This window comes from Mesorhizobium sp. P2_D1 (assembly GCF_056404455.1).
Genome location: NZ_JBFUDZ010000003.1, coordinates 1 through 56560 on the forward strand (window position 1 = coordinate 1; position 56560 = coordinate 56560).

The window sequence follows — 56560 nt, forward strand, 5'->3', positions numbered from 1 at the left end:
GCACGCTCCCGGCCTCGCGCACCACGTCGTGATAGCCGGTGGGCAGGGCGACGTCCTTGGTCGACAGCACCTTGAGATAGTCGTCGATCATCGCAAACAGTTCGAAGCGGAAGGGAAACACCGCGCCGGAATTGTGCAGTTTGCGGAAGGCCTCCCCGGCCCGCGCCGGACTGCCGGGCCGAACCTTGAATTTCTCCGGCGACATCGTCTCGGCGCCGGCGATGAAGCGCGTCACCATGACCCCGGTGGCGGGATCGACATGCAGCACCTCTGGACTGACCTCCGCCTTTGCCGCTTCGCGCGCCGCCACCGCCTCGTTGGCGCGGTTGATGTATTCCTCGGTGCCCTTGCCGGGAATGCGCAGGCAGAACTCGCCAGCCTTGAAGACCAGATTGGTGAGGCCGCCGAGCCGTTCGAGCGGCCCGGTGTAGCCGGCCAGCATGGGAATCGTGGCCAAGGAAATGTCGGCAAGTGCCGCACGCGCCTCGTCTGTCACCATGCCTGCGCCCCCACGCTGTTATTTGTCGCAGCGACGGTTCCACAATTTTCGTGGTTTGGCTATCATGCGATGCAAGACCGATTGGTGGACAGGACAAAAGTGGCGCACAGCAAACATCGAGGCCCGCTTGCAGCAGCCTACGCGGCGAAGCGGCCAGAGGACGTCGCGGCACTCTATGACCGCTGGTCGCAGACCTATGACGCCGACATGTCGGCTGCCGGCTATCGCCATCCGACGATCTGCCTTGCCTTGCTGGCCCGCCATCTGCCGCGCGGTGCCGCGCCGCTGCTCGATGCGGGAGCCGGCACCGGGCTTATTGGCGAATGGCTTGATATAACAGGCTATCCCTTGGTCGAGGCGCTCGACATATCTGAAGGCATGCTGGCCCAGGCCGCCCGCAAGGGGGTCTATTCGGCGCTGCATTGCCTGGCGCTCGGCGGCAAGCTGCCGTTTGCCGACGATGCCTATGCCGGCATCATTTCGGCCGGTGTCTTTACCTCCGGCCATGTCGGCGCTGAGGGGCTGGACGAACTGATCCGCATCTGCCAGCCGGGTGGCATCATCGTGCTGACAGTCAAGAACACGTTGTGGGAAGCCGGCTTTGGCGCTCGCATCGCCGAACTCGAGGCGCAAGGCCTCGTCACCCGCATCGAGGAAACGCGCCCTTACGTCTCCATGCCGGGCGAGGCCGACACCGTCCCCAGCCGCGGTCTCGCCCTGCGCGTCACCTTATCTACGCTTTGACCCCGATCTACACTTTGACCTTGGCGGCTGTCGGGTCGTACATCGGCTCGAGATGGATCTGGGCCGGCGTCCGCTCCATCGCCACGACCAGTTCATAGTCGCCCGAGGCGAGAAAATCGTCGCTCACCCCGTCGCCGTTGCGCACGTAGCCGTAGCCGATGTTCCGGCTCACCGTGTAGCCATAGCCGCCGCTGGTGAGATAGCCGACCGGCTCGCCATTGCGCAGGATGGTCTCGCGGCCGAGCAGCACGATTTCCGGGTCAACGACCGTGAAGCCGGCAAAGCGCTTCTTCAAGGCCGCGCCGCTGGTCTTCTCGAGCGCGCGCCGTCCGACGAAATCGGTGTTCTTGCGCAGCTTGACCGCCCAGCCCAAGCCGGCTTCCTGCGGCGTGTCGTTGGGCGTGATGTCGGAGCCCCAGGCGCGATAGCCCTTTTCCAGCCGCAGCGATTCCAGGGCGCGATAGCCGACCGGGCGGATGCCATGCCTCCCGCCGGCCGCCATCAGCGCATCGAAGACTTCGCCTGTCGCCGCGATCGGCACATGCAGTTCCCAGCCGAGTTCGCCGACATAGGTGACGCGCAGCGCCCGAATTGTGTGGCCGGCAATGGCAATCTCACGCACATGGCCGAACGGGAAACTGGTGTTCGACACGTCGGCTTCGGTCACGGCAGAAAGCACGTCGCGCGCCCGAGGCCCCATCAGCGACAGCGTGCCGAATTCCTCGGTGACATCGACAAGCGTGGCATCGAGCCCTTCGCCGATATGGTCGCCGATCCATGACAGATCATGGGTGCGGAACCCGGTACCGGTGACAATGTAGAATTTCTCCTCGGCCAGCCGCGCCACGGTCAGGTCCGCCTCGATGCCGCCGCGCGTGTTGAGAAGCTGCGTGTAGGTCAGCCGGCCGACAGGCTTGCTGACGTCGTTGGCGCAGATCCAGTCCAGCGCCTTCAGCGCGTCAGGCCCGCTCAGTTCGTATTTGGCAAAGGAGGATTGATCGAAGATGCCGACCTTCTCGCGCACGTGCCGGTGCTCCTCGCCGACCGCCGAAAACCAGTTCTGGCGACCCATCGAATAGACATCCTGCGGCTCGACGCCTTCGGGCGCGAACCAGTTCGGCCGTTCCCAGCCAAGCTTCGAGCCGAACACGGCGCGCTGCTGTTTCAGCCTGTTGTAAAGTGGTGAGACGATGCGCGGCCGCCCGCTGGCGTACTCCTCATGCGGGAAGCCAATCGTATAGTGCTTGCCATAGGCTTCCAGCGTGCGGTCGCAGACCCATTGCCGGTTGCGGTGCAGGTTGGAAAAGCGCCTGATGTCGACAACCCACAAGTCGAGCGGCGCTTCGCCGTCGACCACCCATTGCGCTAGCACCCAGCCGGCGCCGCCACCCGAGGCGATGCCGAAGGCGTTGAATCCGGCGCCGACAAACATATTGGCGCGTTCGGGCGCCGCGCCGAGAATGAAATTGCCGTCCGGCGTAAAACTCTCCGGCCCGTTGATCATCTGCTTGACGCCGACGGTTTCGAGCGCCGGCACGCGCGCCATCGCTTGGCGCATATGCTGTTCGAAATGGTCGTAGTCGTCGTCGAAGAGCCGGAACTCCCAATCGTCAGGCACATCTCCGGTCGTCCAGGCCTGCGGGTTGGGCTCGTAACCGCCCATCACCAGCCCGCCAACCTCCTCCTTGAAATAGGTGCGCCGGTCCGGGTCGCGGATGGTCGGCGCGTCGGTCGCCAGCCCATCGATCTTCTCGGTGATGATGTACTGGTGCTTCACCGGCTGCAGCGGCACGTTGATGCCGGCCATGGCGCCAACCTGCCGCGCCCATTGCCCGGCACAGTTGACCACCTTGTCGCAGGCAATGTCGCCCTTGCTGGTCTTCACCGTCGCGATGCGGCCATCCTTCATCTCGAAGCCGGTGACGCGCACATCCTCGAACAGTTTGGCGCCATGCATGCGCGCGCCTTTCGCCAGCGACTGCGTGATGTCCGAAGGGCTCGCCTGGCCGTCTGTCGGCAACCAGGAAGCGCCCACCAGATCGCCGGTTTCCAGGAGCGGCCACATCGCCTTGACCTCCGCCGGCGACAGCAGTTGCATGTCCATGCCGAAGCTTTTCGCCGTCGTCGCCAGCCTCTTGTACTCGGTCCAGCGGTCGGCATTGGTGGCCAGCCGCAGGCAGCCGGTCATCTTCCAGCCGGTAGCAAGGCCGGTTTCGGCCTCCAGTCCCTTGTAGAGGTCGACGGAGTATTTGAGCACGCGGGTGATCGAGGCCGACGAGCGCAATTGCCCGACAAGGCCCGCGGCATGCCAGGTCGAGCCCGATGTCAGCTTGCCCTGTTCGAGCAGCACCACGTCCGCCTTGTGGTCACGCGCCAGATGATAGGCCGTCGAACAGCCGATGATGCCGCCGCCAATGACGACGATCGCGGCCTGGCTGGGCAATGTCATGATTTCTGTATCCCGTACTTCGTTCTGTAGTTATCGAGCGCGGCTTCGAGCCGCGTCAGGTTCTCCTCGGTGTAGGCGACGTAGTCGATGCCGGGCGCGTCGAGGTAGAGTTCGGACACCATGCTCCACATCGCCTCGCGCAGCAGCGAAGCGCATTGCATGGCCGCGTGCGAGCGGCGGATCGCCTGATCCGGTTCCTTCATGAAATAGGCGGTCAGGAAGGCGAAGGATTCCTCGTCGCTCATGCCGGCATTCGAGGCGACGCCGGCAAGGTCGAACATCGCCGTGTTGAAACCGGCATACTCGAAGTCGATCAGCCATAGCCTGCTGCCGTCGTCAAGGATATTAGCCGGCAAAAGATCGTTGTGTCCAAAGACGATCGGCAGCAATTTCTGCGCGCGCTCCAGCTCGTCAGCTAGCGTCAGCAGGCGCGGCAATTCGCTGCGCTTGCGGCTGCCGCCTTCTTCAAGGGTCCGCGCATAGTCGCGAATGACATGGAACACCCAGAACATGAAGCCGGCGCCGGAGACGTGATTGGGCATCTCCCGGTGGAAACCGCGCATCAGGGCTGCGACACGACCAAGATTGGCGCGCACGTCCTGTGCAAGATAGGTTTTCGCACCAAGGTATTCCGTCACCAGGATGCCCGGTTCGGCATGGAGGACGGCTGGCGCGAAACCGGCGGCATGTGCCGCACGCGCGGTCATCACCTCACGCTCGCGAAAGACATGATGGAACGGATAGTCCCTGCCGAAGCGCACGACGTGCTTTCCGGCCCCGTCCTCGACCACATAATTGGCGTTGCTCAGGCCGCCCGGCAACGGCGCGATCTCGATGTTGCYGGTCCAGCAGGGCAGGGCGCGGATGCGGTCTTCTGCAATCACGGAATCATCCCTGGTTTGCTGAGCGTCGACTTTGCGGAGCGTCGGCAAGGGCGCCATGGACAGCCCAACGACAGCGAGGAGAAGCAAAAAAATCTCGTCGGTGCGAGACGCCAGGATCGGTATCCCGCACCGCACCGACGAGCCCCTTGGCCAGGTTTTTGACCCCGGCATCCGCCCCCGCGGATCTGAAAATTCCTTGCGCCAGACACGTTCAAAACTGCCTGGTCAATGAGTTGCGGCTCTGCCATCACCCTCCCGTTGCAGCTCCGAACTCGTGTTTGATAACTCAATTTCACGCCAAGGTTGCCTGCCTGTCAACAAAAAGTTGTGACTTTTTTCGGGTATTTTGCCCGAAAGCGCGGGTAGTTCCTTTAAAACCGCTCGAATTAGCTTAGAATCGGGCAAACGGCTAAGTCCGGGAAACCCAAATGGTCCATTCAAAACGACACGGCGAGATCCTGCGGCTGCTGCAGGAAGAGGGGACCGTCACCATCGCCAGCCTGGCCGACCGGCTGGGCGTTTCACTCGAGACCGTGCGCCGTGACGTCAAACCGCTCACCGGCGACGGCTCCGTCCTCAAGATGCATGGCGCCATCGGCCTGCCGTCGATGATCGGCGAAGCGCCATTCGAACGGCGCATGCGCGAGAATGCAGACGCCAAGCGGATCATTGCCCGCATGGTGGCCGCCACCATCCGCGACGGTGAATCGATCATGCTCGACACCGGCACGACAACCTCGTTCCTGGCCCGTGAGCTGCTCGGCCACCGGCGGCTGACCGTCGTCACCAACTCGTCGGACATCGCCCGCACGCTGGCCACCGTCAACGGCAACAAGGTCTACATGGCCGGCGGCGAATTGCGCAGCGATTCAGGCGCTGCCTTCGGGGCCTCGGCCATCGACTTCGTCAGCCGTTTCTCGGTCAGCCATGCCATCATCTCCACCGGCGCAGTCGATGCAGTGATGGGCGTCATGGACTACGATCTGGAAGAGGCCGAGTTCGCCCGCATGGTGCTGTCGCGCGGCCAGCGTTCGCTCGTCGTCACCGATCACACCAAGTTCGGCCGCCTGGGTCTGGTCCAGGTTTGCGGCCTCGACGGGTTTTCCGAACTCGCCACCGACCGGTCGCCGTCGCGCGACATTGCCGCCGCCCTCTCGCAAGCCGGCGCTCGGCTCAGCATCGCCGGCGACGCAGCCGGATTCTAGAGTCCGCAAGAGTCTGGCCGAACACGAGCAATTGGTGGACGCATACGGATCTCAAACGCGCCGCTACGCGCGGTGGTCGCCTGCGGACATGCCTATGCCGTCAGAGCGCGAAAAGTCATCCTGAAGCAGGCACCGCTCGGTCTGTCGTCGAGGATCTCGATGCGCCCGCCATGCAATTGCATGATTTCCTGCACCAGGTTGAGGCCAAGCCCGGCGCCATAATCCTGCAGCCGGTAGAACGGCTCGAAGATGCGCTCCCGCTCGCCCGGTGCTGCCGGCGGCGTATCAGGCTGAGCTCGCAGCACAGTCACCAGTCACGGGATAAGCTCTGCCGTCGGCTTTCCTTCCCTTGCGCGCCGGTGTTTAGTCCGGCATGGCCTTCACCATCCGCCAGTTGCAGTTCTTCATCGCCGTCGCCGAGCAAGGCACGGTGTCGGGTGCCGCGCAGAACCTGTCGATCTCGCAATCCTCGGTCACCGAAGCGATCAAGGAACTCGAAAGCGATCTCGGGGTCGAACTGTTCGAACGCCATCCGCGCGGCCTGAACATCACCCACAAGGGCCACCAGTTCTTGCGCCATGCAACGAAAATCCTTGCCGACGTTTCGGATGCACGCCGCTCCTTCTCCGGCGAACAGGCAGCAGCAGGCGGCCGGCTGCAGCTCGGCGTCACCTCGATGGTCGCCGGCTACGTGCTGTCGGATCTTCTGGCCCGCTACCGCCGCGCCTATCCCGGCGTCGAGGTCTCGGCCATCGAGGACAATGGCGACTATCTCGAACATCTCTTGATCGGCGGCAAGCTCGACATTGCCGTCATGGTCACCTCCAACCTGCGCGACCGCACGGCACTGCAGTCGGAAATCCTCGAGGTCTCGGCCTATCGCCTCTGGCTGCCGCTCGGCCACCCGCTCGCCGGCGCCGACATCATCAGCATTGGCGACATCGCCTTCGAGCCGCTGATCATGCTGACCGTCGACGAGATCGAGGAGAACACCGGCAAGCTGCTGACGGCGATCGGCGCCAAGCCGCATGTCGCCTTTCGCACCCGTTCCGTGGAAGCCGTGCGCAGTCTCGTTGCCACCGGCGCCGGCGTGGCGCTGCTGCCCGACCTCGTCTACCGGCCCTGGTCGCTGGAAGGCGACCGCATCGAATCGCGCGATATTTCCGGCTCCTTGCCGGTGGTCCAGGTCGGCATGGTGTGGCGCCGCGGGTCGGGCCTGCCGCAGGCGGCGCGCGATTTTATAGGCCTCGCCCAGTCGCAGCGCACGGTCCGCCGCTAGTGGCCTACTCCAGCCTGACGTCTCCAGTCTCGCGCTTGCGCCTTGTGACGGAAACCGCCTCCGCCTTGAACGACCCGATCGGAGCAACCTCGAAGCGGCCAGCGCCGGCAAGCCTGACGGCGCGGCGGAACGTCGGACACTCCATCGGCCGGGCGGCCGGACATCGGGCGGCGTGACGCAAAGCCTCTCGGATCGCGGTCAGGCGCTGGATGGTGCGGTCCAGTTCGTCCGCCTTGGCATCCAGGCGCCCTCGATCCATTTTCGGCAGGCCGTCGGGCCTCAGCATCGCGGAAATCTCGTCCAGTGCGAATCCACCGGCGCGTCCAAGCGTGATCAAAGCGAGCCGTTCCAGGACGGCCGGGTCGAACAAGCGGCGCAGGCCGCGACGGCCGATTGAAGCGATGAGGCCTTTCTCCTCATAATAGCGAAGCGTCGAGGCGGGCACGCCGGTGCGGCGCGACACTTCGGCAATGTCCATATCTTTCATGCTTGACCTCAAGTCGGCTTGAACTCGTAGAGTGCTCGCGACGATCAGTGAGAGCAACAGAAAAGCGAGGTCCGTTATGCCGCAATCCGCGCAGCCCAACACACGGCAAGCCGCGCTCTGGAACGACGCCAGCGGAAAGGCCTGGGTTGAGATGCAACCGATCCTCGACCAGGTAATGGCGCCGTTCGAGCGGCTGGTAGTCGATGCCGGCTATCCCAGGGAAGGGGGCAATGTCCTGGACATCGGCTGCGGCGCCGGCGCCACGACTCTGGCGATGGCGCGCCGCGTGGGCAACGACGGAAATTGTGTTGGGCTCGACATCTCGCAGCCGCTTGTCGCCTTGGCGACGAAACGCAAGGGGGCAGAAAAGGCAGCAAACGCAAGTTTTGAAGTGGGCGATGCCCAGACGTATGCGTTCGAAGCCGGGAAATTCGACGCTGTTGTCTCGCGCTTTGGTGTCATGTTCTTCGATGATCCCGTGGCCGCGTTCGCCAACATAAGACAGGCCGCAAGCCGCGGCAGCAAACTCGCCTTTGTTGCCTGGCGCGGTCCGGCCGAGAATGATTTCATGACGACCGCCGCGCGAGCGGCTGCGCCTTTCCTGCCGCCCGCACCCGCGCCGGACCCCGATGCGCCGGGGCAGTTTGCCTTTGCCAACGCCGCCAAGGTGAAGCGGATTCTTGAAACGAGCGGCTGGTCGTCAATCGAAGTCGAACAGGTGGATGTCCCGTGTCGGATCGCCGAAGATGATCTGATAAGGTTTGTCACCCGATTAGGGCCGGTCGGCGCCGCGTTACGTGAGGTTGACCGGGCAACGGCCGAAAAAATCACTGCGGTGTTGCCTGCTGCGTTCGCGCCATTCGTGGAGGATGGTGAGGCTCGCTTCAACGCCGCCTGCTGGCTGGTGACGGCGCTGGCTTGAAGGGGCATCGATCTATCGGAAAAACCGATATCGCCTTTCTGATAAATGAATTTGCGAAACCGGAATTTTCAAAGCACTTTCGGTCCAGGGACCAAAGTCGCCACCAGAGCGACATCAAGTCCAACGCACGAACTGACAGTTTTTCAGTCCGCGCGTGACCCCTAGCGAAGACCGAAACCGGCTTTCGGGGTCAGGCGCCAAAATGGGAGATCGATGATGAATTCATTCCTGAAGTCATGCACTGCTTTGACGGTCGCGCTGACCTTCTCCGGTCAGGCCGTCGCCCAGGTCAAGGAAATTGGCAAGGGCGAAGGTCAGGTCAACATTGTTGCCTGGCCGGGCTACATCGAACGCGGCGAAACCGACAAGGGTTATGACTGGGTGACCTCCTTCGAGAAGGAGACCGGCTGCAAGGTCAACGTCAAGACCGCCAACACCTCCGACGAGATGGTCTCGCTGATGAACGAGGGCGGCTTCGACCTCGTCACCGCATCGGGCGATGCATCGCTGCGCCTCGTTGCCGGCAAGCGCGTGCAGCCGATCAACACCGATCTCATTCCGAGCTGGAAGACTGTCGACGAACGCCTGAAGGACGCCCCTTGGTTCACCGTCGGCGGCGTCCACTACGGCGTTCCCTACCAGTGGGGTCCGAACGTCCTGATGTACAACACCGAGGTGTTCAAGGAAGCGCCCAAGAGCTGGAACATCGTCTTCGAGGAAATGAAGCTGCCGGACGGCAAGTCCAACAAGGGCCGCGTCCAGGCCTATGACGGGCCGATCCATATCGCCGACGCCGCCAACTATCTGATGTTCCACAAGCCGGAACTCGGCATCAAGGATCCCTACGAGCTGAACGAGGACCAGTACAAGGCGGCGCTCGAACTGCTGCGCGTCCAGCGCACGCTGGTCGGCCGCTACTGGCATGACGCCGCCATCCAGGTCGACGATTTCCAGAACGAAGGCGTCGTTGCTTCCGGCTCGTGGCCGTATCAGGTCAATGCGCTGGTCGCCGCCAAGAAACCGGTCGCGTCGACCGTGCCGGAAGAAGGCGTCACCGGTTGGGCCGACACCACCATGATGGAGGCCGACTCCGCCAATCCGAACTGCGCCTATATGTGGATGGAACATTCCTTGTCGCCGAAAGTGCAGGGCGATGTCTCGGCCTGGTTCGGTTCGCTGCCGGTGGTGCCTGCAGCCTGCAAGGGCAACGAGCTGTTGACCGACGAAGGCTGCAAGACCAACGGCTACGACAATTTCGACAAGATCAAGTTCTGGAAGACGCCGGTGTCGAAATGCGCCACCGAGAACGACCAGTGCGTGCCCTATTACCGCTGGGTGTCGGACTATATCGGCGTCATCGGCGGGAGGTGATTTCGCCTCGTTGCTGAGCTCGGCGCTGCCCTCACCCTTACCCTCTCCTCGTGAAGAACGGGAGAGGGGGTCGCCAGCGTTGGAGCGCTTTCTTCTCCCCGTCACTATACGGGGAGAAGGTGCCGGCAGGCGGATGAGGGGCAGCGCAGCCGCTTGATTTTGATGAGCCTGACAGATCAGGACAACCCATGACCACCGCCGTTTCCTTCCAGAAAGCCTCGCGCCATTTCGGCAGCGTTCGCGCCGTCGATGCGGTCGATCTCGATATCGCGCCGGGCGAGTTCTTCGCCATGCTCGGGCCGTCCGGTTCCGGCAAGACCACGTGCCTGCGCCTCATCGCCGGCTTCGAGCAGCCGACCTCGGGCTCGATCTCGATCTTCGGCGAACGCGCCGAGGGCGTGCCGCCCTATCGCCGCAACGTCAACACCGTGTTCCAGGATTACGCGCTGTTCCCGCATCTGAGCGTGCTCGACAATGTTGCCTATGGCCTCATGGTCAAGGGCATCGGCAAGGCGGAACGGCACAAGGCGGCTGAAGAGGCGCTGTCGCTGGTGCGGCTGCCCGGCTATGGCGCCCGCCGCCCCGGCCAGCTTTCCGGCGGCCAGCGCCAGCGCGTCGCGCTTGCCCGTGCGCTGGTCAACCAGCCCAAGGTGCTGCTGCTCGACGAGCCGCTCGGCGCCCTCGACCTCAAGCTGCGCGAGAACATGCAGGAGGAGCTGAAGTCGCTGCAGAAAGTGCTCGGCATCACCTTCGTCTTCGTCACCCACGACCAGGGCGAGGCGCTGTCGATGGCCGACCGCGTCGCCGTCTTCAATGACGGCAAGATCATGCAGATCGGCACGCCGGAGGATATCTACCAGCGGCCGAAGACCCGCTTCGTCGCCGATTTCGTCGGTTCCTCCAACGTGCTGCCGCCCGATTTCGTCCAGCGCTATTGCGGCCAGCATCGCTGGGGCAGCCTGCGGCCTGAATCCATTCGCGTCGGCCGCACTGCAAGTGGCGAAGGCGTTTCCGCTCGCCTCGTCTCGACCAACTATCTCGGCGCCACGACAAAACTCGCGCTCGATGCCGACGGATTGAAGCTGCACGCCATCGTGCCGGCCGGCAACGCACTGCCCGCGGAAGGCGAGGCGGTCATGCTCACCTTCAACCGCGAGCACCTGCACCTGATGGACGAGCCGGTATGAGCCTCGACGCCGCCATCCCGCGCGCCACGGCGCCCGCCATCCTGCCGGGCAGCGGTGGCTTGCGCGGCGCGCTATCGGACCTTTTCTGGCGCAGACCCAAGGTTCTGCTGCTCCTCATGCTGCTGCCGCCGGTTCTGTGGCTCGGCATCGTCTATATAGGCTCGCTGTTCGCGCTGCTGGCGCAGAGCTTCTTCTCCATCGACGAGTTTTCCGGCCTCATCAACCGCCAATTCACTCTGAAGACGTATGGCGACCTGTTCCAGGCGGCCAATCTCGACATCATCCTGCGCACGGTGACGATGGCGGCGCTGGTCACGCTGGCCTCGGCGATCATCGCCTTTCCGATCGCCTACTACGCGGCGCGCTATGCCCGTGGCCGCTGGAAGGCGCTGTTCTATCTCGGCATCATGCTGCCGCTATGGTCGAGCTATCTGGTCAAGATCTACGCCTGGAAGCTGATCCTGGCCAAGGAAGGCATCCTCACCTGGCTGTTCGGCAAGCTGCATCTGCAATGGCTGATTGACGCCTGGCTGTCGCTGCCGGTCGTCGGCGGCAATTCGCTGTCGGTGTCGTTCACCGGCACCTTCATTGTCTTCGTCTATGTCTGGCTGCCGTTCATGATCCTGCCGGTACAGGCGGCGCTCGAGCGCGTGCCGGGCAATCTGGTCGAGGCTTCGTCCGATTTGGGGGCTTCGCCGGGACAGACCTTTCGCAATGTGCTGTTCCCGCTGGCGCTGCCGGGCATCGTCGCCGGATCGATCTTCACTTTCTCGCTGACGCTCGGCGATTACATCATCCCGCAGATCATCGGCACCTCGCGCCTGTTCATCGGCCAGGCGGTCTATTCCCAGCAAGGCACCGCCGGCAACATCCCGCTCGCCGCCGCCTTCACCGTCGTGCCGATCGTCATCATGGGCTTCTACCTTTGGGGCGCCAAGCGCATGGGGGCCTTCGATGCGCTCTGATGGTTCTCAGTCGGCTCCGCTCAGCCTGAAGATCGCGGCCGCGTGCGGGCTGCTGTTCCTGCATCTGCCGATCCTGCTGATCTTCGTCTACGCCTTCACGACGGAGGAGAAGAGTTTTGTCTGGCCGCCGCCCGGTCTGACCACGCAGTGGTTCGCCGTCACCTGGAACCGGCCCGATGTCTGGCAGGCACTATCGCTGTCGGTCAGGGTTGCCGCGATCTCGACCGCGATCGCGCTGGTCCTCGGCACGCTCTGTTCGGCGGCAGTGTCGCGGACCAAATTCTTCGGCCGCGAAACCATCTCGCTGCTGGTCATCCTGCCGATCGCGCTGCCCGGCATCATCACCGGCATCGCGCTGCGCTCGGCCTTTTCTCTGGCCGACATTCCGTTCTCGTTCTGGACGATCGTGCTCGGCCACGCCACCTTCTGCGTCGTTGTCGTCTACAACAATGCCGTGGCCCGTTTCCGCCGCACCTCGGGTTCGATGATCGAAGCGTCGATGGATCTCGGCGCCGACGGTTTCCAGACCTTCCGCCATGTTGTGCTGCCCAACATCGCCACCGCGCTGCTCGCCGGTGGAATGCTGGCCTTCGCTCTGTCCTTCGACGAGGTCATCGTCACCACCTTCACCGCCGGCCAGCAGCAGACGCTGCCGATCTGGATGCTGGAAGAGCTGATCCGACCGCGCCAGCGCCCGGTCACCAATGTCGTCGCGATGGTTGTCGTGCTGGTGACGCTGCTGCCGATCCTCGCCGCCTATTACCTGACGCGCGATGGCGACCAGATCGCCGGTTCGGGCAAGTAAATCCACGAATTCGTAAGGGAGAGACGTCCATGGACACCCAGATGCTGATCGGCTCGAAATTCGAGAAGGGCACCGAAATCGAGGAGCCGATCCTCAATCCAAAGACCGGGGCGACCATCCTCAACCTTCCCGAAGCCAGCCAGGCGCAGATCGAGGCGGCGGTCACGGCCGCCGAACAAGCGTTCGTCTCGTGGTCGCGCACAACGCCGGCGCAGCGCTCCGGCTATCTCCTGAAGATCGCCGACCGTATCGAGGCCGAGGCACAAGGGTTCGCGACGCTCGAGGCGCTCAACTGCGGCAAGCCGATCAACGCCGTGCTGAATGACGAAATTCCGGCGATCGTCGATTGCTACCGCTTCTTTGCCGGCGCCGTTCGCTCGATGCCAGGCGTGGTCGCCGGCGAATATTTGCCCGGCCACACCTCGATGGTGCGCCGCGACGCCATCGGCATCGTTGCCTCGATCGCACCCTGGAATTACCCGCTGATGATGATGGCCTGGAAGCTGGCGCCGGCGATCGCCGGCGGCAATACCGTGGTCTTCAAGCCGTCGGAGCAGACCCCGCTGACGGCACTGAAGCTGGCAAGAATCCTTGCCGAAATCCTGCCGGAAGGCGTCGTCAATGTCGTGCTCGGCCGCGGCGAGAGCGTCGGCAACACGCTGATCAATCACCCTAAGGTCAACATGATCTCGATCACCGGCGATGTCGCCACCGGCAAGAAGGTGCTGCAGGCGGCCGCCAAATCGGTCAAGCGCACGCACCTCGAACTCGGCGGCAAGGCGCCGGTGATCGTCTTCGATGACGCCGACCTCGGCGCGGTGGTCAACGGCCTGCGCGCCTTCGGCTATTACAATGCCGGCCAGGATTGCACCGCCGCCTGCCGAATCTATGCCGGCAAGAAGATCTACGACAAGCTCGTCGCCGATCTTTCCTCGGCTGTCTCGACCATCAAGTACAATCGCCCCGATGACACCGAAAACGAGATCGGCCCGCTGATCTCGCGCCGCCAGCGCGACCGTGTCTCGAGCTTCGTCGAGCGTGCCTCGGAACTGAAGCACATCGAGATCACCACCGGCGGCAAGCCCGGCGAGGGGTCGGGCTTCTACTACCAGCCGACCGTCGTTGCCGGCGCGCTGCAGGAAGATGAGATCGTTCGCCGAGAAGTGTTCGGCCCGGTCGTGTCGGTCACTCGTTTTTCCGAGGTCGACGAGGCGGTGAACTGGGCCAATGACAGTGACTATGGCCTGGCGTCATCGGTATGGACCAAGGATGTCTCGCGCGCCATGGCGACGGCTGCCCGCCTGCAATATGGCTGCACCTGGATCAACACCCACTTCATGCTGACCAACGAGATGCCGCATGGCGGGTTGAAGCAATCCGGCTACGGCAAGGACATGTCGCTCTATGCGCTGGAAGACTACACCGCCGTGCGCCATGTGATGGTTGCTCACGGCTAGCGCGCTGAAGGAAGCCATCAACAAGGGAGGAAAGAACCATGCATCGCCGCAAATTTCTGACATCCGCAGCTGTCGCCGCCGCGCTCTTTGTCGCGGCGCCGTCCTTTGCCGCCGACACCGCGCAATCGGTGGTCGAAGCCTATGTCGCCGCCTGGAACGCCCATGACGCGGCCAAGGCGGCCGGCTACTTCGCCGACGACGTCACCTACTACGACGCTTCTGTCGGCAAACCGGTCAAGGGCAAGGAAGCCGCCAAGACCGGCGTCATCGACAATTTCCTGAAAGCGGTCCCCGACGCGGTGTGGACGATGAAGGGCGCGCCTGTCGTAGAGGGCGACCGCGTCTCGTTCGAATGGGAATTTGCCGGCACCAATACCGGCGCCTGGGCCGACGGCACTGCCGCCACAGGCAAGAAGTTCTCTTTCACCGGCGCCTCGATGTTCTCGATCAAGGACGGCAAGATCGCTACCCAGAGCGACTATTACGATGCGCTAGGCTTCTACAAGCAGCTTGGCTTGATGTAGTCGCCGCCTGCCCTTCTCCCCGTTGCCGGGGAGAAGGGCACCGGCCACTACTCCACGATGCGATAGATATTCCACAGGCTGGTGCCCGATACGACATAGGGCTCCAACTCCTTGCCCCATTTGGCGTGGGCGTCGATCTTGCCGATCTTGGCGAAGAACGCCTCCAGCTGGGCCAGGCTTTCGACCTTGTGGTGGGATTCGATCGTCGCCTCCCGCGCGCCGATCGATCCGGTCATGATCTGGAATTCCAGGTCGGCGAGGCCGACCTGCGAGCCGATCTCGCGTTCCCATTTCTTCATCAGTTCGAGCACGGTCTGCATGTGCCCGAACTTGGCGTCGATCTGCCATCTGGCGCTGAACATGGACGGCTCACTCGTCCCAGGCCTGCACGACGGTCTGCCGTGCGATCCGCCCGTTCTTCATCTCCAGCATGGCTGCCGCGAACACTTTCGTGCCGTCCGGATAGGTGCAGGCCTGGGTGAAGGCGAGGCTGTCGCCATCGGCGATCGTGGTATCGACCTTGTGGGTCATCGCCCGGCTGCAGATGTCGTCCCAGAACGTGCTGATCGCCGCGCGCCCGCGGATTTCGCGCGGCTTGCTCGGCGGATTGTTGCGGTCGATTACCCGCACCAGCGCATCGTCCGAATAGAAGCTCGACAGCATCTTTCCATCACGGCCTTCGATCGCCTTCTTGATCGCCGCGCCGTCTACGCTCTGTGTCTTGGTCAGCATCTTCTTGTCCTCCATATGCCCGTCTTCGCGATCGGGCGGTCGATCATCATGATGCTGCCGGGCGCTTATCGCCGGGCAGGGATTTCCTCACTGCGACTTGGCTTTGACGGCCGCGAACACGTCGTCGGTCTGCTTCTTGAAGGTCGCGAGATCGACCTGGCTGCCATTGAGCATCGTCGACCAGTGGCGCACGATCGCGGCCATCGCCACCGCCTCTTTGATCTCCTCGTCGCTGGCGCCGTTGAGCTTGGCCGCCTCCGTATGGAAATAGATGCAGTATTGGCACGGGATCTGCGCGGCGACGGCGAGCCCCAGCAGTTCCTTGGTCTTGCCGTCGAGCGCGGTCTTCGGGTTGAGCTGCACGCCCTTGATCTCGGCCCAGGCGCCGGCGACCGCCACATCCGGCAGCGTCTTGAACATGTCCGGGACCGAGCCGAGCGTCGCCTGGATGTCCTTGTAGGCGGCTGTCGCAGACGCGTCCTCGGCCTTTGCGGGGGCGATAGCGAACAACGCTCCAACACCTGCCGCAATCACCAGCGATCCGAGTGTCCGGTTTGACTTCAGCATTTGATCCTCCCTTGGCAGGCCCTTCCCGGCGACATCCGCCTGGCCCGCATGGAGAGAATTGATAGCGCCTGCAGGCCACGCGCCGCTTCGCCCGAAAGCGCCATGGCTCCTATGGCCCGTCCGGGCCAGTGTGCCTGGCGGAAAATGCCGCTGCCGCGGCCCGCGACGGCAGGTCCAGCTTGAGCAGTATATTGGCGACGTGGCGCTTGACCGTGTGCTCGCTCAGCCTGAGCTCGGCGGCGATCGCGGCATTGCTCTTGCCATCGGCAATCAGGCTCACAACCTCGCTCTCGCGCGCCGTCAGCGAAGCCGGCTCCGTCGACCTGGCCTTGGGGCGGCAGGCCGGTTCCAGATGCTGTTCGGACATCGCCAGCACGAGCGCCAGCGGCTCGTCCAGTTCATCGATGCTGATGCGGCCGGCATCGGCGAAATGGAGCCCTGAGCCGGCCGCCAGCTCCGCGACCAGCCGCGATGCCAGGATGTCGCCGCGCCCGGCATGAGCAGCGAGTTGCATCGTCACGCGACCTGTCAGCCCTTCCGGCGATCCGCGCAACTCGACCTCGCCGACATGTGCCCCCTGCGCGCTCGCTACGCCGATGTCCTGCGCTGCGTCGCGCAATGCCGCTGCGCATCGCAAGGCGCGCCCCGGTCCGTCGAAACGTGAAATCATCACTTCGCCATGCGTTTCCACGCAGCGCCCGCCATGGCGTCCGACAAGGGTTCGCCATGTTTCCTGGAAGCGCTGGCTGCGTTCGCTCCACATGCGGTCGCCGAGCCGCGCCGTGTCATGGATGCGTGTCACCAAAAGCGCCGCCAGCACGCGCTCCGCTTCCGCCACGGCGCGCTGGCCGGTCAGGAATTCCTCGATCAGGTCAGCCACCCGATCGACATCGCCGGTCCAGATCGGATGGTCGCGCCCGGGGATTTCCGCCAGCCGCGCATTCGGGATGGTCTTGGCCAGGAAGCGGCTGGCGTCAGGATCGACCCGCACATCGTTGCGGCGATGGATCAGCAGCGTTGGCGCGCGGATTGCCRCCAGCGCGCCGCGCACGTCGATCCCGGCGTTCATGCGCGCCAGTGCGCCCGCTGAGGTCGGGCTTGCCGACAACCGCTCGAAGCGCGCCCACCATTGGGTGAAATGCGGGTCGTCGATCCGGCCCGGCGCGAAGCTGGGCAAGGTGGCACCCGTGCCCCATGACGTTTCAGCCGTCTCGATGAAGGCCTCGAGGCGTTCCGGCGGCATCACCCATTTGTGGAAATGCGCATAGCCGCCATAGAGCGCCAGCGCCCGCGTCCTCTCCGGATAGGTGGCGGCGAACAGCATCGCCATTGGCGCGCCTTCCGAGGCGCCAAGCAGTGCGGCCCGGCCGCTGCCGGTCGCGTCCATCACGGCACGCACATCGTCCATGCGCGTTTCGAGGTTGGGCAGGTGGTGCGCGTCGACGCGGTCGGACAGTCCCGTGCCGCGCTTGTCGAACAGGATCAGCCGCGAGAATGCCGAAAGCCGCTTCAGCAGCCGGCTGTAGCCTTCGTCTTCCCAGTGCAGCTCGAGATTGGAAATGAAGCCGGGCACGAAGACGAGATCGAACGATCCCTGCCCGACCACCTGATAGGCGATCCGCACATCGCCGCTACGGGCATATCGGGTCTCGATCGGCCTCACGAGGTTCCGCCCCGGCCTGACGATTTCTGGTCGTCAAACCATAGCAGAACAGCCTGATCGCGGCAGTTCAAACTTTAGCGATGGAAAACATAGGCGCGGTGCCTCGGCGCTATTTTTGCGAAGCGGCGACGTCGGTCGGGGAGGCCTCGAGCCCGAGTCGGAGGTCAGCCTCAGCCGGCGTGATCGGTCGCCTGATCTTGGCCGAGGCGGCGACCACCAACTCGTTGAAGTTCTCGGTGCCGCCGTCCAGCAAATCGAACAACTGCCGCCGCATCCTCGGCTCCCAGAACTTGTTGATATGCTCGGCGACGCCGGCAATGCCTTCCTCGCGCGGCTTGGAATGGAAAAAGTCGGCGATCTGGTTTGCCATGCGCACCAGCTTCTCGCTGGTGCTCATGATGTGTTCTTCGTCATGCGACATGCTTGGCAACTCCGCAAACCGCCCGGTCGGGGTGGGTGAAAATATCGAAATCATCGCCGCGAACCAGCGCAACCAGTGTCATCCCGGCGGCCTCCGCAGTGCGGATGGCGAGCGCGGTCGGCGCCGAAACGGCGATGATGATTGCGGCGCCGATAGCCGCCGTCTTCTGCACCATTTCGACCGAAACGCGCGACGTCACCACCACAGCGCCCGTTGAGCCGTCGATGCCGGCTTTCGCCAACGCACCTGCGAGTTTGTCGAGCGCATTGTGGCGGCCGACATCCTCACGCGCCATGACGATGCCCTTGTCCGGCATATAGAAGCCGGCGGCGTGCACGGCTCCGGTCTCCGTGTGCAGCGGCTGCACTTTCGACAAAAGCTTGACCGAGCGGACGATATCGTCGGCATCAAATGTAAGCGTCGACGAACCGACCGCGTCGACCGAACGCATCGCTTCCTCGATCGATTCGATACCGCACAGGCCACAACCAACCGGGCCAGCCAGTCGTCTGCGCCGCGCTTCGAAACGCGTATTGGCGCTGTCCTTCAACCGGATCTGGATATCGATGCCGGCGCCATGATCCTCGACCTCGATGGCTTCGATCTCGTCAGGCTTGGCGATGATGCCTTCGGTCAGCGAGAAGCCAAGCGCGAAATCCTCGAAATCGGCCGGGCTTGCCATCATCACCGCATGGGTGGTGCCGGCAAACGAGAACGCCACCGGCGTCTCTTCAGGCACCATCCGGTTGGCAGCCGTCGTCCCGCTCGCGCGACGCGCCAGCCGCGAGACCTGCGTCGTGGCTTTGCGGCGCTCGCTCAAGACTACTCCGCCGCTTGCAACGAGGCGATGCGCCGGCTCTGCTTGGCCTGTTCGTCATAGTCGCGCTGCCATTCCGACGGGCCGTTGGAGGCGCCGACCTGCACCGCCGTCACCTTGTATTCCGGGCAGTTGGTCGCCCAGTCGGAGAAGTCGGTGGTGATGACGTTGGCCTGCGTGTCCGGATGATGGAAGGTCGTGTAGACCACGCCGGGCGACACCCGGTCGGTGATCAGCGCGCGCAACGTGGTCTCGCCTGAGCGGCTGGTCAGCCGGACCCAGTCGCCGTCGCGCAGTCCGCGATTCTCCGCATCGTGCGGGTGGATCTCCAGCCGGTCCTCGCTGTGCCACATGATGTTGTCGGTGCGCCTGGTCTGCGCGCCGACATTGTACTGCGACAGGATGCGGCCGGTGGTCAGCAGCAGCGGGAAGCGCGGGCCGGTCCTTTCGTCCGTTGCCACATATTCGGTGCGGATGAACTTGCCCTTGCCGCGCACGAAACCATCGATATGCATGATCGGGGTGCCGAGCGGTGCCTTCTCGTTGCAGGGCCATTGCACGGATCCGACACGGTCGAGCAACTCGAAGGAGACGCCGGCGAAGCTCGGCGTCGTCTGGGCGATCTCGTCCATGATCTCGGAGGGATGCCGGTAGTTCCAATCCAGCCCGATCGCCCGGGCAAGCTCCTGCGTCGCCTCCCAATCGGCGTAGCGCGCCTTCGGCTCCAGAACCTTGCGCACCATGTTGATGCGACGCTCGGCATTGGTGAAGGTGCCGTCCTTCTCGAGGAAGGTCGAGCCCGGCAGGAAGACATGCGCGTAGTTCGCCGTCTCGTTGAGGAAGAGGTCATGCACGACGACGCATTCCATGGCAGCCAGACCGGCGGCGACATGCTTGGTGTCGGGATCGGACTGCAGAATGTCTTCGCCCTGGATGTAGATCCCTTTGAAGCTGCCGTCGACGGCGGCGTCCAGCATGTTGGGGATGCGCAGGCCGGGTTCGTCGTCCAGCTTCACGCCCCACAGGCTTTCATAGATGTCGCGCACGGCTTCGCCGGAGATATGACGGTAGCCCGGCAGTTCGTGCGGGAACGAGCCCATGTCGCAGGAGCCCTGCACATTGTTCTGGCCACGCAGCGGGTTCACGCCGACGCCCGGCCGGCCGATATTGCCGGTGGCCATGGCGAGGTTGGCGATCGCCATCACCGTGGTTGAGCCCTGGCTGTGTTCCGTCACCCCGAGGCCGTAATAGATCGCGCCGTTGCCCCCGGTAGCATAGAGACGCGCCGCGCCGCGGATCAACTCCGGGTCGACGCCGGACAGTTTGCCGACGGTTTCAGGGCTGTTTTCCGGCAAGGCGACGAACGATGCCCAATCCTGGAACTCCGCCCAGTCGCAACGTTCGCGAATGAAGGCCTCGTTGAAAAGACCCTCGGTGACGATCACATGCGCCAGCGCCGTCAACACCGCCACATTGGTGCCGGGCTTCAGCGGCAGGTGATAATCCGCTTCAACATGTGTCGACTTGACCATCTCGGTGCGACGGGGATCGAGCACGATCAGCTTGGCGCCCTGACGCAGCCGCTTCTTCAGCCGCGAGGCGAACACCGGGTGGGCCGAAACGGGATTGGCACCGATAATGACGGCAACGTCTGTGTAGTCGACGGAGTCGAAATCCTGCGTGCCGGCCGAGGTGCCATAGGTCTGGCCGAGCCCGTAGCCCGTCGGCGAGTGGCAGACGCGCGCGCAGGTGTCGACATTGTTGTTGCGGAAGCCCTGCCGCACCATCTTCTGGACGAGGTAGGTTTCCTCGTTGGTGCAGCGCGACGAGGTGATGCCGCCAATCGCGGTGCGGCCGTACTGATACTGGATACGGCGGAATTCCTTGGCCGTGTGGGAAATAGCCTCTTCCCAGGTCACCTCGCGCCAGGGGTCGGTGACCTTTTCGCGGATCATCGGCGACAGGATGCGGTCCTTGTGGGTGGCGTAGCCATAAGCGAAACGGCCCTTCACACAGGAATGACCGTGGTTCGCCTTGCCCTCCTTGTAGGGCATCATGCGGATGACCTCGTCATCCTTCACTTCGGCCTTGAACGAGCAGCCAACGCCGCAATAGGCGCAGGTGGTGACGGCCGAGCGCTCCGGCAGGCCTTTGGCAAGGACTGTTTTTTCGCGCAGCGCATCGGTCGGACAGGCCTGCACGCAGGCACCGCAGGACACGCATTCCGAATCGATGAACGCCTCGTGCATTCCCGCCGAAACCCGGGATTCGAAACCACGTCCTTCGATAGTCAGCGCGAAGGTGCCCTGCACCTCTTCGCAGGCCCTCACGCAGCGCGAGCAGACGATGCATTGCGTGGGATCATAGGTGAAATAGGGGTTGGATTCGTCGCGTGCGATGTAATCGACCGTCAGCGAGCCATGGCCGGGCGCCACGCCGTTTTCCTGCTTGACGTGGTTGCGGCCCTCGATGCCGTAGCGGTTCTCGGTCAAGCCGATCGACTTCGCCACCGCATCGAACTCGCTGGCTCCGGTTCCGGCCGTCTCGTTCCAGCCGGTCGGATGGTCGGAGACGTAAAGCTCCATGACGCCGCGGCGAATGGCGTCAAGCCGCCCGGACTGCGTATGCACCACCATGCCTTCGCCGACAGGTGTCGTGCAGGACGCTGGCGTGCCGCCGCGCCCTTCGATCTCGACAAGGCAGACACGACATGAACCGAAGGAGTCCAGCATGTCGGTGGCGCAAAGCTTCGGGATCTCGACCCCGCCTTCCATCGCGGCACGCATGATCGAGGTGCCTTCCGGCACGGTGATGCTGCGGCCGTCCACGCTCAGCGTGACCTGCTTCTGCGCCTTCGATTGCGGAGTTCCGTAGTCGATCTCTTCGACGAGTGATGGGAAGTCGGCCTTGATGTTCATCTGCCAGCTCCTATTCAGCAGCCACGCGCACGGGCGCAGGCTTGAAGTCGTCGGGGAAATGGGTGATCGAACTCATGACCGGGTAAGGCGTGAAGCCACCCAGCGCACACAGCGAGCCGAATTTCATCGTGTTGCAGAGGTCGGTGACCAGAGCGAGGTTCTTCTCCGGCTCGATGCCCGCCGCGAGCTTGTCGATGGTCTCGACACCGCGCGTCGAGCCGATGCGGCAGGGCGTGCACTTGCCGCAACTTTCGATGGCGCAGAACTCCATGGCGAAGCGTGCCTGTTTCAGCATGTCGGCAGTGTCGTCGAACACCACGATGCCGGCATGGCCGATCAGCCCGTCCTTGGCCGCGAAGGCTTCATAATCGAACGGCGTGTCGAACAGGGCGCGCGGGAAATAGGCGCCGAGCGGTCCGCCGACCTGCACCGCCTTGACCGGGCGTCCCGTCGTCGTGCCGCCGCCGATGTCGTCGACGATCTCGCCCAGCGTCATGCCGAAGGCCGCTTCGAACAGGCCGCCATACCTGATGTTGCCGGCGATCTGGATCGGGATCGTGCCGCGCGAGCGGCCCATGCCGAAATCCTTGTAGAAGGCCGCACCCTTGTCCATGATGACGGGCACCGAGGCCAGCGAGATGACGTTGTTGATCACCGTCGGCTTGCCGAACAGCCCCTTATGCGCCGGCAGCGGCGGCTTTGCGCGGACCATGCCGCGCTTGCCTTCGAGCGAGTCAAGCAGCGCCGTCTCCTCGCCGCAGACATAGGCGCCTGCGCCGACCCTGATCTCCATGTCGAAAGCGTAGGGTGAACCCAGCACACTCGCGCCAAGCACTCCGGCCTTGCGGGCAACCTCGACGGCTTTGTTCATCATCGCCACCGCATGCGGATACTCCGAGCGGACATAGACAAAGCCTTGGGTCGCACCCGTGGCGATTCCGGCGATCGTCATGCCTTCGATCAGCACGAAGGGGTCACCCTCCATGATCATACGGTCGGCGAAGGTGCCCGAGTCGCCTTCGTCGGCATTGCAGACGATGTATTTGCGGTCGCCAGCGGTATCGAGCACCGTCTTCCACTTGATGCCGGTCGGGAAGCCCGCGCCGCCGCGCCCGCGCAGTCCGGATTCGGTGACTTGGGCGACAATGGCGGCGGGCGTCAATGCCAACGCGTTCGTCAGCCCATTCAAGCCGCCATGCTTCTTGTAGGATTCGAGTGACAGCGGATCGATGACGCCGCAACGCGCGAAGGTCAGCCGTGTCTGCTTGGCCAGGAAGGGGATTTTGTCCGGAGCGCCCAGCCAGCGCTTGTGAGGGCCGCCAGTGAGGAAGCCGCTGTCGAACAGGCTTTTGACGTCGGATGGCTTGACCGGCCCATAGGCGACGCGGCCATTGGCGGTCGCAACTTCGACCATCGGTTCGAGGAAATAAGCGCCGCGCGAGCCGTTGCGCACGATCTTGGCCTCGATGCCGCGCTCCGCCAGTTCACTGGCGATCGCCTTGGCGACCTTTTCGGCGCCAAGCGCCAGTGCACCGGAATCGGCGGGAATGTAGATACGCGGGATCATGAGCGCACCTCGGCAACGATCTCGTCGAGCTTTTCGTCATCGAGCCGCCCGATCACTTCGCCATCGAGCATGGCGGCGGGCGAACAGGCGCACAGGCCGAGACAATAGACCGGCTCCAGCGTCACCGAACCGTCGCGGGTCGTCTCGTGGAAGCCTATGCCCAGCAACTGCTTCAGTTTGGCGGCGATGGCGTCGGAACCCATCGACTGGCAGGATTCTGCCTGGCAGACCTTCAGCACATGCCGGCCGGCCGGATGGCTGCGGTAATCGTGATAGAAGGTGACAACGCCATGCACCTCGGCCCTGGAGATGTTCAGCGCCTCGGCGATAACTGGCAGCGCATCCTGCGGCACATGGCCGAACTCTTCCTGGATGCCGTGCAGGATCGGCAGCAGCGGGCCTTCGAGGCCTTTCAGCTCCTGGATGATCGCGGTCGTGCGCGATGTGATCTCGGTACTTGCAGGCTGCATTGGCATGCAGCGCCCTCCCTGGTCGATAGCTTTTATCGCTAAGTCTTTACAAAATCAGAGGAAACCCTCGGAATCAATAAAGCTGTTTCGTTGCTCGATAGAAATCTTCTATCGAGCTTGGTCAGCCGCTACTGTCTAGCCTAGCGGCGGGCGTGGAAATCGTCCGCCAGCGCCATCGCCTCGTCCAGCAGCGCCGAGACCAGTGGCGTGTGCGGCTCGCGCGGCGCAGCCACCAGGCCGACCGTGTGGCTGGCGTCCGGCTCGACGATCGGAATGGCCCGGATCGGTTCGGAAAAGCCGAATGTTTCCGCCAGGTTGAGCGGCATGATCGATGACCATTTGCCGGTGCGGATGTGCGAAAACAGTACGATCATCGAATTGGATTCGAGTGTCGGCCGCACCTGCACCCCGGCCTCGGCCAGGTGCTGGTCGATGATGCGGCGGTTCTGCATGTCCGGCGTCAGCAGGCAGAGCGGCAGGCTGCTAAGCTCCGCCCATGTCACTTTGTCGCGGTCGGAATAGGGATTCCCCACCGCGGTGATCAGTTGATAGCGCTCGTCATAGAGCGGCACGCTGGAGACGCGCCCCAGCGGCTCGTTGTCGAGATAGGTGATGCCGGCATCGATGTCGAAATTGCCGAGCAGCGACAGCACTTCGATCGAGGTCCGCGACAGCACCGAAAAGGTCACGCCGGGATGTTTTGCCCGAAAGGGGGTCGTCAGCCGCGCCACCATGGCCAGGGCGGTCGGAATTGCGGCAATGCGGATGCGACCAGACAGGCCGTGGCGCGCCGCCCGCATCTCTTCTCTCATGGTGCGGGTGTCGCCGACGATGCGACGCGCCCAGACCAATACCTGCTTGCCTTCGGGCGTCAGCCCCTGGAAGCGCGAGCCGCGCAGCACCAGCATCACGCCGAGCTGGCCCTCGAGCTGCTTGATGCCGGCCGACAGCGTCGGCTGGGTAACCCCGCACACTTCCGCCGCCCGGCCGAAATGCTCTTCCCTGGCCAGTGCGATGAAGAATTCCAGCTTGTCGATCATGGACGGAAGCTAGAGCATTTTGGCGTCCGCATAAATGCAGCAGAACAAACGGGTTAAAGCGAACCAGGAGTGCCTGTTCCGAATCATGCGCCCGCCGCCTCTCCGAAAAATGCGCAATAGCCTATTTGTCGACGAGGTTCAGGATGTTGCCGTCGGGATCCTTGAACCATGCGACCTTCATGCCGTAGCCGACATGCACGTCGCCCTCAAGCGTCAGGCCGGGCATCTCATAGTGCTCGAATGCGACACCCTTCGACCTCAACGACTTGACGATGGTCCCGATCTCGTCGCCGACCGTCCAGGTCACCGCCGTTGCCTTGTTGGTGCCTGCGAACTGCGAATGATAGACATTGATAAGCGTGTCGCCGCTTTTGTAGACGATCAGTTCGCCACCCATATCATCCACCTGCTTGAGGCCCAGCGTCCCTTCATAAAAGGCCTTTGCCCTGGCCAGGTCTTTCACCGCCACATTGGCCGTTGCGTTGCTGTTTGCGAGCATGATCGGCTCCTTCCCTGATTGCTCATCTCGATTGATTGCTGATGTCGATCCTTGAAATAGATCAGGAGGGCCGTTTGGCGACCGCCGGTTCGCAAAATGCCGGCTGCTCCGACACCGCCCGTCGTTTTTGCGGGCACACCAAGGCAGCTATTGCTCCACGGCTTGGTTCTGTCCGGAAACTGCACTATCTCAGGCCAAAGCTTGCATAAGGAAGAACTGATGTCCGTCACCAAGGAAATCGTCACCGAGCGCCTGAAGACGGTCAATGGCCCGGATTTCACCAGCAACATCGTTGACCTTGGCATGGTTTCCGAGATTTTCATCGCCGATTCCAAGGTCTTCTTCTCGATCACCGTTCCCGCCGCTCGCGCCCAGGAGATGGAACCGCTGCGGGCTGCTGCCGAGCGCGTCGTCAAGGCTATTCCCGGCGTTGCCGGTGCCGTCGTTGCACTGACGGCGGAAAAGAAAGGCGGCGGCATGGAAGCGCCGGTTCCATCGCGCCCTGCACCCAGGCCAGCGCCGCCGGCTCCCACCGCGCCGCGTGCCGCTCCGCACGCTCCGCCTTCGCACAGCCAGGGCAGGCGTGGCGTGCCTGGCATCGAAGCGATCATCGCCGTCGCTTCCGGCAAGGGTGGTGTCGGCAAGTCGACCACGGCCGTCAACATCGCTCTTGGCCTCGCCGCCAATGGTTTGCGCGTCGGCGTGCTCGACGCCGACATCTATGGCCCGTCCATGCCGCGCCTGCTCAACATCCACGGCCGGCCGCAGACCGTCGACGGCAAGATCCTGAAACCGATGGAGAATTATGGGCTTAAAGTGATGTCGATGGGCTTCCTCGTCGATGAGGAGACACCGATGATCTGGCGCGGTCCGATGGTGATGTCGGCGCTGACGCAGATGCTGCGCGAGGTCGAATGGGGCCGGCTCGACGTGCTCGTCGTCGACATGCCGCCAGGCACCGGCGACGCACAACTGACCATGGCCCAGCAAGTCCCATTAGCCGGCGCCGTCATCGTCTCGACGCCGCAGGATCTGGCGCTGATCGATGCACGCAAGGGCCTCAACATGTTCAAGAAGGTCGACGTGCCGCTGCTCGGCATCGTCGAGAACATGAGCTATTTCATCGCTCCCGATACCGGCAAACGCTACGACATCTTCGGCCATGGCGGCGCGCGCCGCGAAGCCGAGCGTCTGGGCGTCACCTTCCTTGGCGAGGTGCCGCTCGAGATGGGCATTCGCGAAAGCTCGGATGCCGGAACGCCGGTGGTTGTCTCGAAGCCCGACGGCGCCGAGGCAAGGATCTACCGGGATATCGCTTCGAAGGTTTGGGACCGGATCAATGAAGAGCGTGGCGCGGCCGCCGATGCGGTGCCGAACATCGTGTTCGAGTAGTTTTTCGTTCGGCAGGCGCCGCCCTCATTGTCCTGCCGGACATTTCTCCCGTATAGTGACGGGGAGAAAAAGACACCGTCCTTGATGATTTCTCCAATCACCAGCGTGGGAGGAAGGGTGCGGACGTTGCGRCCAGTTCCCTTCTCCCCGTCACTATACGGGGAGAAGGTGCCGGCAGGCGGATGAGGGGCAGCGTTGGCCCCCAGAGAAGCCAGGCGTCGTTCGAGCTAGGACGTAACCTAAGCCGCGCCAACCTTCTCGCCGAAGCTTGAAAAAAACTGTCCGGCCAGTTTCTTCGAGGTCGATTCGATCAGCCGGCTGCCGAGCTGCGCGATCTTGCCGCCGACATCGGCCTTGGCCGCGTATTTCAGCACCGTGGTATCCGGTCCATCCTCTGTCAGCGTCACGTCGGCGCCGCCCTTGGCGAAGCCGGCGATGCCCCCCTTGCCTTCGCCCTGGATGGTGTAGGAGTGCGGCGGCTTGAGATTCTTGAGCGTCACCTCGCCGTTGAACGTCGCCTTGATCGGCCCGATCTTCACCACCACGGTCGCCGCCATCTCGGTCGGCGACTTCATCTCCAGGCTCTGGCAGCCGGGAATCGTCGCCTTCAAGACCTCGGGATCGTTCAGCGCTTCCCACACCTTTTGCAAGGGCGCGGCAATGCGCTCCTCGCCTTCGATCACCAAAGCCATGAAAACCTCCCTGACACGATTGATCGAAGCCGTAACGCACGGCTGCATGCATGTCTATCGCACCAAAGTCCGGATGCGACCCTGCGCCCTCTTGCCTGCTCCCGCGCGTTGCCATATCGATTTGTCTTACAAATACGGAGACCACGATGGCAGGCGCCCCCACCAGGAAGAAAAAATTTCGCTCGCAGGAGTGGTTCGACAATCCCGACAATCCGGGCATGACGGCGCTCTACCTGGAGCGCTACCTGAATTACGGCCTGACGCGGGCCGAACTGATGTCCGGCAAGCCGCTGATTGGCATCGCCCAGACCGGTTCGGATCTCTCGCCCTGCAACCGGCATCACATCGAGCTAGCCAAGCGCGTACGTGAAGGCATCGTCTCGATGGGCGGCATTCCGTTCGAATTCCCGTGCCATCCGATCCAGGAGACCGGCAAGCGCCCGACCGCCGCTCTTGACCGCAACCTTGCCTATCTCGGCCTGGTCGAGGTGCTATACGGCTATCCACTCGATGGCGTCGTGCTCACCATCGGCTGCGACAAGACAACGCCGGCCCTGCTGATGGCGGCAGCCACCGTCAACATCCCGGCGATCGCGCTGTCGGTCGGCCCGATGCTCAATGGCTGGCACAAGGGCAAGCGCACCGGCTCCGGCACCATCGTCTGGGAATCGCGCCAGCGCCTGTCGGCAGGCGAGATCGACTATGACGAGTTCATGGACATCGTCGCCTCTTCGGCGCCGTCCACCGGCTACTGCAACACCATGGGCACCGCCACGACGATGAACTCGCTGGCCGAGGCGCTTGGCATGCAATTGCCGGGCTCTGCCGCCATCCCCGCACCTTACCGCGAGCGCGGCCAGATCGCCTACGAGACCGGCAAACGTATCGTCGACATGGTGCATGAAGACCTCAAGCCGTCCGACATCATGACGAGAGAGGCTTTCGAGAACGCCATTGTCGTCAATTCGGCAATTGGCGGCTCGACCAACGCGCCTATCCATCTCAACGCCATCGCCCGCCATCTCGGCGTCAAGCTCGACAATGACGACTGGCAGACGGTCGGCCTCAACGTTCCGCTGCTGGTCAATTTGCAGCCGACGGGCGAATATCTGGGCGAGGACTACCATCATGCCGGCGGCGTGCCGGCGGTCATCGCCGAACTGATGAAGGGCGGGCTGTTGCCGCATCCCGGTGCGCGCACGGTCAACGGCAAGTCTATCGGTGAGAATAGCGAGGGTGTCGCCAACGAGAACACCGACGTCATCCGCTCCGTTGCCGCGCCGCTGAAGGCCAATGCCGGCTTCATCAACCTCAAGGGCAATCTGTTCGATTCCGCGATCATGAAGACCAGCGGCATCTCGCCCGAATTCCGCGAGCGCTATCTCTCCAATCCGAAGGATCCCGAGGCTTTCGAAGGCAACGCCATGGTCTTCGACGGGCCCGAGGACTACCACGCCCGCATCGACGATCCGGCGCAAGGCATCGATGAACACACGATCCTGTTCATGCGTGGCGCCGGCCCGATCGGCTATCCCGGCGGCGCCGAGGTCGTCAACATGCAGCCGCCGGCCTATCTGATCAAGAAGGGCATCCATGCGCTCGCCTGCATCGGTGACGGCCGCCAGTCCGGCACGTCGGGTTCGCCTTCGATCCTCAACGCCTCGCCGGAAGCCGCGATCGGCGGCGGGTTGGCGCTGCTCAAGACGGGCGACCGTGTCCGCATCGACCTGCGCAAAGGCACGGCCGACATCCTCGTCACCGACGACGAGATCACCCGGCGGCGTGCCGAACTGCAGAACAATGGCGGATATGACTATCCCAAGCACCAGACGCCCTGGCAGGAGATCCAGCGCGGCATGGTTGCGCAGTTTTCAGAGGGAATGGTGCTGAAGCCGGCGGTGAAATACCAGGATGTCGCGCACACCAGAGGTGTCCCCAGGGATAATCACTGAGCGACATCTGTTCGTAGATGCTTACATAAATGACAAACGGCGGCTTGATCCGGATCAGGCCGCCGTTGTCCTTGACAAGCCCGGGCGATGCATCCACCATCATGGCAAGGGGTGTATCGCGACGACCCCGTGAGGCGTCAGCCCAACGTTCGCGTCCAAGCTTCTTTTTCCAGGAGGTGGACGCCATGCCGTCAACAACCGCTATCACCGTATCGCAACTATCCCGCCTGATCGGTCTGCCAGGCGCGCCCGTCATCATCGATGTCCGTATCGATGATGACTTCGACGCCGATCCACGCCTTCTGCCGGCCTCGAGCCGGCGCGATTTCAAGACTGTTTCGACCTGGGCCGCCGAATTCGTTGGCAAGCCAGTGACGGTCGTTTGTCAGAGAGGGCTGAAACTCTCGCAAGGTGTCGCCGCATGGCTGCGCCATGAGGGCATTTCCGCCGAAAGCCTCGACGGTGGGTTCGAAGCCTGGCGTGATGCAAAGGGACTTCTGCTCCGCACTGACACCTTGCCTTCGCGCGACGAAAAGGGTCGCACCGTGTGGGTGACACGAGCCCGCCCAAAGGTGGATCGCATCGCTTGCCCCTGGCTGATCCGGCGTTTCGTCGATCCCCATGCGATCTTTCTGTTTGTCGAGCCGGCCGAAGTTCTTGCCGTGGCCGATCGCTTCCAGGCAGTGCCTTTCGACATCGACGATGTGTTCTGGAGCCATCGCGGCGAACGCTGCACCTTCGACACGATGATTGAGGAGTTCGGGCTGGAATCCGAGGCGCTCGATCGCCTTGCCCTGATCGTGCGCGCGGCCGACACCGCAAGCCTCGATCTTGTTCCCCAGGCTGCCGGCTTCCTGGCGGCTTCGCTTGGCCTGTCGCGTATGTTTCGCGACGACCTGGAACAGCTGGACGCAGGCATGCTGCTCTACGATGCGTTCTTTCGTTGGTGTCGTGACGCCACTGAAGAAACGCACAACTGGCCCAGTACAGGCGCGGGCAAACCGTCATGAGCGCGCTCGAGTCGCAAGATACCGTGGTCCAGGGCCCGGCTGCGCCGACCTTCACCGAAGCCATGAAACTCTGGGCAAAAATCGGGTTGCTCAGCTTCGGCGGGCCGGCCGGGCAGATCGCATTGATGCACAAGGAACTGGTCGAGGAGCGGCGCTGGATCGGCGAGCAGCGTTTCCTGCACGCTCTGAACTATTGCATGCTGCTGCCTGGCCCCGAAGCCCAGCAACTCGCCATCTATGTCGGTTGGCTGCTGCACAGGACGATCGGCGGCCTTGTCGCCGGCATCCTGTTCGTGGTGCCGGGCGCGCTCGTCATGCTCGTCCTGAGCAGCCTCTACGTTCTCTATGGCGACGTGCCGCTCGTCGAGGCGCTGTTTTTCGGGGTGAAAGCGGCGGTGCTTGCCATTGTCATCGAGGCGGTGATCCGGATCGGACGACGTGCCCTGAAGAACAGGGTCATGGTGTCGATCGCCGTCTCGGCTTTCATCGCCATCTATGCGTTGAATGTACCGTTCCCGCTCATCGTCCTGCTCGCGGGCCTGACGGGATGGCTGGGAAACCGCATTGCTCCGGCGCTGTTTTCCAGCTCGGCACATGGCAAGGACGGTATTGCCGATAGCAAGGGAGCGGTCGACCTGATGTTCGAGCGCGGCGAACTGGCCCACCTCAGGCCGACGAAATGGCATGCGCCGCGCACGGTTGCGATCTGGCTGCCGATCTGGCTCGGGCCTGTTCTGCTGATCTGGTGGCTGACCGGCTCTGCAAGCGTCTGGACCGAGATAGGCCGGTTCTTCAGTCTCATGGCGGTCGTCACCTTCGGCGGCGCCTACGCGGTGCTCGCTTATGTCGCCCAGGCAGCCGTCCAGTCCTTCGGCTGGCTCGCTCCCGGTGAAATGGTCGACGGTTTGGGCCTTGCCGAAACGACGCCGGGTCCGCTCATCCTGGTGTTGCAGTTCGTTGGCTTCATCGCCGCGTTCCGCCATCCCGGCTCGCTGGACCCGTTGCTTGCCGGATCGCTGGGGGCGTTGCTGACCCTGTGGGTTACGTTCACGCCCTGCTTCTTCTGGATATTCCTCGGTGCGCCCTATATCGAGGCCCTGCGCGGCAACAAGGCCTTATCGGCAGCACTTGGCGCGATCACCGCCGCTGTTGTCGGGGTGATCATGAATCTGGCTCTGTGGTTCGCCCTGCACGTCATTTTCCATGAGGTACACGCGCTGGGTCTCGGCATGAATGTGCCGGTATTTTCGTCAATCGATTGGCGCGCGGCGCTGCTTTCCTGTGCCGCCATGATCGCTATCCTGAAGTTTAGAATCGGCATGCTGCCGACGCTTGCCGGATCAGCCCTGGCCGGTGTCTTGCTGTTGGCGGCAAGTGGCTGACATGCACAACGGCAAAGGCACAAAGCGCGTCGCGTGAACCCGTTTCAATGCGACGCGCCTTAGAAATCACTGCCTTTGTATTCCGCTTGCGAACCACCTAAGTGGTTGGAAACGGATTGGAACATGATGGCGCCACGACGCTCTTCCCTTGGCTTCCTCGGAATGTTCGGCCGCTCGGGCGACTTGAGGCAGCTCGATGCGGCATTGCGTGGCGCCGACCTTCATCCCGCCCTCGTGCCGGAGGGCGTAAAACTCACCATCGTCAATCTGATGAAGGATCATTGGCCTGACGAGCCGCCCGGCCAAGCCTATGCAGACGTGGCGCGATTGTTCAGCTACTGCATCGCCGGACCGGAAGCCTTCGAACGATCCAACGGTCTTCAGAACAGGCTGGATGCAGAGCATCGGATCGAGGCCGCCCTTGAAACCGGCGACAGCTTGGATGCGCAAATCGTGCTGATGACGCTGCACGCCAAGCTGATCAATGCCGAAGTCGTTGACCGCTATGGGCTGGCTAGCGACTGATTGTTTGCGAGGGCCTACCCGCCCATGCTGCCGCGCGGCAGCTTGATCATCTCGCCAAAGCGGGCGCGCAGCCTGTCGTCGATCAGCTTCGGCACATGGCGAGGAAAGCGCTCGGCAAGCACGCGCTTCTTTTCGATGATCGCACGCTGCAGGATGTCGGGCCGGCCCTTCTCGTTCCATTCCTTGGGCGAAAATCGGTCGCCCACGGCCGGATAGAAATACTCGGTCTGCATCAGGCGCAGCGTCTGCTCATTGCCGAGATAGTGGCCCGGACCCTTCAGGCAGACATCGGCGATGGTGTCGATCGACAGCGCCTCGTCGGTCACCTCGATGCCGCGCACGCAGCGCAGGCAGTGGCCGAGCATGTCGTTGTCGATGATCAGGCTCTCCAGGCAGAAACCAAGCAGCGAGGCGTGCATGCCGGCCRATTCGTAGACCAGGTTGAGCCCGGCAAGGCCGGCCATCACATCGGTGATGCCTTTTTCGTAGCCGGACTGGATGTCGGGCAGTTTCGAATCCGTCATGCCCGCGGCCGAGCCGCCCGGCAGGTCGTAATATTGCGCCATCTGCGCGCAGGCCGCGGTCAGCACCGCTTGCTCGGCTGAACCGCCAGACATGGCGCCGGTCCTGAGATCCGACACGAATGGCCAGGTGCCGAAGATCGCCGGATGCCCCGGCTTGATGGCGTTGACATACATGAGGCCGACCAGCACTTCGGCCACCGCCTGCACCACCGCACCGGCAATCGCCGCCGGGGCCGTGGCACCGGCCTGTCCGGCCGACAGCAAGAGGATCGGAATGCCACCTTCGACGCAGGCCTCTAGCACGCCGCAGGCGTCCTCGGCGAACTTCATCGGCGGCACGACAAAGCAGTTGGAGTTCGAGACGAACGGCCGGGCGCGGAAGTTCTCCTCGCCGCCGGCAATGGCATAGAGCATTTCGAGCGCCGGCTGCACATTCTCGCGCACCGTGAACGAGGTGCCGACATGCTTCGACGTGCCCATCACGCAGGCATAGAGCGTGTTGAAATCCATATCGAGCGGGTCGGGAATGTCGCGCGGCACCATCGGGCGCTGGAAGAAATGGATGTTGTCGAGCCCCTCGACGAGGCGGGCGGCGTCATAGATGTCCTGCAGCAGCGACTCGCGGTATTCGCGCTTTTCGACATCGACCAGATGCACGGCGGCGCCCGCCGTGCCGTAATGCACGCGCTTGCCCTTGATCAGCATGTCGTGCTTGGGGTCCTGGCCGTGCAGCGTGAAATGCCGCGCCGCTTTCTTGATCGTGTCGAGCACGAGCGCGCGGGGGAAGCGGATGCGGCCGTCATCGCCATAGCTGGCGCCGGCCTTAGTCAGGGCATCGATGCAGGAGGGTATGGCATTGGCGAAGCCAACCGTTTCCAGGAGCGTCAGCACGGCTTCGTGGATGCGTTCCTGGTCGTTCTCCGTCAGCGGCCCGTAGCTGCCGCCTTCGAGGCCGGCGCGCACCGGCTTGATGTCGTCGGCCAACGGTGCTGCCCGCATAGCGCGGCGCGCTTCGCGCCCGCCGGAGCGGCGCGAACGTTGATCCGCCGCCGCGTCCTGCTTTTCAAGAACTGACATGGAGACACTCCACCTTTCCGAGAAGCAGGGCGCGGCGGTTGGTCCACCATCGGCTGCTTCTTCCCCTTTGTGCTCCGACTATGCCGCCGGCATTGGCCCAGCCTATGAGCCAGACGGTCCGGCTGCATATGCCAGGGCTAATGGAGCCGGAGCCACGCTGTGCGGCTCCGGCAAGGGGGTCGGGCGGTGGATCAGGCGGCGGCCGGCCTGCGTCCGGCGGCGGTGGCCAGTTCGCGGATGCCTGGCTCGATGTGCTGGAGCGCGATCGAGGAAATGCCCAGCCGCATGAAACGCGAAGGCTTTTCAGTGCGATCGAAGAAACGATCGCCTGGCTCGATGATGACGCTGCGCGAGGCGGCTGCCTCGGCCAGTCCGCGCGAATCGGTGCCGCGCGGCCCTTCAAGCCACAGCGATGTGCCGCCGGCCGAATCGGTCGAACGCCATTCCGGCAGGAAAGCGGAAATCGCATGGACCAGGCGCTTGCGCCGCTCGTCGAAGGCGCTCGACAGCCGCCGCACAAGTGCCTCGTGATGGCCGAGCGACAGGAACAGCGCGACGGCGCGCTGGTTGTTGGCAGGCGGATGGCGCAGCATGAAGCGGCGCAGCGCCCTGAGTTCCGAGATCAGTCCGGCCGAGGCGACGATGTAGCCGAGCCGCAGGCCTGGAGCCAGCGTCTTCGACATCGAGCCGACATAGACGACGCGGCCGGAGCGGTCGAGGCTCTTCAATGCCTGCTGCGGCGCCTCGTCGAGAAGCTGGCTGTCATAGCCATCCTCGATGATGATCTGGTTGTAGCGGTTGGCCCGCGCCAGGAGATCCTGCCGCCGTTCCGCCGACAGCGGCACCATGGTCGGGCAATGATGGCTCGGCGTGACGAAGACGAAGCCGGAATCATTGGGAATAGAAGCGGTTACAATGCCGGACTGGTCGACCGGCACCGGCTGTATGTCGGCTCCCGCAAGGCGGAAGATCGAGCGTGCATCGGGGTAGCCGGGGTCCTCCATCGCCACCTTGGAGCCCTTGCCCATCAGCAGCGTCGCCAGCATGTAGAGCGCGTTCTGGGCGCCCAGCGTGACGATGATTTCGTCGGGATTGGCGAAGATGCCGCGCCGCGGCAACAGCCGCGCCTGGATCTGTTCGATCAGCAACGGATCATCGCGATCGACCATGTCGGACGCCCAGTTGCGGATTTCGAGCACGGCAAGCGCCATGCGGTTGCACTCGCGCCACTCGGCGGTCGGGAACAGCGCCGGGTCGAACTGGCCGTAGACGAAGGGGTAGGACGACTTGATCCAGTTCTCGTGCTTGGCCGGCGGCGGCATGTCGCTTGCGGCGATCTTGCGGCGTGCCTTCCAGTCGATCTCGTTGGCCTGGTCGGGCGCCTTCTGATGCGGCTTGGCTGGTGTCGCCAACACATCGGGATTGACGAAATGGCCGCGCCGCTCGCGTGCCACCAGGAAGCCCTGGTCGACGAGCTGCTGGAAGGCCAGCACCACGGTTCCGCGCGCCACGCCGAGTTTTTCGGCCAGGATCCGGCAGGAGGGGAGCGGCATCGAAGCGGCGATCTGGCGGTCGAGAATGGCGGCCACGATGGCTTGGCGGATCTGTGCCTGCAGGGTCTGGCCGGATTCGGCCGAAATCCGGAACAGGCCGGACCATATCGCCGTGTCGTTTCGCTGTGGCATGGAAGATGTTCCTCGATGGCCAGCTTTTTTCGCTTGGCTGGACCAGTCGAATGTAACGGTGGCACAAGGGGTTGCGCCAATCAATTTTTCTGATCGTTGGGATTTATGCCAGTGATCCTTCGGCGGAAAATCCGGCACTCCGCCCACCTCAGGACGCACCTGCGTCGTCGCCGCGTGACGATTCGCGTCATCGCCCGCGTATTGACCGTACAGAATTCGGCTCACTAGTTTTGGCGCGACGACACGCGCCGGAAACATCCGGTCTGATATGGTGCGTCGAAAACGCCAGGAGTCCCGCCAGTGGATCAGTCAGCCTTCCAGAAACAGCTCGCAGCCTTGCGCGATCATCGCGCCGCGGCGCCAGCCAGCATGCGCCAGGCCTTCGCCGCCGATCCGCAGCGGTTCAAGACATTCTCCGCCACCGACGGCGACCTGTTGCTCGACTGGTCGAAATGCGCGGTCGACGCGCTCACCATGGACCTACTGGAGAAACTTGCCAGGGCAGCCGATCTCGAAGGCCGCCGGGCGGCGATGTTCGCCGGCAAGAAGATCAACGTCACCGAAGACCGTGCCGTGCTGCACACGGCGCTGCGCAACCTGACCGGCAAGGGCGTCACCGTCGATGGCCAGGACGTCAAGGCGGACGTCACTGCCGTGCTCGACGCGATGGGCGCCTTTGCCGATGCCGTGCGCTCCGGCAAGGCAGCCGGCGCCACCGGCAAGAAAATCACCGACATCGTCAACATCGGCATCGGCGGTTCCGATCTCGGCCCGGCCATGGCGACGCTGGCGCTGGCCCCCTATCATGACGGGCCGCGCGCGCACTATGTCTCCAACATCGACGGCGCCCATATCCACGACACGCTGAAGGGCCTGTCGGCCGAAACCACGCTTTTCATCATCGCCTCCAAGACCTTTACCACCGTCGAGACGATGACCAATGCCGAGACGGCGCGCAAATGGGTGCAGAAGGCGCTCGGCAAGGAAGCCGTCGGCAAGCATTTCGCCGCCGTCTCGACCGCGCTCGAGCTGGTGGCCAAGTTCGGCATCGAATCGGATCGCGTCTTCGGCTTCTGGGACTGGGTCGGCGGCCGCTATTCGGTCTGGGGGGCGATCGGCCTGCCGGTGATGATCGCGGTCGGGCCGCGGAATTTTCGCGCCTTCCTCGATGGGGCGCATGAGATGGACGAGCATTTCCGCACCGCGCCGGTGCAGGAGAACCTGCCGGCGCTGCTGGGGCTGGTCGGCTGGTGGCATCGCGTGATCTGCGGATATCCCGCGCGTGCCGTCATTCCCTATGACCAGCGCCTGTCCCGGCTGCCGGCCTATCTGCAGCAGCTCGACATGGAATCAAACGGCAAGAGCGTCACCCTCGAAGGCGTTGCGGTGACGACCCCGACCGGACCGCTGGTCTGGGGCGAGCCTGGCACCAACGGCCAGCATGCCTTCTTCCAGCTGCTGCATCAGGGCACCGATTTCATCCCGGTCGAATTCCTCGCCGCGGCCGTCGGCCACGAGCCGGACCTCAAGCATCAGCATGATCTGCTGCTCGCCAACTGCCTGGCGCAGTCGGAAGCGTTGATGAAGGGCCGCACGCTGGAGGAGGCGCGCGCCCAGATGCTGGCCAAGGGCATGAAGCCGGCCGAGGTCGACAAGATCGCCCCGCACCGCGTTTTCTCCGGCAACCGGCCCTCGCTGACCATCCTCTACCGCAAGCTCGACCCGCGCACCTTCGGCCGGCTGATCGCACTCTACGAGCATCGCGTCTTCGTCGAAGGCACTTTGTTCAACATCAATTCCTTCGACCAGTGGGGCGTCGAGCTCGGCAAGGAACTGGCCACCGGCCTCTTGCCTGTCGTGGAGGGCAAGGAAAGTGCCGCGAAGCGGGATGCATCGACCGCTGGCCTGGTGGGATACATCCAGCATTTGCGTGGTTCGGAGTGAGCAGTTTGGCAGACATCAAGGGCATATTGTTCGACAAGGATGGGACGCTTGTCGACTTCAACGCGACCTGGCTCGGCATTGCCGACTTCATGGCCATGGATGCCGCCGAGGGCGATCGCTGGAAGGCCGACAGGCTGCTTTCGGCGGCGGGTTTCGATTTCGTCAACAAGCGGTTCAGGCCCGATTCGATCTTTGCCTCGGGCACCAACATGGATGTCGTCGAACTGTGGTTCCCGCGCCTGTCCGACGAGGACCAGATGCTGGCCGTCGCGCGCTTCAACGAAATCACGTCCGTGCAAGGCTCGTCGATGGCGGTGGCACTGCCCGGCATCGTCGAAACGCTGACAGTGCTGCACAAGCGATCCTACCGGCTCGGCGTCGCTACCAACGATTCGACCGGCGGCGCGGAGAAGACGATGGTCACGCTTGGCGTCGCCCAGCTCTTCGACGCTGCCTATGGCTATGACGCGGTGGCCAATCCGAAACCGGCGCCGGACACGATCTTCGCCTTCTGCGACCTGACCGGGCTGAAGCCGGCGCAAATCGCCATGGTTGGCGACAATCGCCACGACTTGGAGATGGCGCGAGCCGGCGGCTGCGGGTTGGCGATCGGCGTGCTCTCCGGCACCGGCACACGTGAATCGCTGTCGTCGATCGCCGATATGGTGCTGGATTCGGTTGCCGACCTGCCGGATTTTCTGTCGGCGCGAGTCAAGGAAACGATCTAGCGGCCGGATATACCCTCCAAACGGAAGACACCGCTCTTCGGCGCGCTGTCTTTCGTCTGGCCGAAGTCCGGCACCTGGTATTCGGCAAGCAGGCGCAGCCGCGATCGCGGCAGGTAGGCGCGGCCCGGATCGCCAACAAGAACCTCGATACCGGCATCAAGGCAGCGGTCAAGGAAAGGCATGACGCGGTCGGCGACGTCCTGTCCATAAAAGACGTCGCCGGCGGTGACGACATCGACCGCAGGCGGCGATCCGCAGGTAATATCCTGCCCCATGACCGTCATCGCAACGCCGTTGGCCGCGGCGTTGAGGCCGATCGCGGCAATGCCGTTACGATCGATCTCCGCGGCGATCACCGCGCTCGCCCCGGCCTTGGCCGCGGCAATGCCGACAAGACCCGAACCGGCGCCGAGGTCGAACACGCGGCGACCGGCCACGGTTTGCGGATGGTCGAGTATATAGCGTGCAAGTACGGCGCCGCCGGCCCAGGCATAGGCCCAGTAGGGCGGCTGCGGATCGGGTCCATCCTCATCCGCCTCGGCCGTGTCGTCATCATCGTCGAAGCTTTGCCGCGGATCGATAAGCCGCCTCAGGCCACTCCCCGGATGAGGCGTATAAAGCCGGATCTCGGGAAGCGACGGCACCGGGGCGATGCGCATGTTCGCCCTGATGAACTCGGTCGGGTCAGGACGGCAAGGTGCATCCACGGCGCCAAGGCCGTCGGCTGCCGTCATTCGCGCAGCGCCCGCCGCAGGATCTTGCCGACCGGCGTCTTCGGCAGCTCGGTCCGGAATTCGATGTATTTGGGCCGCTTGTAGCCGGTCAGGTTCTCGCGGCAATAGGCGGTGAGCGTCTCTGCGGTCAGCGCCGGGTCCTTCCTGACCACGAACAGCTTCGGCACTTCGCCCGAATGCTCGTCCGGCACGCCGATCGCCGCCACTTCGAGCACGCCCGGATGCATCGCCACGACTTCCTCGAGCTCGTTCGGATAGACGTTGAAGCCCGAGACCAGGATCATATCCTTCTTGCGGTCGACGATCTTGGTGTAGCCACGCTCGTCCATGAAGCCCATGTCGCCGGATTTGAAATAGCCGTCCTTGGTCATCACCTTGGCGGTCTCATCCGGCCGGTTCCAGTAGCCCGCCATCACTTGCGGCCCCCGGATGCAGATTTCGCCGACCTCGCCGAGTGGCAGATTGTTGCCGTCGTCGTCGCGGATGGCGATCTCCGTCGACGGCAGCGGCAGGCCGATGGTGCCGGTGAAGTCGCTGGCGCTGAACTTGTTGGCGGTGGCCACCGGCGAGGTTTCCGACAGCCCGTAGCCTTCGGTCACCGGACAGCCGGTCAGGGCCTTCCAGCGTTCGGCGACGCCCTTCTGCACCGCCATGCCGCCGCCCAACGTCAGCACCAGCGGCTTGAAGTCGAGCTTGCGGAAGTCCTCATTGTTGAGCAGGGCGTTGAACAGCGTGTTCAAGCCCGGAAAGATGTGGATCGGATATTTCTGCAGTTCCTTGACGAAGCCGGGAATGTCGCGCGGGTTGGGAATGAGCACATTACGCGCACCTTGCTGCATGCCCATCAGCGCATTCACCGTCAGCGCGAAGATATGATAGAGCGGCAGGGCGCAGATAAAGTTCGGATGCGCCGGTTTCGGCTTGATCGTATAGGCGTCTTCCATCCACTGCGCGTTCTGCACGACATTGGCCAGCACGTTGCTGTGCAGCAGCGTTGCGCCCTTCGAGACGCCCGTGGTGCCGCCCGTATATTGCAGGAAGGCGACATCGTCGGCCGCCACCTTGGCTGGCTTGAAGCCCACGCCGCCGCCGGCCTTGACGGCCGCGTTGAACTTGACATGGCCGGGCAGCGACCATGCCGGCACCATCTTCTTCACCCGGCGCACGACGAAATTGACGATCGTGCCCTTCAGTCCGCCGAGCATGTCTCCCATCGCGGCGACCACGACATGCTTGACCGCCGTTCTGGAGATGACCGCCTGCAAGGTGCTGGCGAAGTTCTCCAGGATGACGATGGCTTGTGCACCGGAATCCTTGAGCTGGTGCTCCAGTTCGCGCGGTGTGTAGAGCGGATTGATGTTCACCACGACATAGCCGGCGCGCAAGACGGCCATCATCACCACCGGATATTGCAGCACGTTGGGCATCATCAGGGCGACGCGTGCGCCCTTTTGCAGTCCCTTCGATTGCAGGTATGCGCCGAAGGCCGCCGACAGCCGTTCGACATCGGCATAGCTGATGGACTTGTCCATGCAGGTAAAGGCGGGCTGGGCGGAAAATTGCTTGCAGGCGGCGACCAGGAAATCGCCGATCGAGCTGTAGGGCAAGGCGCCGATTTCAGCTGGTACGCTTTTCGGATAGCTTTTGAGCCATGGCTTTTCCGGCAGCCCGGCAGCCAGGGCCGTCAGCGCCTCCGGCAATCGCGAGGCCGCGGCCGGCTTCGCCGCTGCAGCCGTCGTCGCGGGCTTGGCGGCGGGCTTGGCAGTGGCGGGCTTAGCCGCGGACGCCGGCTTTCCGACGGCAGGCTTGGCCTTGGCCGCCGGCTTTGCGCTTGCCTGCACCGGCACGGGGGCCGCCTTCGGCTTTGCCGCGACGGCTTTGGCAACGGGCGCTTTCGGCTTGACCGCCTTGGCTTTCACCGGCGCCGTCGTCTTTGATGCTTTTGCCACCCGTTCCTCCCTGGATAATTCTTGTTCGCCCGTGCCGCGCTCGCCCGTGAATTGACGGAGACGTCCCCCACTGCTGCCTGGATCTGTTCTATGTATTGCCTCTATCGGCGGCCGTGCAAGTCTTGCCCCTGCGGCAAGGCGGCGAAAGATTTGCCGCCAAGAATCTCCCCTGCCGCCGATACTGCGAACCGCTATCCTGCCGCACCCTCGGCTGGGCCAAGGCCCGCGCACGACCTGTATCGCCAGATCAGAGATCAATAAAAAAATGCGGTCGTTAACAATCCCGTGAATGGAAAAAACTGCTAATTTTTTCTGCCATTTAGCAAAATGGCGGATTTTTTTCCTGCTTCCCGAGGGGTAAGCAAACGGGGTGTTCCAAAGCCGGAAAAACGGTGCTTATATGCGGGCTTCGCGAGCCTGATAGAGGGGCTTGGAAGAACATCAGGGAGTGCTCAATGAAAAAGAAACTCGCTTTTGCGGCCGCGTTGCTGGCCGCAAGCGTCCTGAGCGGCATGGCCAATGCGAAGACGCTTGTCTATTGCTCGGAAGCATCGCCGGCCAATTTTGATCCGGGTACGACGACGGGCGGCAACGACTTCGATGCCTCGTCGCGCACCGTCTATTCGCGCCTGGTCGAATTCAAGCATGGCGGCACCGAGGTCGAGCCCGGCCTTGCCGACAAGTGGGAAATCTCGGACGATGGCCTGGTCTATACTTTCCATCTGCATCCGGGTGTGAAGTTCCAGACCACCGACTATTTCAAGCCGACCCGTGACCTCAATGCCGACGACGTCGTCTTCTCCTTCGACCGTCAGTTCAACAAGGCGAACCCGTGGAACGGCGATAAATACCTGCCGAACCTGACTTGGGATTATTACACCGGCATGGACATGCCGAAGTATGTCGCCAAGTGGGAAAAGGTCGACGACCTGACCGTCAAGCTGACCCTGACCGAGCCGAACGCGCCCATGCTTGCCAACCTCGGCATGGACTTCGCCTCGATCGTGTCGAAGGAATATGCCGAGCAGCTGGAGAAGTCCGGCAAGATGGCCGATTTCTCCACCAAGCCGATCGGCACCGGTCCGTTCCAGTTCGTCGACTATCAGCTGGATTCGGTTATCCGTTACGCGGCCCATCCGGATTATTTCAAGGGCAAGGAGAAGATCGACGATCTCGTCTTCGCCATCACGCCTGACGCGACCGCCCGCATCCAGAAGGTGCTTGCCGGCGAATGCGACATCGCGCCCTATCCGAATCCTGCCGACATCGGCACGATCAAGGCCAGCCAGGACGTGACCCTGATGGATCAGGCCGGCCTGAACATCGGCTACATGAGCTACAACACCACCATCCCGCCACTCGACAAGCCCGAGGTGCGCCATGCGCTCAATCAGGCTATCGATCGGGAATCACTGATCAAGTCGCTGTTCCAGGACGCCGGCGCCACGCCGGCCGTAAACCTGATCCCGCCGACCATGTGGTCGTGGGACAAGGATGTGAAGGCCGACGCCTATGATCCGGATGCGGCCAAGAAGGTTCTGTCCGCTGCCGGGCTGACGGAAATCCAGCTCTGGGCTTCCGATCGCGTTCGTCCTTACAACCCGAACTTCCAGCGCGCCGCCGAACTGATCCAGGCCGACTGGGCCAAGGTCGGCGTCAAGGCCGAGATCGTGAACTACGAGTGGACCAAGTATCGCTCGGAAGGCAAGAAGAAGGACCGTCCAGGCGCCTTCCAGATTGGCTGGACCGGTGACAATGGCGATCCGGACAACTTTTTCGCCACCCTATTCGCCTGCTCCGCCATCGGCGTCTCGAACTACTCGAGCTGGTGCGACAAGGACTTCGAGGACCTGATCCAGAAGGCCAAGAAGACCAGCGACCAGGCCGAGCGCACCAAGCTCTATGAGCAGGCGCAGGTCGTCTTCCAGAAGCAGGCTCCGGCCTTCCTGCTGGCACACAGCCAAGTCTACGCAGTCGTGCGCAAGAATGTCAGCGGTTTCATGATGGACCCGCTCGGCATTCACCGCTTCGACGGCGTCGACAAAGCCGAATAAGATATTGAGTGGGGCGGCGCTGTAGAGCGCTGCCCCCTTCGCCATGCTCAAATATATACTTCACAGAATTGCACTTTTGATCCCGACGCTTGTCGGCATCACTATCTGTGCCTTCGCCTTCGTCAGGCTGCTGCCTGGCGATCCCATCCTTGCCATGGCCGGCGAACACGGCGTGGCGCCGGCGCGTTACGAGGAACTCAAGGAACAGTTCGGCTATAATCTGCCGATCTGGCAGCAATACGCACGCTATGTCGGCGAGGTCGTGACCGGCGATTTCGGGGTCTCCATCTCGTCCAAGCGCCCGGTGCTCGAAGAGTTCAAGACGCTCTTCCCGGCGACGCTGGAACTGTCGTTCTTCGCCATGATTTTCGCCATGGTGCTCGGCATTCCGGCCGGCATCTTCGCGGCGATCAAGCGCGGCTCCTGGTTCGACCAGTCGCTGATGGGCACGGCGCTCGTCGGCTACTCCATGCCGATCTTCTGGTGGGGCCTGCTGCTGATCATCTTTTTCTCCGGCTATCTCGGCTGGACACCGGTTAACGGCCGCATCGACCTGCAGTTCTTCTTCAAGCCGATCACCGGCTTCATGACCATCGACACCTTGCTCTACGGCAAATGGGATGCATTTCGCTCGGTATTGCGCCATCTGGTGCTGCCGACAATTGTGCTCGGCACCATTCCGCTGGCTGTGATAGCGCGCCAGACGCGCTCCGCTATGCTCGAGGTGCTGGGCGAGGACTACGTGCGGACGGCCCGAGCCAAGGGGCTTTCGTCGGCCCGAGTCATCGGCGTGCACGCTCTGCGCAATGCACTCATTCCGGTGGTCACTACCATCGGCCTGCAGGTTAGTACGCTGCTCGCCGGGGCCATCCTTACCGAAACGATCTTCTCCTGGCCTGGCATCGGCAGGTGGATGGTCGAATCCATATCCAAGCGCGACTATGTTGTCGTGCAGTCTGGCCTGCTCTTGATCGCCCTTATCGTCATGGCCGTGAACCTGATCGTCGATGTACTTTATGCCGTTATCAACCCACGCATAAGGGCGGCATGATGAGCCAGTCGACCGAAATCGCCCCGATGGCCGCCGGCAACCCGGATCGCCTCACCGGTCTCAGGACCTTCTGGTATTATTTCTCGGTGAACCGCGGCGCCGTCATCGGCCTGTTCGTCTTCATCCTGCTGGTGCTGGCGGCGCTGTTTGCGCCGCTCCTGGCTCCCTATGCACCCGACGTCCAGGACAAGACTGCATTCCTGCGGCCTCCGGCCTGGCAGGACGGCGGCTCGACACAATATCTGCTCGGCACCGATCCGGTCGGGCGTGACATCCTCTCGCGCCTGCTCTACGGCGCGCGCTTCTCGCTGCTGATCGGCGCGGTCGTGGTCTCGCTGGCGCTCACCGGCGGCATCACGCTCGGCCTGCTGGCCGGCTATTTCCGCGGCTGGGTCGACGTGGCGATCATGCGCGTGATGGACCTCATCCTGGCTTTCCCGTCGTTGTTGCTGGCGCTGGTAATGGTCACCATCCTCGGTCCCGGCCTGTTCAACGCGATGCTGGCCATCGCGCTTGTCCTGCAGCCGCATTTCGCGCGGCTGGTGCGCGCCGCCGTGATGGCGGAGAAGAGCCGCGAATATGTCGTGGCGGCGAAGGTCGCCGGCGCCGGCCATATCAGGCTGATGCTTCGCACCATCCTGCCGAATTGCCTGGGACCGCTGATCGTCCAGGGCACGCTGTCGTTTTCCAACGCTATCCTCGAGGCGGCCGCTCTGGGTTTTCTTGGCCTCGGCGCCCAGCCGCCAACGCCCGAATGGGGAACGATGCTCGCTTCGGCGCGCGAATTCATCCTGCGCGCCTGGTGGGTGGTGACCTTCCCCGGTCTTGCCATCCTCATCACTGTGCTTGCCATCAATCTGATTGGCGACGGTCTGCGCGACGCGCTCGATCCGAAACTGAGGAGGTCGTGATGGCGCTGCTCGATATCCAGAACCTCGTCGTCGAGTTCCAGACCGCTTCCGGTTCTTTCCGCGCCGTTGACGGCGTGTCGCTCCATGTCGACGAGCGCGAAGTGCTGGCGATTGTTGGCGAATCCGGTTCGGGCAAATCGGTTTCGATGTTGGCGGTCATGGGGCTTTTGCCATGGACGGCCACGGTCACCGCCGACCGCATGAGCTTCAATGGCCGCGATCTTCTGAAGCTAAGCCCTGCCGAGCGGCGCAAGATCGTCGGCAAGGACATGTCGATGATCTTCCAGGAGCCGATGGCCAGCCTCAATCCCTGCTTCACCGTCGGCTTCCAGATCGAAGAGGTGCTGCGCTTTCATATGGGTATGGCCGGTGCGCAGCGCCGGGAGCGCGCCATCGAACTCTTGACGCAGGTCGGTATTGCCGAGCCGGCGGAACGGCTGAACTCGTTCCCGCACCAGATGTCGGGCGGCCAGTGCCAGCGCGTCATGATCGCCATCGCCATCGCCTGCAATCCGAAGCTGCTGATCGCCGACGAGCCGACCACCGCGCTCGACGTCACCATCCAGAAGCAGATCCTCGATCTCCTGGTTTCGCTGCAGGCAAAATACGGCATGGGGCTGATCATGATCACCCACAATATGGGCGTCGTGGCAGAGACCGCCGACCGCGTCATCGTCCAGTACAAGGGCCGCAAGATGGAAGAGGCCGACGTGCTGTCGCTGTTTGAATCGCCGAAGAGCAACTACACGCGCGCGCTTTTGTCCGCGCTGCCGGAGAATGCCGTCGGCGACCGGCTGCCGACCGTTTCCGACATGCTGTTCGAGCCGGCGCCTTCGGGAGCCGCCGCATGAGCATCAAGGTCGTCGAAGGCAAGAATATCGTCCGCGACTATCATGTCGGGGGCGGGCTGTTTCGCGCACAGCGCACGGTGCATGCGGTCAAGGGCGTCTCGTTCAGCGTCGACAAGGGCAAGACGCTCGCGATCGTCGGTGAAAGCGGCTGCGGTAAGTCGACGCTGGCCCGCATCATCACGCTGATCGATCCTGCGACTTCGGGTGAGCTGTTCATCGACGGCAACAAGGTCGACATCGCCAAGGACGGGCTGAGCAAGGAGATGCGCCGCAAGGTGCAGATCGTTTTCCAGAACCCTTACGGGTCGCTCAACCCGCGCCAGAAAATCGGCGACGTGTTGGGCGAACCGCTGCTCATCAACACCGGCAAGCCGGCCGAGGAACGGCGCGACCTTGCCATGAAGATGCTGCAGAAGGTCGGTCTCGGACCCGAGCACTACAATCGCTATCCGCATATGTTTTCCGGCGGCCAGCGCCAGCGTATCGCCATTGCCCGAGCGCTGATGCTCAACCCCAGCCTCTTGGTGTTGGACGAGCCGGTCTCGGCTCTCGATCTGTCTGTGCAGGCGCAGGTGCTCAACCTGCTCGCCGACCTGCAGGACGAGTTCCAACTGACCTATGTCTTCATCAGCCACGACCTGTCGGTGGTGCGCTACATCGCCGACGACGTGATGGTGATGTATTTCGGTGAAGCGGTCGAATACGGCTCGCGCGAAGAGGTCTTTGCCGACCCCAAGCACAGCTACACCAAGACGCTGTTCGCCGCGACGCCGCGCGCCGACGTCGCCTCGATCAAGGCGAGGCTGGCAAAGAAGAAGGCCGCCTGACCGGGCGTGTCGATATTCAGGTGAGGCCGGCCTGCGAATGGCGGCTTCCTGCGCTTTCGGTGCTCACGCACCTTAAGTACGCTCCGCTCCGGTTCTCGGAAGCCACCATTCACCGTTTCACGGAAACGGCGAGCCGCTCTAACTCTTTGTTTTGACGCAATTCCGGACGGAAAACCGTTTCACACTTTTCCTGGAATTGCTCTAGGCCAAGCCGCTTACGACAGCTTGGCGATGATGGTGCGCAGCGCCTCGCCAAAGCGCCTGATCTCCTCAACCGTGTTGTAGTGGACCAGCGAGGCGCGGATGGCGCCGCTGTCCATCGACAGGTTGAGCCGCTTCATCAGCCGCGGCGCGTACATGTGGCCGTCGCGGATGCCGATCTGCATCTCGGCCATTTCCTCGACGATCCGCTGCGGCGACAGTCTGCCGATGTTGAAGCAGAAGGTCGGTACGCGTTCGTTTATGCGGGCTTCGTCGGCGACGCCGTAGATCGTCGCGCCGCAATCCTTGAGCACGCCAAGCATCTCGCGAGCCAGCACCAGCTCATAGTCGCGGATGGCGGCCATGCCGGCGACGATGTTTTCGCGCCGCGAGCGGTTGTTGGATGGCGCGAGATTGCGGCCGATCAGTTCGAGATACTGCACGGCCGCATCCATGCCCGAGACGTTCTCGTAGATGAAGGTGCCGGCCTCGACCTTGTAGGGCGGCTCGTCGGGGATGAAATCCTCGCGGAAGGTCGGCAGCCGCTTCAGCGTCTCGAAGCGGCCCCACAGGAAGCCCATATGCGGCGAGAAGTTCTTGTAGCCTGAACAGACGAGGTAATCGCAATCCCAGGCCTGCACGTCGATCAGCCCATGCGGCCCATAGTGCACGCAGTCCAGGAACACCTCGGCGCCGGCGGCGCGTGCGATCTTGGCAACGGAAGCGACGTCGACGATCGAGCCGATAGAATGCGCTGTGACCGTGCAGGCGACCAGCCGGGTGCGGTCGGAAACCAGCGGGCGCAGATCGTCGACATGCAGATTGCCGTCCTCGCGCATACGCCACCATTTGAACTTGGCGCCGGCGGACTCCAGCGCCAGCCATGTGGCGATGTTGGCGTCGTGGTCCATGTCGGTAATAACGATCTCGTCGCGCTCTTGAAGCATCTGGCCGATGCCGAGGCTGACCAGGCGGATGAACGAGGTGGCGTTCATGCCGAAGCAGATTTCGGCCGGGCTGGCGGCGTTGATCAGAAGTGCGACACTCTCGCGGGCGTCGGCGACCGACTGGTCGACGGTGACGCTGCGGCCATAGCGGCCACCGCGCTGCACGTTGTGCGAAACCAGATGGTTGGTCACCGCGTCGAGCACGCTTTGCGGGATCTGCGCGCCGGCGGCATTGTCCATGAAGATGAAATCGCCGGCCCGCTGCAAGGCTGGAAACATGGCGCGGATGGTGTCGACGGGGAACGCGGCGGCGCTCGCATTGTCGGTTTGATGTTTGTTCAAGGTCGGCTCCTGCGAAGTTCTTGGCGGGTGGTTTGATTTGCGAGGTCAGCGCGTCTTTTCGGTCTTGAAGCGTTCTTCAAGCAAGCTGACGAGGCGGACCATCGGCCAGAGGAAGATGAGATAGACGAGTGCTGCGCCGATCAGCGGCGAGGGGTTGGCGTAGAGCGACTGCGCATTGGTCGCTTCCTTCAACAATTCCGGCAGCGCCACGGTCGAGGCGAGCGAAGTGTCCTTGAACATCGAGACGCAGTTGCTGGTCATCGGCGGGATGACCACGCGGACCGCCTGCGGCAGCACCACCTTGCGCAAGGTCAAAAGGAACGGCAGGCCGAGCGCCTGCGACGCCTCGAACTGGCCGCGCGGAATGCTTTCGATACCGGAGCGGAACACCTCGGCCGAGTAGGCCGACATGATGATGGCGAACGCCGTCACGGCGGACGCCCAGGATGACAGGCGGATGCCGAGAAACGGCAGCGCGTAGTAGATCAGGATCAGCACGACCAGCACCGGCAGGGCGCGGAAGATGTCGGTGTAGCCGACCGCAAGCCACCGCAGCGGCTTCGGCGAATAAAGTCGCACCAGGCTGATCACCAGGCCGATGGGGATGCCGATGCCTATGCTGAGCAGCCCGAGCAGCAGTGTGTTCAGGAAGCCGCGCAGCAGCGCCGGCAGGCTGGACATGATGACATCGGGATTGAAGAAAGTGTCGATCAGCGACATGGGAGCGTTCCCGAAGCGTTTTGCGTCCAGTGACGCCAGAGCAAGACCCGAACACCGAAATCGGCTGCGCCGTACCAAACCACGGCTCCGGGAAGGGCATGAATAAAACAGGACGTGCCGGCCTTTCGAGCCGGCACGCCTGCGTTCTGTCAGTCGCCGCTCAGGCCTTCGGCAGCGGCATTTCCTTGACGGTCGAGGAATCGGCGGGCGCGTCGCTGCCGAACCACTTCTTGTGGATGGCGGCCAGCGTACCGTCCTTCTTCATCGCGGTCAGCGCGTCGTTCAGCTTGCCGAGCAGCGGGTGGTCCTTGGTCATCATCAGGCCGTATTGCTCGCCGGTCTTGATGCGCTCCTTGACTGTCAGGTCCTTCATTTTGGTGAAGGAGTACTGCATGCCAGGGATGTCGCTGACGGCCGCATCGACGCGTCCGGCGCTGAGATCGAGCAGCAGGTTCTGCTGCGTGTCATAGCCCTTCACGTCGGCGAAGCCGTCGGCTTCTTGATGCCCCTTGACCCAGGTTTCGCCCGTCGAGCCGGATAGCACGCCGACGATCTTGCCCTTGAGGTCGGCTTCGGCCTTGATCGGGCTGTCGGTCTTGGTGGCGATGCCCATGTCGGAATCATAATAGGGCTGCGTGAACGACTGCGACTTCAGCCGCTCCGGCGTGATGGTGATCGACGAGATGGCGACATCGATGCGCTTCGATGTCGTGGCGGCGAACAGCGCCTGGAAGCCGAGGTCGGCGATATCCGTGGTCATGCCGATGCGCTTGGCTGCTTCGTTGACGATGTCGACTTCAAAGCCCTCGAACGTGCCGCTCTCGTTCTTGTACTCGAAGGGCGGGTTGGTCGGGTAGGCGCCGACATTGAGGACGTCGGCGGCATAGGCGGTGGCAGGGCCGGCGGCGATGCCGATAGCGGCGGCGAGAAGCATGAGATTGCGACGGTTCAGATTCATGGTGTTCCCTCTGGGGTGTTCCCTCTGGTCGTTGATCGGGCGGGGTTGGCCCCGCACGGTTTCTTGCCGTCCCACCGTCGGCAGGGCGTCAATTCATGGCCGCGACCATGCGGTCGAGCGCGGTCGCTATCTCTTTGCGTTCACGGCACACGCACATCCGCAGGAAGGCCGTTGCCGAACTTCCGAACAGATGACCGGGTGCCAGCCCAACGCGCGCCGTCTCGAGAATCCTGGTGCAGGCGCGCCGTGCATCGCTCTCGCCTTCCATGGCAAAGAAGGCATACATGCCGCCGCGCGGTTTCGTTGGCAGGATGACGCCCGGAATTTGCGTCAGCCGGTCATAGGCGAGGTCAAGGCCAGTCCTGATCCGCTGCCTGATCTCCTCGACCAGCGGCTCGCCCTGGCGGATCGCTGCAACCGCACCGGCCTGGATTGGCGCGGCGGTGCCGCTGTTGACATATTGCGTCATCGCGCCGAGTTGGTCGGCCACCCCGGACGGATGCGTCAGCCAGCCGATGCGCCAGCCGGTCATCGCCCAGGCCTTCGAGAAGCTGTTGACCGACAGCACCCGGTCGCCATCCTCGGCGATCTGCAGGATGGAGGGCGCAACATCGCCATCGAAATAGAGCCGGCCGTAGACCTCGTCGGAGATGATCCAGATGCCGGTGCGCCGGCTGAACTCGAGCAGCGCGCGCATTTCCTCGGCTGAGGCGGTCCATCCGGTCGGGTTGGACGGCGTCGATAGGAAGATCGCCCGCGTGCGGGCGTCGCAGGTCGCAAACAGCCGGTCGAGGTCGAGATGCCAGTCACCCCTATAGTCGAGCGCAAACGGCCGTGGCTCGCCGCCGATCAGGTGGATGGCGTTGTGGATGTTGGGCCATTGCGGCGCGACATAGACGACGTTGGTGCCGGTATCGACCAGCAGCTCCAGCGCAAGGTACAGCGCCTGCATGCCGCCCGGCGTGACAGTGGTGCGCGCGACCGGGATCGGCCGGCCATGGATGCGCGTCTGGTACTCCGACAGCGCCTCATTCAGGGGGCCATGGCCGCGCATGTTGGGAACGTAGAAGGTCAGGCCTTCATCGAAGGCAGCCTTGGCCGCATCGCGGATGAAAGCGGGCGTCACCATGTCGCCTTCGCCGTACCAGAGCGCGATGACGTCGCCGAGTTCGCGCGCCCGAACGGCAAGGTTGGCGATGTTCTCGGTATGCAGGTCACGGATTTGCGCCCGAATGCCATCGAAGGCATAGCGCGCGCTGGACGACGACTGGGGCAGCATGAACGACAAGGACTGAAACCCCTCCCACCCGGAACACCACGATGGACTGCCCCCGGCAAGCCCGCCCGGTACCGCAGTCGCCATCGATCTTGGAATGCTTATCCAAAGCGCGGCGCTTTTCAAGGCGAAAGTTTTAAGCTTAAAAAGTTTGACCGGCCTGTTGCCCGACCAATACGCCTTTTTGCGCTAGCTACGGCCGTCTCGCGCCAGCTCGGCCCGCGCGGCGGCGGTGCCGGCGGCAACGCCCGCGCCGAGAAACATCGTGTCGCTGGCCAGCACGAAGAAGCTGGCGCCGATGGCGGCCCATTGGGAGACGTCCTGCGGCTTTGCGCAGAAGATGCCTGATGTCCTGCCATGCGCAACCGTGACGCCGATGATCCTGCGGATTGCCTCGGTGAGCTTGTCGGCGCCTTTCGGTCCGATCGCATCGATCGACACCGAAAGATCACCGGGGCCGACGAAGATCACGTCGACGCCGTTGACGGCGGCGATGGCCTCGATGTTGGCCAGCCCTTCCGATGTCTCGACCTGGACCGCGACGACGATCCTGCCATTGGCACCGGCGAGATATTCGGGAATGCGATAGCCGTAGCCAGCCGCCCGGCCGGGCCCGACGCCACGCTCGCCCTGCGGCGGATAGCGCGAGGCTTTGACGGCCATCGCCGCCTGGGCGGCGGTCGAGACGCGTGGGATCAGCACGCCTTGCGCGCCGCTGTCCAGCGCCGCCTGGATCGCTTCCGGCGCATGGCCGGGAACGCGTACCATCGCCGGCACGCGATGCACGTCGGCCGCTCGCACCATGGTCTCGATCATGTCGCGCGAGATCTGGGCATGCTCCCAGTCGATGCAGAGAAAATCGAGGCCGGACTGCGCCATCACTTCGACCGCCACGGGATGGGGAATGGCGGCAAAGGAACCAACGAGGTTCGTCTTGCCGATACACTTCTGGCGAAACTCGCTCATGCCCGTCACCTTTCTCGCTCTGCCAGAATCCATATCCGCAAACGACCGTCAGGCGAAGCTATTTCAGGCTTGAAATATTTTCGTGCGGGCCTAGCGTGGGCTCTCCCGCCACGAGTTCCAGACATGATCAAAGCGCATCCCCTGCACGGCCCGAACAAACTCAACCTCGGCGTCTTTTCGACCAATGCCGATGGCGGCCTTGCCATCACCGATGTTCCGGAACGTTGGGCGGCAAGCTGGCAGGACAATCTGACGGCGGCCCAGATCGCCGACCGCGCCGGGCTGGAATTCATGCTGCCGATCGCGCGCTGGCGCGGCTTCGGCGGCCGCAACAAGGTGCGCGAATGGTCGTTCGAGACCTTCACCTGGGCAGCGGCACTCGCCATGGCCACCGAACGGATCGGCCTGTTCATGACCGTGCATGTGCCGCTCGTGCATCCGCTCTACGCCGCCAAGGCGCTGGCGACCGTCGACCACATCAGCCAGGGCCGCGCCGGCCTCAACATCGTCTGCGGCTGGAACCCGAAGGAATTCGGCATGTTCGGCACGCCGCTGGTCGAAAAGGGTTACGACCAGGCGGCCGAATGGATCGAGATCCTCGAACGGCTTTATGCCTCGAGCGAGCCTCTAGACTATGAAGGCACCTACTATCGCCTCAGGGAAGCGGTCAGCCGTCCGGCCAGCCTGCAAGTTCCGCGCCCGGTGACGATGAACGCCGCTTTCGGCGGGCCGGGCCGCGATTTCGCCGCCGCCAGATGCGACTATCTGTTCACGACCTTTTCCGAGATGGGCGACGCCGGCAAGCACGTCGCCGACATACGCGAACGTGCCGACAAGGTGGGCCGTGATGTCGGCGTCTACACGGTGGCGCATGTGGTTTGCCGCCCGACGATGGAAGAGGCGCAGGCCTACTACGCGCGCTATGCCGTTGATATGGCCGACCACGACGCGGTCGATGTCCACATGGCCGGCAAGAAGGAATTCTCGCAATCGCACGACCCGCATGCCTATGACCGCTACCGGCAGCGTTTCGCCGGCGGCGCCGGCACCTATCCCCTGATAGGAACGCCGGAAACGATCGCCGCCGACATGGTCGCCATTGCTGAGCAGGGTTACCAGGGGATCGCGCTGTCCTTCGTCAACTACACGCAGGAACTGCCCTATTTCTGCGACCACGTGCTGCCGATTTTGAGGCAGGCTGGCCTTCGCGGATAAGCAAAGGTCATTCCGGAATGACGGCAGTCGCCTGAATCTCGACCTTGGCGCGGTCCTCGACCAGCGCCATCACCTGCATGGCGGCCATAGCCGGAAAATGCCGGCCGATTACCTCGCGGTAAGCCTCGCCGATGCCCCGGAGGTTGGCAAGGTATTCGGCCTTGTCGGTGAAATACCAGGTCATCGAGGTGATGTGCTGCGGCCCGGCCCCGGCTACTGCCAGCACCGCCACGATGTTCTCAAGCGTCTGCCGCACCTGGCCGACGAAATCGTCAGTCTCGAACTGACACTGGCCGTTCCACCCGACCTGTCCGCCAACGAAGACGAGCTTGCCGCGCGCCGCGACGCCATTGGCGTAGCCGACAGGTTTTGCCCAGCCTTGCGGCTGCAGGATCTCGTGCATTCAAAACCTCCCGGTAGTCCAAAAACCAAGTCTCAAAATCGAATGCCCGTCAATTTCCGGCTATCAGGCCGCGCCCATCACCTGCCGCGCAATCACCACCTTCTGCACGTCCGAGGCACCCTCGTAGATGCGCAGCGCGCGGATCTCGCGATACAGGCTTTCGACGATATGGCCTTTGCGAACGCCGTCGCCGCCATGCAGCTGTACGGCCTTGTCGATGACCTCTTGCGCCTTGTCGGTGGCGAACAGCTTGGCCATCGCCGCCTCGCGGGTGACGCGCGCGGCACCCATGTCCTTGGTCCAGGCGGCGCGGTAGACCAAAAGCGCCGCCGCATCGACGTCGAGCGCCATGTCGGCGACATGGCCCTGCACCATCTGCAATTCGGCCATCGGCGCGCCGAACAGTTTGCGCTCGGCCACCCTTTTGATGCTTTCATCCAACGCGCGGCGGGCAAAGCCGAGCGCCGCAGCACCCACTGTCGAACGGAACACGTCGAGCACCGACATGGCGATGCGGAAGCCGTCGCCCGGTCGTCCGATCAGCGCCGAGGCGGGCAGGCGGACCTGCTCGAAAGACAGCCGCGCCAGCGGATGCGGCGCGATCACTTCGAGGCGCTCGGCGATGCCAAGGCCTTTTGCGTCGCCCGGCACGAGAAAGGCGGAAAGCCCCTTGGCACCCGGCGCTTCGCCGGTGCGGGCAAAGACGACATAGAGATCGGCGATGCCGCCATTGGAGATCCAGGTCTTTTCACCGGATAGAACATAGCTGTCGCCGTCGCGGGTTGCCGTCATTTCGGTGTTGGCGACGTCTGAGCCGGAGCGCGGTTCCGACAGGGCAAAGGCGGAAATCGCCTTGCCGGCACGTGTCTTCGAAAGCCATTGCTGCTGCTCTGGCGTGCCGAACAGGCTGAGTGCGCCGGTGCCAAGCCCTTGCATGGCGAAGGCGAAATCGGCCAACCCGTCATGGCGGGCGAGCGTCTCGCGCGTGATACACAGCGTGCGCACGTCGAGGGGGCCGGGATTGTCCGTGTCTACGGCCGTCGGCTTCAGCCAGCCGTCGCTGCCGAGCTTGCCCACCAACTCGCGGCAAGCGGCATCGACGTCATGATGATCGACGGGCAGGTTCTTCGAACACCACGCCTCCAACCGCTCGGCCAGTTGGCGATGGCGGTCTTCGAAGAACGGCCAGGAAAGGAAACTCTTGTCAGCCATCAATTGCCCTCGAACACCGGCTTTTCCTTGGCCACAAACGCTTTGTAGGCGCGCTCGAAATCGCGCGTCTGCATGCAGATTGCTTGTGCCTGCGCTTCGGCCTCGATCGCCTGGTCGAGACCCATCGACCATTCCTGGTTGAGCTGCGTCTTGGTGATACCGTGGGCGAAGGTCGGGCCGGAGACGATGCGCGCCGCCATGTCGAGCGCATCGGCTTCAAGCGATGCGGCATCGACCAGCCGGTTGTAGAAACCCCAGCGCTCGCCTTCCGCCGCCGTCATGGTGCGGCCGGTGTAGAGCAGTTCGGCGGCGCGGCCTTGGCCGATGATACGCGGCAGGATCGCGCAGGCACCCATGTCGCAGCCGGCGAGGCCGACGCGGGTGAATAGGAATGCCGTCTTGGCCTCCGGCGTGGCGATGCGGATATCGGAACTCATGGCAATGATGGCGCCGGCGCCGACCGCGACACCGTCGACTGCCGCAATGATCGGCTTGCCGCAATTCAGCATCGCCTTGACGAAATCGCCGGTCATGCGGGTGAAGGCCAAGAGCTGCTTCATGTCCATCTTGACCAGCGGCCCGATGATGTCGTGGACATCGCCGCCAGAGCAGAAATTGCCGCCATTGGACAGGAACACCACGGCGTCGATGTCGTCGGCATAGACGAGGTCGCGGAACGTGTCGCGCAACTCGGCATAGCTGTCGAAGGTCAGCGGGTTCTTGCGCTCTGGCCGGTCGAGCCGGACCTTCGCGATCCTGCCCTCGACCTGCCAGAGGAAATGCTTCGGCTCGAGGCCGGCCATCCCGGTCATTCGCGTCCCTCCCAGTTGCTGCGGAACGAGGTCAACATGCCGGTCAGCCGGCGCGCGTCGTCCTCGCTGACCTTGCCCAGCAATTCACCGATCCAGCCTTCATGCGCCGCGGCGATGATGCCGAAAGCCTTCGAGCCTTCCTCGGTCAGCCGCACCATCGAGGTGCGGCGGTCGCCATTGCGCCGCGCGCGGGCGACAAGTCCCTCCGATACGAGCCGGTCGACGATGCCAGTGACATTGCCGTTCGATACCAAAAGGAAGCGCGACAAGTCGCTCATCAGCATGCCTTCGGGCGCGCGATAGAGTGCGGCCATCACGTCGAAGCGCGGTAGCGTCGTGTTGAAGTCCTTCTTCAGGCGCTCGCGCAGCTCGGCCTCGATCGTGCGCGAGGCGCGCAGCAGCCGTATCCACAGACGCAGCCGGTCCTTGCCGGGTCCGGTCGGCGCGGGCAGGGGGCCGGCTACCATGTTTCGCCTCCTGAAATGGAAATCGCCTGTCCGGTGATCGACGCCGCGGCATCGCCACACAGCCAAAGTACGGCGGCGGCAACTTCTTGCGGTTGGATGAAGCGGCCTTGCGGGTTGGTCGAGGCAAGGCTCGACCGTGCCTGCTCGGCTGAACGGCCGGTCTTGTCGATGATACGCTGGATGGACTCCTCCAGCATCTCGGTCTCGACGAAACCCGGACACACCGCGTTGACGGTGACGCCGGATTTGGCGGTCTCGGCCGCCAGCGCCCGCATCAGGCC

Annotated in this window: 53 protein-coding genes and 1 pseudogene (1 of these 54 cut by a window edge); 23 read left to right on the forward strand and 31 right to left on the reverse strand. The window is 63.3% G+C overall.

From position 1 onward, the window contains the following. Positions 1-499, reverse strand: a 499-nt coding sequence (locus AC1D0I_RS04175) for a protein kinase family protein (protein WP_477393277.1), incomplete at its 3' end; no start/stop codon positions are given. A 69-nt stretch (positions 500-568) separates the two neighbouring features. On the opposite strand from AC1D0I_RS04175, the gene AC1D0I_RS04180 reads away from it, so the two are divergent. Further along, positions 569-1243, forward strand: coding sequence for a class I SAM-dependent DNA methyltransferase (locus AC1D0I_RS04180; protein ID WP_477393279.1), 675 nt, complete (start codon positions 569-571; stop codon positions 1241-1243). Positions 1244-1250: 7 nt separating this feature from the next. Here AC1D0I_RS04180 and AC1D0I_RS04185 read toward each other — a convergent pair whose 3' ends face one another. Then, positions 1251-3692: a GcvT family protein gene (locus AC1D0I_RS04185; protein ID WP_477393281.1), complete on the reverse strand. Its 2442-nt coding sequence runs from the start codon at positions 3690-3692 to the stop codon at positions 1251-1253. Beyond that, positions 3689-4576: a phosphotransferase gene (locus AC1D0I_RS04190; protein ID WP_477393283.1), complete on the reverse strand. Its 888-nt coding sequence runs from the start codon at positions 4574-4576 to the stop codon at positions 3689-3691. Before AC1D0I_RS04190 ends, AC1D0I_RS04185 begins: the two co-directional genes overlap by 4 nt. 428 nt (positions 4577-5004) lie before the next feature. Here AC1D0I_RS04190 and AC1D0I_RS04195 point away from each other — a divergent pair, with 428 nt between their 5' ends. Continuing rightward, on the forward strand, positions 5005-5781 hold the full coding sequence (locus AC1D0I_RS04195) for a DeoR/GlpR family DNA-binding transcription regulator (protein ID WP_095082659.1): 777 nt from the start codon (positions 5005-5007) through the stop codon (positions 5779-5781). Positions 5782-5873: 92 nt separating this feature from the next. Here the strand turns inward: AC1D0I_RS04195 and AC1D0I_RS04200 are convergent. Further along, positions 5874-6050 (reverse strand): annotated as a pseudogene (locus AC1D0I_RS04200) (ATP-binding protein); the annotation flags it as partial. Between the two features lie 104 nt (positions 6051-6154). On the opposite strand from AC1D0I_RS04200, the gene AC1D0I_RS04205 reads away from it, so the two are divergent. Then, the gene (locus tag AC1D0I_RS04205) at positions 6155-7060 is read left to right on the forward strand and encodes a LysR family transcriptional regulator (protein WP_457154613.1); all 906 of its coding nucleotides are present in this window, start codon (positions 6155-6157) and stop codon (positions 7058-7060) included. A 4-nt stretch (positions 7061-7064) separates the two neighbouring features. Here the strand turns inward: AC1D0I_RS04205 and AC1D0I_RS04210 are convergent, their stop codons facing one another. Beyond that, positions 7065-7547 (reverse strand): helix-turn-helix domain-containing protein, encoded by a 483-nt coding sequence (locus tag AC1D0I_RS04210; protein WP_477393285.1) that lies wholly within the window; start codon positions 7545-7547, stop codon positions 7065-7067. A gap of 76 nt (positions 7548-7623) precedes the next feature. On the opposite strand from AC1D0I_RS04210, the gene AC1D0I_RS04215 reads away from it, so the two are divergent. The 7 genes from AC1D0I_RS04215 to AC1D0I_RS04245 all read left to right on the forward strand — a co-directional run bounded on the left by AC1D0I_RS04215 (position 7624) and on the right by AC1D0I_RS04245 (position 14778). Beyond that, positions 7624-8469 carry a class I SAM-dependent methyltransferase gene (locus tag AC1D0I_RS04215; RefSeq protein ID WP_477393287.1) on the forward strand — a complete coding sequence of 282 codons (846 nt, stop codon included), beginning with the start codon at positions 7624-7626 and terminating at the stop codon, positions 8467-8469. Between the two features lie 216 nt (positions 8470-8685). Then, positions 8686-9840, forward strand: coding sequence for an ABC transporter substrate-binding protein (locus AC1D0I_RS04220; protein ID WP_477225264.1), 1155 nt, complete (start codon positions 8686-8688; stop codon positions 9838-9840). 188 nt (positions 9841-10028) lie between these two features. Then, entirely contained in the window at positions 10029-11027 is a 999-nt protein-coding gene (locus AC1D0I_RS04225) for an ABC transporter ATP-binding protein (RefSeq protein WP_477393288.1), read from the forward strand. Beyond that, positions 11024-11992: an ABC transporter permease gene (locus tag AC1D0I_RS04230; protein ID WP_457154419.1), complete on the forward strand. Its 969-nt coding sequence runs from the start codon at positions 11024-11026 to the stop codon at positions 11990-11992. Before AC1D0I_RS04225 ends, AC1D0I_RS04230 begins: the two co-directional genes overlap by 4 nt. Further along, complete coding sequence (locus AC1D0I_RS04235) at positions 11982-12797, forward strand: ABC transporter permease (RefSeq protein WP_378986853.1); 816 nt, start codon at positions 11982-11984, stop codon at positions 12795-12797. The genes AC1D0I_RS04230 and AC1D0I_RS04235 overlap by 11 nt, the downstream gene beginning before the upstream one ends. 29 nt (positions 12798-12826) lie before the next feature. Continuing rightward, positions 12827-14254, forward strand: a complete 1428-nt coding sequence (locus tag AC1D0I_RS04240; RefSeq protein WP_477393290.1) for a gamma-aminobutyraldehyde dehydrogenase — start codon at positions 12827-12829, stop codon at positions 14252-14254. Positions 14255-14292: 38 nt separating this feature from the next. After that, positions 14293-14778 (forward strand): ester cyclase, encoded by a 486-nt coding sequence (locus AC1D0I_RS04245; protein WP_477304927.1) that lies wholly within the window; start codon positions 14293-14295, stop codon positions 14776-14778. Positions 14779-14825: 47 nt separating this feature from the next. On the opposite strand, the gene AC1D0I_RS04250 is transcribed toward AC1D0I_RS04245, so the two are convergent. The 11 genes from AC1D0I_RS04250 to AC1D0I_RS04300 all read right to left on the reverse strand — a co-directional run bounded on the left by AC1D0I_RS04250 (position 14826) and on the right by AC1D0I_RS04300 (position 25472). Beyond that, complete coding sequence (locus AC1D0I_RS04250; RefSeq protein WP_477393292.1) at positions 14826-15140, reverse strand: hypothetical protein; 315 nt, start codon at positions 15138-15140, stop codon at positions 14826-14828. Between the two features lie 7 nt (positions 15141-15147). Continuing rightward, positions 15148-15510, reverse strand: coding sequence for a nuclear transport factor 2 family protein (locus tag AC1D0I_RS04255; protein ID WP_477304929.1), 363 nt, complete (start codon positions 15508-15510; stop codon positions 15148-15150). Between the two features lie 87 nt (positions 15511-15597). Further along, entirely contained in the window at positions 15598-16077 is a 480-nt protein-coding gene (locus AC1D0I_RS04260; RefSeq protein ID WP_095082637.1) for a carboxymuconolactone decarboxylase family protein, read from the reverse strand. Positions 16078-16186: 109 nt separating this feature from the next. After that, on the reverse strand, positions 16187-17740 hold the full coding sequence (locus AC1D0I_RS04265) for an alpha/beta fold hydrolase (protein ID WP_477393294.1): 1554 nt from the start codon (positions 17738-17740) through the stop codon (positions 16187-16189). A gap of 109 nt (positions 17741-17849) precedes the next feature. Then, a complete protein-coding gene (locus AC1D0I_RS04270) occupies positions 17850-18161 on the reverse strand; it encodes a formate dehydrogenase subunit delta (RefSeq protein WP_477393295.1) in 312 nt (103 codons plus the stop codon). After that, entirely contained in the window at positions 18151-18981 is an 831-nt protein-coding gene (gene fdhD, locus AC1D0I_RS04275; protein ID WP_477393297.1) for a formate dehydrogenase accessory sulfurtransferase FdhD, read from the reverse strand. Before fdhD ends, AC1D0I_RS04270 begins: the two co-directional genes overlap by 11 nt. A 2-nt stretch (positions 18982-18983) precedes the next feature. Further along, entirely contained in the window at positions 18984-21896 is a 2913-nt protein-coding gene (fdhF, locus tag AC1D0I_RS04280; RefSeq protein WP_477393298.1) for a formate dehydrogenase subunit alpha, read from the reverse strand. A gap of 10 nt (positions 21897-21906) precedes the next feature. Further along, positions 21907-23463 (reverse strand): formate dehydrogenase beta subunit, encoded by a 1557-nt coding sequence (locus tag AC1D0I_RS04285; RefSeq protein ID WP_477393300.1) that lies wholly within the window; start codon positions 23461-23463, stop codon positions 21907-21909. After that, positions 23460-23939, reverse strand: coding sequence for a formate dehydrogenase subunit gamma (locus tag AC1D0I_RS04290; protein ID WP_095082625.1), 480 nt, complete (start codon positions 23937-23939; stop codon positions 23460-23462). Before AC1D0I_RS04290 ends, AC1D0I_RS04285 begins: the two co-directional genes overlap by 4 nt. 134 nt (positions 23940-24073) lie before the next feature. Then, the gene (locus AC1D0I_RS04295; protein ID WP_477393302.1) at positions 24074-24973 is read right to left on the reverse strand and encodes a LysR family transcriptional regulator; all 900 of its coding nucleotides are present in this window, start codon (positions 24971-24973) and stop codon (positions 24074-24076) included. A gap of 121 nt (positions 24974-25094) precedes the next feature. Next, the gene (locus tag AC1D0I_RS04300; RefSeq protein WP_095084288.1) at positions 25095-25472 is read right to left on the reverse strand and encodes a VOC family protein; all 378 of its coding nucleotides are present in this window, start codon (positions 25470-25472) and stop codon (positions 25095-25097) included. Positions 25473-25691: 219 nt separating this feature from the next. Between AC1D0I_RS04300 and AC1D0I_RS04305 the strand changes: the two genes are divergently transcribed. Beyond that, positions 25692-26864 carry an Mrp/NBP35 family ATP-binding protein gene (locus AC1D0I_RS04305; protein WP_477393304.1) on the forward strand — a complete coding sequence of 391 codons (1173 nt, stop codon included), beginning with the start codon at positions 25692-25694 and terminating at the stop codon, positions 26862-26864. A gap of 239 nt (positions 26865-27103) precedes the next feature. On the opposite strand, the gene AC1D0I_RS04310 is transcribed toward AC1D0I_RS04305, so the two are convergent. Beyond that, positions 27104-27556 (reverse strand): SRPBCC family protein, encoded by a 453-nt coding sequence (locus tag AC1D0I_RS04310; protein ID WP_184877311.1) that lies wholly within the window; start codon positions 27554-27556, stop codon positions 27104-27106. A 146-nt stretch (positions 27557-27702) separates the two neighbouring features. On the opposite strand from AC1D0I_RS04310, the gene AC1D0I_RS04315 reads away from it, so the two are divergent. From AC1D0I_RS04315 to AC1D0I_RS04330, 4 genes are all read left to right on the forward strand, one after another. Further along, the gene (locus tag AC1D0I_RS04315; RefSeq protein ID WP_477304937.1) at positions 27703-29508 is read left to right on the forward strand and encodes an IlvD/Edd family dehydratase; all 1806 of its coding nucleotides are present in this window, start codon (positions 27703-27705) and stop codon (positions 29506-29508) included. A 185-nt stretch (positions 29509-29693) separates the two neighbouring features. Beyond that, entirely contained in the window at positions 29694-30518 is an 825-nt protein-coding gene (locus tag AC1D0I_RS04320) for a chromate resistance protein ChrB domain-containing protein (RefSeq protein ID WP_477393306.1), read from the forward strand. Then, positions 30515-31900, forward strand: a complete 1386-nt coding sequence (gene chrA / locus AC1D0I_RS04325; protein WP_477393308.1) for a chromate efflux transporter — start codon at positions 30515-30517, stop codon at positions 31898-31900. The genes AC1D0I_RS04320 and chrA overlap by 4 nt, the downstream gene beginning before the upstream one ends. A 126-nt stretch (positions 31901-32026) precedes the next feature. Continuing rightward, positions 32027-32425, forward strand: coding sequence for a hypothetical protein (locus AC1D0I_RS04330; RefSeq protein ID WP_477393506.1), 399 nt, complete (start codon positions 32027-32029; stop codon positions 32423-32425). 14 nt (positions 32426-32439) lie between these two features. Here AC1D0I_RS04330 and AC1D0I_RS04335 read toward each other — a convergent pair whose 3' ends face one another. Both AC1D0I_RS04335 and pdxR read right to left on the reverse strand, forming a co-directional pair. Next, on the reverse strand, positions 32440-34026 hold the full coding sequence (locus AC1D0I_RS04335; protein ID WP_477393310.1) for a trimethylamine methyltransferase family protein: 1587 nt from the start codon (positions 34024-34026) through the stop codon (positions 32440-32442). Between the two features lie 191 nt (positions 34027-34217). After that, positions 34218-35711, reverse strand: coding sequence for a MocR-like pyridoxine biosynthesis transcription factor PdxR (pdxR, locus tag AC1D0I_RS04340; protein ID WP_457152471.1), 1494 nt, complete (start codon positions 35709-35711; stop codon positions 34218-34220). Positions 35712-36011: 300 nt separating this feature from the next. Between pdxR and pgi the strand changes: the two genes are divergently transcribed. Together pgi and AC1D0I_RS04350 are read left to right on the forward strand one after the other, a co-directional pair. Next, positions 36012-37655, forward strand: a complete 1644-nt coding sequence (gene pgi, locus AC1D0I_RS04345; protein WP_477304945.1) for a glucose-6-phosphate isomerase — start codon at positions 36012-36014, stop codon at positions 37653-37655. 5 nt (positions 37656-37660) lie between these two features. Further along, positions 37661-38383, forward strand: a complete 723-nt coding sequence (locus AC1D0I_RS04350; protein ID WP_477225274.1) for an HAD family hydrolase — start codon at positions 37661-37663, stop codon at positions 38381-38383. Here AC1D0I_RS04350 and AC1D0I_RS04355 read toward each other — a convergent pair. Together AC1D0I_RS04355 and AC1D0I_RS04360 are read right to left on the reverse strand one after the other, a co-directional pair. Further along, positions 38380-39117: a class I SAM-dependent methyltransferase gene (locus AC1D0I_RS04355; RefSeq protein ID WP_477393311.1), complete on the reverse strand. Its 738-nt coding sequence runs from the start codon at positions 39115-39117 to the stop codon at positions 38380-38382. The genes AC1D0I_RS04350 and AC1D0I_RS04355 overlap by 4 nt on opposite strands. Next, complete coding sequence (locus AC1D0I_RS04360) at positions 39114-41066, reverse strand: long-chain-fatty-acid--CoA ligase (protein WP_477393312.1); 1953 nt, start codon at positions 41064-41066, stop codon at positions 39114-39116. Before AC1D0I_RS04360 ends, AC1D0I_RS04355 begins: the two co-directional genes overlap by 4 nt. Positions 41067-41521: 455 nt before the next feature. Here AC1D0I_RS04360 and AC1D0I_RS04365 point away from each other — a divergent pair, with 455 nt between their 5' ends. From AC1D0I_RS04365 to AC1D0I_RS04385, 5 genes are read left to right on the forward strand one after another with little or no spacing between them, the layout of a single operon-like run. Continuing rightward, positions 41522-43120 carry an ABC transporter substrate-binding protein gene (locus AC1D0I_RS04365; RefSeq protein WP_477304955.1) on the forward strand — a complete coding sequence of 533 codons (1599 nt, stop codon included), beginning with the start codon at positions 41522-41524 and terminating at the stop codon, positions 43118-43120. Positions 43121-43163: 43 nt separating this feature from the next. Next, positions 43164-44171, forward strand: a complete 1008-nt coding sequence (locus AC1D0I_RS04370; protein ID WP_095082599.1) for an ABC transporter permease subunit — start codon at positions 43164-43166, stop codon at positions 44169-44171. Further along, the gene (locus AC1D0I_RS04375) at positions 44171-45082 is read left to right on the forward strand and encodes an ABC transporter permease subunit (RefSeq protein ID WP_477304957.1); all 912 of its coding nucleotides are present in this window, start codon (positions 44171-44173) and stop codon (positions 45080-45082) included. Before AC1D0I_RS04370 ends, AC1D0I_RS04375 begins: the two co-directional genes overlap by 1 nt. Further along, positions 45082-45933: an ABC transporter ATP-binding protein gene (locus AC1D0I_RS04380; protein ID WP_477393313.1), complete on the forward strand. Its 852-nt coding sequence runs from the start codon at positions 45082-45084 to the stop codon at positions 45931-45933. The genes AC1D0I_RS04375 and AC1D0I_RS04380 overlap by 1 nt, the downstream gene beginning before the upstream one ends. Further along, positions 45930-46760, forward strand: a complete 831-nt coding sequence (locus tag AC1D0I_RS04385; protein ID WP_477393315.1) for a dipeptide ABC transporter ATP-binding protein — start codon at positions 45930-45932, stop codon at positions 46758-46760. Before AC1D0I_RS04380 ends, AC1D0I_RS04385 begins: the two co-directional genes overlap by 4 nt. A 215-nt stretch (positions 46761-46975) precedes the next feature. Here the strand turns inward: AC1D0I_RS04385 and AC1D0I_RS04390 are convergent, their stop codons facing one another. The 5 genes from AC1D0I_RS04390 to AC1D0I_RS04410 form a co-directional block, all read right to left on the reverse strand. Next, positions 46976-48250, reverse strand: a complete 1275-nt coding sequence (locus tag AC1D0I_RS04390) for a cysteine desulfurase-like protein (RefSeq protein WP_477393317.1) — start codon at positions 48248-48250, stop codon at positions 46976-46978. A gap of 45 nt (positions 48251-48295) precedes the next feature. Next, positions 48296-48970 (reverse strand): amino acid ABC transporter permease, encoded by a 675-nt coding sequence (locus tag AC1D0I_RS04395; RefSeq protein WP_477225280.1) that lies wholly within the window; start codon positions 48968-48970, stop codon positions 48296-48298. Between the two features lie 160 nt (positions 48971-49130). Continuing rightward, complete coding sequence (locus AC1D0I_RS04400) at positions 49131-49928, reverse strand: ABC transporter substrate-binding protein (protein WP_457152476.1); 798 nt, start codon at positions 49926-49928, stop codon at positions 49131-49133. Positions 49929-50016: 88 nt separating this feature from the next. Beyond that, the gene (locus tag AC1D0I_RS04405; RefSeq protein ID WP_477393508.1) at positions 50017-51207 is read right to left on the reverse strand and encodes a pyridoxal phosphate-dependent aminotransferase; all 1191 of its coding nucleotides are present in this window, start codon (positions 51205-51207) and stop codon (positions 50017-50019) included. Positions 51208-51393: 186 nt separating this feature from the next. Further along, on the reverse strand, positions 51394-52170 hold the full coding sequence (locus AC1D0I_RS04410; RefSeq protein ID WP_477393319.1) for an HpcH/HpaI aldolase family protein: 777 nt from the start codon (positions 52168-52170) through the stop codon (positions 51394-51396). A 123-nt stretch (positions 52171-52293) separates the two neighbouring features. On the opposite strand from AC1D0I_RS04410, the gene AC1D0I_RS04415 reads away from it, so the two are divergent. Next, entirely contained in the window at positions 52294-53385 is a 1092-nt protein-coding gene (locus tag AC1D0I_RS04415) for an LLM class flavin-dependent oxidoreductase (protein WP_477393321.1), read from the forward strand. 7 nt (positions 53386-53392) lie between these two features. On the opposite strand, the gene AC1D0I_RS04420 is transcribed toward AC1D0I_RS04415, so the two are convergent. The 5 genes from AC1D0I_RS04420 to AC1D0I_RS04440 form a co-directional block, all read right to left on the reverse strand. After that, positions 53393-53788, reverse strand: a complete 396-nt coding sequence (locus AC1D0I_RS04420) for a RidA family protein (protein ID WP_477393322.1) — start codon at positions 53786-53788, stop codon at positions 53393-53395. Between the two features lie 63 nt (positions 53789-53851). After that, positions 53852-55000 (reverse strand): acyl-CoA dehydrogenase family protein, encoded by a 1149-nt coding sequence (locus AC1D0I_RS04425; RefSeq protein WP_477393324.1) that lies wholly within the window; start codon positions 54998-55000, stop codon positions 53852-53854. Further along, a complete protein-coding gene (locus tag AC1D0I_RS04430; protein WP_477393326.1) occupies positions 55000-55812 on the reverse strand; it encodes an enoyl-CoA hydratase family protein in 813 nt (270 codons plus the stop codon). The genes AC1D0I_RS04425 and AC1D0I_RS04430 overlap by 1 nt, the downstream gene beginning before the upstream one ends. Continuing rightward, positions 55809-56279 carry a MarR family winged helix-turn-helix transcriptional regulator gene (locus AC1D0I_RS04435; protein WP_095082573.1) on the reverse strand — a complete coding sequence of 157 codons (471 nt, stop codon included), beginning with the start codon at positions 56277-56279 and terminating at the stop codon, positions 55809-55811. The genes AC1D0I_RS04430 and AC1D0I_RS04435 overlap by 4 nt, the downstream gene beginning before the upstream one ends. Further along, on the reverse strand, positions 56273-56560 hold the 3' portion of the coding sequence (locus AC1D0I_RS04440; protein ID WP_477393328.1) for an SDR family NAD(P)-dependent oxidoreductase. 486 nt of this gene lie beyond the right edge of the window; 288 of the gene's 774 nt are visible here — the last part of the coding sequence; the start codon falls outside the window, past its right edge; it ends in the stop codon at positions 56273-56275. The genes AC1D0I_RS04435 and AC1D0I_RS04440 overlap by 7 nt, the downstream gene beginning before the upstream one ends.

Coding starts and splice junctions, on each gene's coding strand:
- AC1D0I_RS04225 (WP_477393288.1), top strand. CDS start 10,029: ATGACCACCGCCGTTTCCTTCCAGAAAGCCTCGCGCCATTTCGGCAGC.
- AC1D0I_RS04430 (WP_477393326.1), bottom strand. CDS start 55,812: ATGACCGGGATGGCCGGCCTCGAGCCGAAGCATTTCCTCTGGCAGGTC.
- AC1D0I_RS04375 (WP_477304957.1), top strand. CDS start 44,171: ATGAGCCAGTCGACCGAAATCGCCCCGATGGCCGCCGGCAACCCGGAT.
- AC1D0I_RS04420 (WP_477393322.1), bottom strand. CDS start 53,788: ATGCACGAGATCCTGCAGCCGCAAGGCTGGGCAAAACCTGTCGGCTAC.
- AC1D0I_RS04255 (WP_477304929.1), bottom strand. CDS start 15,510: ATGCTGACCAAGACACAGAGCGTAGACGGCGCGGCGATCAAGAAGGCG.
- AC1D0I_RS04410 (WP_477393319.1), bottom strand. CDS start 52,170: ATGAGCGAGTTTCGCCAGAAGTGTATCGGCAAGACGAACCTCGTTGGT.
- AC1D0I_RS04235 (WP_378986853.1), top strand. CDS start 11,982: ATGCGCTCTGATGGTTCTCAGTCGGCTCCGCTCAGCCTGAAGATCGCG.
- AC1D0I_RS04220 (WP_477225264.1), top strand. CDS start 8,686: ATGAATTCATTCCTGAAGTCATGCACTGCTTTGACGGTCGCGCTGACC.
- AC1D0I_RS04380 (WP_477393313.1), top strand. CDS start 45,082: ATGGCGCTGCTCGATATCCAGAACCTCGTCGTCGAGTTCCAGACCGCT.
- AC1D0I_RS04385 (WP_477393315.1), top strand. CDS start 45,930: ATGAGCATCAAGGTCGTCGAAGGCAAGAATATCGTCCGCGACTATCAT.
- AC1D0I_RS04195 (WP_095082659.1), top strand. CDS start 5,005: ATGGTCCATTCAAAACGACACGGCGAGATCCTGCGGCTGCTGCAGGAA.
- AC1D0I_RS04210 (WP_477393285.1), bottom strand. CDS start 7,547: ATGAAAGATATGGACATTGCCGAAGTGTCGCGCCGCACCGGCGTGCCC.
- AC1D0I_RS04205 (WP_457154613.1), top strand. CDS start 6,155: ATGGCCTTCACCATCCGCCAGTTGCAGTTCTTCATCGCCGTCGCCGAG.
- AC1D0I_RS04215 (WP_477393287.1), top strand. CDS start 7,624: ATGCCGCAATCCGCGCAGCCCAACACACGGCAAGCCGCGCTCTGGAAC.
- AC1D0I_RS04245 (WP_477304927.1), top strand. CDS start 14,293: ATGCATCGCCGCAAATTTCTGACATCCGCAGCTGTCGCCGCCGCGCTC.
- AC1D0I_RS04260 (WP_095082637.1), bottom strand. CDS start 16,077: ATGCTGAAGTCAAACCGGACACTCGGATCGCTGGTGATTGCGGCAGGT.
- AC1D0I_RS04405 (WP_477393508.1), bottom strand. CDS start 51,207: ATGCTGCCCCAGTCGTCGTCCAGCGCGCGCTATGCCTTCGATGGCATT.
- AC1D0I_RS04415 (WP_477393321.1), top strand. CDS start 52,294: ATGATCAAAGCGCATCCCCTGCACGGCCCGAACAAACTCAACCTCGGC.
- AC1D0I_RS04425 (WP_477393324.1), bottom strand. CDS start 55,000: ATGGCTGACAAGAGTTTCCTTTCCTGGCCGTTCTTCGAAGACCGCCAT.
- AC1D0I_RS04395 (WP_477225280.1), bottom strand. CDS start 48,970: ATGTCGCTGATCGACACTTTCTTCAATCCCGATGTCATCATGTCCAGC.
- chrA (WP_477393308.1), top strand. CDS start 30,515: ATGAGCGCGCTCGAGTCGCAAGATACCGTGGTCCAGGGCCCGGCTGCG.
- AC1D0I_RS04310 (WP_184877311.1), bottom strand. CDS start 27,556: ATGGCTTTGGTGATCGAAGGCGAGGAGCGCATTGCCGCGCCCTTGCAA.
- AC1D0I_RS04285 (WP_477393300.1), bottom strand. CDS start 23,463: ATGATCCCGCGTATCTACATTCCCGCCGATTCCGGTGCACTGGCGCTT.
- AC1D0I_RS04185 (WP_477393281.1), bottom strand. CDS start 3,692: ATGACATTGCCCAGCCAGGCCGCGATCGTCGTCATTGGCGGCGGCATC.
- AC1D0I_RS04320 (WP_477393306.1), top strand. CDS start 29,694: ATGCCGTCAACAACCGCTATCACCGTATCGCAACTATCCCGCCTGATC.
- AC1D0I_RS04240 (WP_477393290.1), top strand. CDS start 12,827: ATGGACACCCAGATGCTGATCGGCTCGAAATTCGAGAAGGGCACCGAA.
- AC1D0I_RS04330 (WP_477393506.1), top strand. CDS start 32,027: ATGGCGCCACGACGCTCTTCCCTTGGCTTCCTCGGAATGTTCGGCCGC.
- AC1D0I_RS04300 (WP_095084288.1), bottom strand. CDS start 25,472: ATGCTCGCAAACAGCAACGCAACGGCCAATGTGGCGGTGAAAGACCTG.
- AC1D0I_RS04290 (WP_095082625.1), bottom strand. CDS start 23,939: ATGCCAATGCAGCCTGCAAGTACCGAGATCACATCGCGCACGACCGCG.
- AC1D0I_RS04400 (WP_457152476.1), bottom strand. CDS start 49,928: ATGAATCTGAACCGTCGCAATCTCATGCTTCTCGCCGCCGCTATCGGC.
- pdxR (WP_457152471.1), bottom strand. CDS start 35,711: ATGCCACAGCGAAACGACACGGCGATATGGTCCGGCCTGTTCCGGATT.
- AC1D0I_RS04295 (WP_477393302.1), bottom strand. CDS start 24,973: ATGATCGACAAGCTGGAATTCTTCATCGCACTGGCCAGGGAAGAGCAT.
- fdhF (WP_477393298.1), bottom strand. CDS start 21,896: ATGAACATCAAGGCCGACTTCCCATCACTCGTCGAAGAGATCGACTAC.
- AC1D0I_RS04305 (WP_477393304.1), top strand. CDS start 25,692: ATGTCCGTCACCAAGGAAATCGTCACCGAGCGCCTGAAGACGGTCAAT.
- AC1D0I_RS04315 (WP_477304937.1), top strand. CDS start 27,703: ATGGCAGGCGCCCCCACCAGGAAGAAAAAATTTCGCTCGCAGGAGTGG.
- AC1D0I_RS04355 (WP_477393311.1), bottom strand. CDS start 39,117: ATGACGGCAGCCGACGGCCTTGGCGCCGTGGATGCACCTTGCCGTCCT.
- AC1D0I_RS04435 (WP_095082573.1), bottom strand. CDS start 56,279: ATGGTAGCCGGCCCCCTGCCCGCGCCGACCGGACCCGGCAAGGACCGG.
- AC1D0I_RS04370 (WP_095082599.1), top strand. CDS start 43,164: ATGCTCAAATATATACTTCACAGAATTGCACTTTTGATCCCGACGCTT.
- AC1D0I_RS04270 (WP_477393295.1), bottom strand. CDS start 18,161: ATGTCGCATGACGAAGAACACATCATGAGCACCAGCGAGAAGCTGGTG.
- AC1D0I_RS04230 (WP_457154419.1), top strand. CDS start 11,024: ATGAGCCTCGACGCCGCCATCCCGCGCGCCACGGCGCCCGCCATCCTG.
- AC1D0I_RS04180 (WP_477393279.1), top strand. CDS start 569: ATGCAAGACCGATTGGTGGACAGGACAAAAGTGGCGCACAGCAAACAT.
- AC1D0I_RS04365 (WP_477304955.1), top strand. CDS start 41,522: ATGAAAAAGAAACTCGCTTTTGCGGCCGCGTTGCTGGCCGCAAGCGTC.
- AC1D0I_RS04250 (WP_477393292.1), bottom strand. CDS start 15,140: ATGTTCAGCGCCAGATGGCAGATCGACGCCAAGTTCGGGCACATGCAG.